Source organism: Bergeyella anatis (assembly GCF_036016955.1).
GTDB lineage: Bacteria > Bacteroidota > Bacteroidia > Flavobacteriales > Weeksellaceae > JAYWXI01.
Window position 1 is genome coordinate 56,959 of record NZ_JAYWXI010000011.1, and the last position, 54,331, is coordinate 111,289.

A 54,331-nucleotide genomic window follows, 5' to 3' on the forward strand; every position below is an offset into this window, starting at 1 on the left:
GATTTATTTCAAGGGGTATTTTTCTGAGGCTGAAACGGAGTTTTTTGGTTTGATTGGGCCTAGATTTGGCTTTTTGATTAATCAAAAGGTTGAAAATCCTTCCAGACAAGCCTATACTTTGGAGGGCGATCAATACGCGAAGGGGAAATCCAAGGGCTTTAACCTTGCCATAGGGGGAGGGATTGGATTCAGCTATAAGCGGAAACTGGAAATCAGTGGAAGATACGATGTGGGATTATCCAATACGTATCCCGGCTTGATGACCGAGAATGGCTCGGACCCCAATATCCAAAAGAAAAAATCCCAGCAAGTGGCGAGTATTGTACTGAACTATATTTTTGATTAAAAAATATAACTACTTTATAAAAAAGAGCGTTGAAATTTTCGACGCTCTTTTTTATGGAATAATAAACTAGGATTGTTTCGAGATTATTTAGGCGAATCACGGTGCTTTTTGGCTTTAATCAGAGCTTCTAACTGATCCCACATCGCATTGGGAATTTGTTCCAGCATATTGAATTCTCCTGCACCTTGCAGCCATTCGCCTCCGTCGATGGTTACGACCTCGCCGTTAATGTAGGCTGAAAAATCGGAAACGAGGTAAGCGGCTAAATTGGCGAGTTCCTGATGTTCACCGAGTCTTCTCAGTGGAATTTTTTTTCGCATATCGAATTTTTCTGCCAAGTCGCCGGGGAGAAGTCTTTCCCAGGCTCCTTTAGTGGGGAAGGGACCGGGGGCAATGGCATTGAATCGGATGTTATATTTTGCCCATTCCACGGCGAGGCTTCGGGTCATGGCTAGTACGCCGGCTTTGGCACAGGCGGAAGGTACGACGTAGGCGGAACCTGTTTGGGCATAGGTGGTTACGATATTGAGAACGGTTCCGGGAAGGGAATGTTCAATCCAATATTTTCCGATGGAAAGGGTGCAGTTTTTGGTGCCTTTTAGTACGATGTCCAATACCGAATCGAAGGCCGTCGGAGAGAGCCTTTCGGTAGGCGAAATAAAATTTCCAGCCGCGTTGTTAACCAGAACATCAATTTTGCCAAAGGTTTCAAGGGTTTGTTGCTTCATCGCTTCGACTTCTTCCCAGTGCCGGACGTCGCAAGTAATACAGAGTGTTTTTCCTCCTGTTGCGGTTTCAAGTTCTTGGGCGCTGGCTTTTAATTTGTCTAAATTTCGGGATGTAAGAACGACTTGGGCGCCTAGTTCCAAAAAGTATTTTGCCATGGCTTTGCCTAGTCCGCTTCCACCGCCGGTTACGATAATGGTTTTATCGTTTAAGGCTCCTTCGCGGAGCATTGGGTCGGTAAATTTCATGATTTGATAGAATTTTATGAGTTTAAATGTAGTGATTTTTTTCTTTTCGGTAAATATTTATCCTAAGCGTTTAGAAGGCAAGCCATAAAAAAACTGCCCGTGTAAAAGGGCAGCTTTTTAGGTTGAAAATTAGACCATCAATTCCATCATTAATAACCAAAAAGTTCTTCCAAAGAAATCTTTTTCACCTCTCCTATCGCTTTTAGGGCTTCCATGTCGATGTTTTTTTCTGAGGCGACAATGGCGTAGGTATAAGGCTTACCTGAAAAATGCAATTGGTGGAATTTCTTTAACTCCCCGATAGAGATTTTATCCACGTTGTCGTAAACTTGTTTACGAATATCATTTTTAAGACCTAACTCTTTGGCAGCCAAATAGCGGAAGATAATGCCGTCTTGGGTAATGCGTTCGGTTTGGATGTCTTTTTTCACGGACGCTTTGGAGAGCTCCAAGTTGGTGGGAAGTTCCGGCATTTGGGTCAGCAATTCGTTCATGGCGCCTACGGCCTCTTTGAATTTATCGGCCTGGCTGCCCACGTAGGTCATCATATAATACTCTTCGTCTTTCTTTTTAGGTTGGACATAAACACCGTAAGTGCTGTAAGCCAAAGCTTTGCTTTCTCTTATGGTTTGGAAGACGATAGAGCCCATTCCGCCACCGAAATAGTTATTGTAGACGGTAACCAAAGTGGTTTGGTCGGGCGTATAGGCTTCGGTATTTCGAATCCATCGCGTTTCGGCTTGCACCATGTCGTAGTCCGAGAAGAGCACTTGGTTTTTATTTTGCTTGGTCTGCTTAAAGACTTTTGCCGGTTGGGCCATGGCAAATTGAGCCGGAACCTGATGGTTTTTACTGAGTTTAGCTGTCAGGTTCTTGAGGCTTTCGGGACCATAATAGATGACGGTTTGTTCGTAATTATTAAGGTTTTTGATTCGGTCCACAAGTTCTTCTGCGGTGATGGCATCGAGCTGGGCGTCGGTCAGGTTGTGGTTAAACTTGTTTTGCGCACCGTAGATGGCGTAGCTGGTAAGACCTTGAAGAATGGCATTTTTGTTTGCCTTGGCATCGTTTCTTGCTTTTTTCAGACGGGCTTTCAGTGCGGCAAGCGCTTGCTGGTCTGGGCGTACGTTGCGTACCAAGTCTTCGTACAGTTTCACCGCTTGGTCGAAGTTCTCCTGAAGCCCTTCGATGGTTACCGTGGTGTATTCTTCTCCTGAAGAAACATTGAAGCTTGAGGCTATTTTGTAGAACGCTTTGGAAATTTCTTCGGCCGATTTTTTATCGGTACCCAAAAACTGGAGGTATTGGGCCGCGATAGGGGCTTTCAAATCGTTTAGAGAGCCTATTTTATAACGGTAGCGAAGGCGGTAGAGTTGATTTTCCTTGTTGGGAACGTAGAGCACTTCGGCTTTGCCGAGTTTGGCCTTCTGAATATCCTTTTCAAAGTTTAGGAATAGCGGCTCGGAAGGGGTGTTCGGCATGGCATTGACCATTTTAACAAACGGCGACTGTTTGTCGGCATTCGTTTCCACGGGCGTGATATGCGGTTTCTCTATTTTTTGAGATTCCGGTTTCTCGCCTTTTCTTTTTAGGATGGCGACGTAGTTGTTTCCGAAATATTTGTTGGCATAGGCAACGATGTCGGCTTTGGAAATTTTGGAAAGTTGATCCACGTAAGCCACCTGGTCTTTCCAATCGCGTTCGGCGGTAAAGGCGTCCACCAAAAGGTTTGCACGGTTGCTGTAGGATTCGGTTTGTTGGATTTTACTCTTTTTGATGTTGTTGACGATGGAAGGAATCAAATCGTCGTCGAATTGTCCTTTTTTGAGGTTTTCGATTTCATTAAGAACCAAGGCTTTTACTTCTTCCAGGCTTTGTCCGCTGGTTGGGGATGCCGAAAGGTAAAGAATACCGTGGTCGATCAGAGAGAAATTGAATGCCCCAGCCCGCAGTAATTTTTGTTTTTTCACCAAGTTCAAATCCAAAAGTCCGGCTTTTCCGTTGGTGAGGATGGAACCGATAAGGTCGGCCATTAGTGCATCTTTGTCTTTGTTTCCGGGCAGGCGGAAGCCTATGGTGAGGCTTTCGGCGTCAGGGCCTGTGATCTCCTTGATTATCGGAGCCTGAAGTGGTGTTTCGGGCTGATAGGTGTATTTGGCGACGGGTTTGCTTTGCATGTAGGCAAAGGCCTTGTCGATTTTGGCGATGACCTCATCGGGGTTGAAGTCGCCCGAAAGCACGATACCCATATTATTGGGGACGTAGTAGGTGTTGAAGTATTTTCGGATTTCGACCAAAGAAGGGTTTTTCAAGTGCTCAATGGTTCCTATAGTGGTTTGTTGGCCGTAGTTATGGTTTTTGAATAATTCCGAGAAAAGGGTTTCGAAAACCTTGCTTCCATCGCTATCTAGCGATCGGTTTTTTTCTTCGTAAACGGCTTCCAGTTCGGTATGGAAAATCCTAAGGATCGGATTACGGAATCGTTCGGCTTGTACGGTCAGGTATTTATCAATGGCGCTGCTGGGAACGTCGTCGGTATAGACGGTTTCTTCAAAGCTGGTCCATGCATTGGTGCCTTGGGCGCCCATGGCGGTCATCATTTTGTCGTATTCGTTGGCAATGGCGTATTTGGCAGCCACACCGGATATGGAGTCTATTTTTTTGTATAGGGCTTTACGTTGAGCTTCGTCTTTGGTTTGATTGTATTGTTCGTAAAGTGCGTCGATTTTGTCCAATTCGGGTTTTTCTTTGCTCCAGTCCAAAGAGCCGTATTTGTCCGTCCCTTTAAAGAGCATGTGTTCAAGGTAATGGGCAAGTCCCGTATTGGTGGCAGGGTCGGTTTTGCTTCCTGCTTTTATGGCGACGTAAGCTTGTATTCTCGGGTCTTTTTTGGTGGGGCTTAGGATGACCGTCAAACCGTTTTTCAAGGTGTAAAAACGGGCTTGTGTAGGGTCGTTGGTAACGTATTTGTAGTTATAGCCTCCACTTTGGGCTTCTTTCCATTGGTAATCTTGGGCATTGGCGGTGTAGAGAAAAGCGGCCGCCGCAAGAATCATGATCTTTTTTCTGAACATATTGTTATAAGTTTTGTGTTGCAAGTTTAATTTTACGTTGATTTTATTTGGATGGCTTAACATTCAAAGTTCTAAAGATAAGAATTTGGGCTAAATATCCAAAAATAAAGCTTAAGGCCTATTGAAAAGCGAAAGAGAACGAAAAGGGGCTCAGTCCGTGGAAGGGCGTTTGGTTATTTCGTAATGGAATGAAACGACTTTCATTTGCCATAGTTTTAGGATTTGGTTGGCGATTAGTTGGTTTTCATTATGTTCTTGCAGGGTAAGTTTATCGGTAAACGAGGGGATGAATCGGGCCCATAGCTGGTTTTGAGAATCGTTCAGTAGAAAGTAAAAACCAGCATCACCGAATTTTGTACCCGATGAGTTTAAAACGAGTGTTTTTTCTTTTCCGATGCTTGGTTGCATGAAAACCGAAGCGTTTCCGTTGGGGAGTGGGAAAGTTGCTTTTATGCAGGTTGTTCCCGAAGGGAGTGATTGGGTTTGGTAGGTTCCGGAATAGAGGACTTGGCCGGTGGAGGCTAATTTTCTGAGCCAAAAGGTGTATCTGACTTTTGGGGTATTTTTTTCGGTTAATTGGATGATTTCGCTCTCCAGCTCTTGGTTGGTCAGGTTGGTTGTCGGGATGTTTAGCTGGTTTAGTCTTTGGCCGAATAAGAGGCGAATTAGAAAGCCGAACATCCTGAAAATGGGATTCCATTGGACGGTGAATTTTATTTGGTACTCGGAGGTGTTTTCATAAAAATCGACAATTTGTTTGGGGAGAGTGCTTAGCTCTTCTTTTTTGAGATTTAAGGCGTTGAAGGAAGGAAGTAAACCGGTGTTTTTGCAGTTTCGGCGGATGGTGAGGTTTTCGTTTTGTGCCAGTTGGTGGATGAATTTTTCGCCGATTTCTTCGGGGGAGCCAAAAGGACCGAGTAGCCAACGCATTTTGTTTGGGTCAATTTTTCGTCCTCGTGCGATGACCCATTGCTGGGTAAGCCGGTCCTGAAATTTTTGTCCGTGTTTGGCTAAGGGCATGGTTGGGGGCGGTTTTGGGGGATGAAATGGGATTGACCTTTCCAAGAGCCCGATTCGGCTGTTGGAGTGAAGCGGAAGGTGGCGAATTCGAAGTGGAAATCCTTTCTTTCGCGTTCTTTCATGGCTTGGATATGCCTTTGGGGTTGGGGAACTTTGCTGTGGCCTTTTACCATGTCGGTCATTTCTTTTTGGGTTTTCCAAATGGAAAATGTGGAGATGGTATTCGGATAGCGTACGGAAGCCAAAGCGAGCGTGGCGGAAGGGTGGTCTCTCACGAGCTTTTCGGCCGGTCGGCCCCATCGGATAAAACGGGGGATTTGGGTGTATTTCATGCGGGCGAGGGTTACTGCGATTACGGGGTGGTTTTCGTCGGGGGGTGTTGGTGGAAATTCAGGGGTTTGGAAACCGGAAATCGTGCCCCACTGCCGGATCGGATTTAGTTTGACGAACCAACCTTTTGACAAGACTTTGCCAAACTCGTGAAAGGTTAGGAAACGATCCAAAGCCTCTTCGTTTTCCCATTGGGCAAAAATGACAATTTCTTTTGAGAAAAAGCGGGAGAAAGACAGGATGGGCGAACCCAAAACCATAACCGACAAGGTTTCCGAGTGGATTAAGCCCTTAATGTTTTTGGTCTTGATAGGCCAAATCAATGCTTTTAGGGCTTTAAAGAACGGCAATCGGACAAGATGGTAGCTGAAAAGGCTCATGATTTCATGTTTTTACCGTTCGAATAGCAGTCGTTCGCCTCTCGGCTCTTCGTCGAAAACACCGTTGTGGTAGACGAGGTGTCCGTTCACAAAGGTATGGGTTACTTTGTTTCGGAGAGAGAGGCCTTCCAAAGGCGACCAGCCGCATTGGTAATGCAAATTATCTTTGGCGATGGTCCAAGACTGTTCGAGGTCGACCAAGACCAGATCGGCTTTATAGCCTTCTCTTAGGAATCCTCGTTTTTCGATTTGGAAAAGAATGGCGGGATTGTGGCACATTTTCTCAACGATTTTTTCCAAGGGGATTTTGCCTTCCTGATGGTAATGAATCATGACATTCAGCGAATGCTGTACCAAGGGAGCTCCCGAAGGGCATCGGGTGTAGGGTTGTTGTTTTTCTTCCAAGGTGTGGGGGGCGTGGTCGGTGGCAATCACGTCGATACGGTCGTCCAAAAGGGCTTCCCATAGACCGCTTTGGTCTTCGGCGGTTTTAACGGCGGGATTCCATTTGATTAAGGTGCCTTTGGTGTCGTAGTCTTTGGCGGTAAAATGCAGATGGTGGACGCAGACTTCGGCGGTGATTTTTTTGTCTTTCAGGGGCAGGTCGTTTCGGAACAATTCGGTTTCCTTTGCGGTAGAGAGATGGTAAATATGGAGGCGGGCTCCTGTTTTTTTGGCTAATTCGACAGCTTTGGAGGAAGATAGGAAACAAGCCTGTTCGCTTCGGATGAGGGGATGGTATTTAACGGGGATGTCGTCGCCGTACAGCGATTGATAATGCGTGGTATTTTCCCGTATGGTGGTTTCATCTTCGCAATGGACACAGATGGGCATTTTTACCTTGGAAAATAGGTTTTCGAGAATTTCGGGGCGGTCCACGAGCATATTTCCGGTAGAGGAGCCGAGAAACAGTTTGATGGCGGCAACATTTTTGGGGTTGGTTTTCAGGATTTCCTCCAAGTTATCGTTGGTGCCTCCCATGGAAAAAGAATAATTGGCCATGGACGTTCGGGCGGCGGTTTGGTATTTTGCTTCGAGGAGTTCCTGAGTAACGGCATTAGGGACGGTGTTGGGCTGGTCGATATAGCTGGTGATTCCCCCGGCGACGGCGGCTCGGCTTTCGGAGGCAATGGTGCCTTTGTGGGTTAAACCAGGCTCCCGGAAGTGAACTTGGTCGTCAATGACGCCGGGCAGGAGGTATTTTCCTTTGGCTTCAATAACGGAGTCGACACCTTCGCAGGAAAGGTTGTTTTGGATTTTGGCAATCCAACCGTCTTCAATGAGGAGGTCGCTCTCGAAAATTTGATTTTCATTGACGATTTTGGCGTTTTTTATTAGTGTTTTCATTTTTACTTTAGGGTTTCTACAAATTTAAGTTTAATAAACGGGAAAGAAAAATCAAAGAAAGAAGTTAAGCGAAAAGCCTTGAGGTGTCGATAAAAAAAGATGAGGCTAATGCCTCATCCATTTCCATATTTCTTTTAAGCTGGCTTTGTTGCCGTACATTAAGATGCCTACACGGTAGATTTTGGAGGCGGCGTAAACCATTAGCAGGGTGGAGGCCACTAGCAGAGCAATGGAAACCGCTACTTCCCAAAGTGCCACACCGAAAGGAATACGGGCAATCATGGCCACTGGCGAGGTGAAAGGAATCATTGACAGCCAAAAAGCCGTGGGACCTTCGGGGTTATTGACGACGGAGATGCTGCCGTACATTCCGATCGTTAGCGGCAGTATGGCAAAAAAAGTAAATTGTTGGGTTTCGGTTTCGTTATCCACGGCAGAGCCTATGGCCGCGTAGATGGAACTGTAAAAAACATACCCCAAAAGGAAAAAAGCGATGAATACGAAAATAATCATCGGGAAATTAAGCTGGAGAAGGATGTGGGAAATTTCCGCCGCCATGAGCTGAAGGTCAAAGGAGGTGGTTTGCTGTTCCGCACCGAGTGTCAGGGTTGGTTTTAGGGGGATTTGGGTGTTTAAGAAAAAGGCAGCGGTGAGGGTCATGGCAATCCACAAGGTGAATTGGGTGAGGGCGACCAAGGTAACCCCGAGAATTTTACCCAGCATCAGTTCGAAAGGTTTAACCGAAGAGATGATGATTTCCACCACGCGGTTGTTTTTTTCTTCCAGTACGCTACGCATGACCCTCACTCCGTAGATGATGATAAACATGAAGACAACATACATCAAAATCATGCTTAAACTGTATTTTACAGTGAAAATCATGTCGTTATCCTCTTGTTCTTTGTCTATGACGTTTCGGGTGGTGAGATGGAAACGCTGGTTTAAATCGTTGATTTGGCTGGGGGTAAGTCCCAGTTGTTTGGTTTTTTCGGAGCGAATGATTTTTTCCAGGTCGCTGCTTATTTTGGTTTTGCTGTCCAGTCCTATTTTTTTGTTCGTGAGCAGGGTGGTTTGTTTTTCCAGCAGGTCGAACCGACCGTTTTCCAATGGGGGGATGATCAGGAGGCCGTCGGTATTTTTTATTTCGTTCAGGGCGGCTTTTAGTTGTTTTTCGCTGTTTTCCGATGCGATGATGTAGTTCAATCGTTCATTGGATTTCAGTTGGGGGGCAAAAATGCCGCTTTTGTCGATTACGTTAAAGGTATGGTTGGTTTCGTTGGCTTTAAACAACATGGAAACCAATACGCCGAATCCGACAATCAGAAGAGGGGCCAAAAGCGTGAGAACGATAAAGGATTTTTTTTTGACCTGGGTTAAAAATTCCCTTTTGGTAATGAGGATAATGTTTTTCATTTTTAGGATTTGTGGTTGCTTACGGCTTGGATGAAGACTTCGTTCATGCTTGGGATTTTTTCTTGGAAGTTCTTTAGGTTTCCGACTTCCATGAGGGTTTTTAAGAGGAGATTCGGAGGACCTTCGTTTTTCATTTCAAAATGAATTAAGCCGTTTTTTTCGGTGTATTCGGTTATGGCGTAATCTTTCTTTAGTTGTTCGAAGCGTTCGGGGAGACTTTCGGAGAGGGTAACGCTGTAAAGGTTTTTTTTGAATTTTTCTCGGACTTCGGCTATGGTTCCGTCCAGTATTTTTTTGGAATGATTGATCAGGGCGACGTGATCGCACATTTCTTCCACGCTTTCCATTCGGTGGGTGGAGAGGATGATGGTGGTTCCGTTTTCTTTTAGTCGGATGATTTGGTCTTTGATAAGGTTGGCGTTAACGGGATCGAATCCGGAGAAGGGTTCGTCCAAAATAAGTAGCTTGGGACGATGGAGCACGGTAACGACGAACTGGATTTTTTGAGCCATGCCTTTGGAGAGTTCAGAGAGTTTTTTCTTCCACCATTGTTCGATTTCCAGAAGTTCGAACCAGTATTTGGCTTGGCTTAGGGCTTCGGCTTTGTTTAGACCTTTAAGTTCACCGAAATAAAGCAGTTGATCGCCTACGGTCATATTTTTATAGAGGCCTCGCTCTTCGGGCATGTAGCCGATTTGGGAGATGTGGGCAAGGGAAAGGGCTTCGCCGTCCATGTAGACGGTTCCTTTATCGGGTTGGAGAATTTGGTTAACGATTCTGATAAAGGTGGTTTTGCCTGCGCCGTTGGGTCCTAAAAGGCCATAAATAGAGCCTTTGGGAACGTGAAGGCTAAATTTGTCCAAGGCGGTTTTTTTACCGCCCAAGTAGGTTTTGGTAAGGTGTTCTGCTTTTAGCATGGAGAGAATCTTTTTTGCGGTTAGTCGGGCGAAATCCGTTTTGGTTACACGCAAGGGAGCCATGGGGATGGTTCTGCTTGGGGGCATGTGGCTTTTGGGAAGCAAACGGATTTAAGGTTATAAATCGGTATTTTCTTTGTAAAAGGCTTCTGTTTCGGCGAGAAGTTCGTCCATTTCGTTTAAGGTGAAAACTTCGAGAAATCTTTTTTTGAAGTCTTTGAAGTGGGGGATTCCGCGGAAATAGTTGCTGTAGTGCTGGCGCATTTCCACCAGTCCGACTCTTTCGCCTTTCCACTCGGTGCTCCATAGGGCGTGTTGCCTTACGGCTTCCAGTCTTTGGGTAACGGTTGGTTTTGGGAGAATTTCTCCGGTGGCGAAATAATGTTTTATTTCGTTGAAAATCCAAGGGTAGCCTATGGCGGCGCGGCCGATCATCAGACCGTCGCAATCGTATTTTTTTCGGTATTCTTCGGCTTTTTCGGGCGAGTCGATATCGCCATTGCCGAAGATGGGAATTTCGATGTTTGGATTGTTTTTTATTCGGGATATGTGCTCCCAGTCGGCGTGGCCTTTGTACATCTGGGCCCGGGTACGAGCATGGATGGTTAGGGCTTTGATGCCGGCGTCTTGCAACCGCTCGGCTACTTCGTCGATGTTGATGTTGTCGTGATCCCATCCCAGACGGGTTTTTACGGTCACGGGCAAGTGGGTGGAACGAACGACGGCTTTGGTTAGACGTACCATGAGGTCGATGTCTTTCAGGACACCGGCGCCGGCGCCTTTGCTTACGACTTTTTTCACAGGGCATCCGAAATTGATGTCCACCAGGTCGGGTTGTACGGTTTCTACGATGCGGGCGGAAAGCGCCATGGCCTCTTCGTCTCCGCCGAAAATCTGAATCCCGACGGGACGTTCGTAGTCGAAGATGTCGAGCTTTTTTCGGGATTTTATCGCATCGCGGATCAGGCCTTCGGAGGAAATGAATTCCGAATACATCAAATCTGCACCGTGTTGTTTACAAAGCCTGCGGAAGGGCGGGTCGCTTACGTCCTCCATGGGGGCGAGCAACAACGGGAATTCCGGCAGGTTAATCGTTCCGATTTTTACCATGGCGCAAAATTAAGGTTAATGTCCCAAATGACCAATTTCCGAGGGAAATCTACCGGTGGGGGATTAGAAGGAGGCTTTAATCTGCATGGAGCCTGTATGGATGGTTGTTTCGCCGGAGTTACGCCCTTCGTAATTGAGATTGAGAAGGATGAAGCGGGTGAGCTTTTGCTGGAAGAAAAGACTCCAGACCTGATTTTTTCCGGTGCGCAGACCGTCCAGCATTTGATTACCGACGATTGAGAAACTCTGCCCTGTGAACACGTTGTTGATTAAGGCAATTTGAGCTCTCACAGAGGTTTTGGGGTGTTCCCATTGGAGTGTTCCGGTAATTTCGGTGGCGTTGAGGTGTTCCGTGCCGTCTTTTCGGACTTTGCTCTTCAGGGCGGAGGAGAGTTCGGCCTGCCACACCGAGGAGAGTTTGTAAGTGGCTTTGGGTTTGGTTTCGTACAAATGCAGAAGATAGTTTTTAGAGAGAAACATCTCGGAGGAATTTTGCCATTGCGCCAGGGTGTTTTCCCAGTCGATTCGGAAATGACGATGGAGGCGATACCCTAAATTGGCTTGGTGGGATTGCCTTTGGGTGCTTTCGAGGCTGAAATTGGCGTTGAGGACGTTTTCCGTGGCGCTGTAGCGGTAACCGGCGTTCCACCCCGACTTATCGGTGGCATTGAACTGAACGGCCGCCAAAAGGTTTTGATTTTTTAGAATCGGGGTGTTTTGTCTTTCGAACGGGTTTAGTACGAGGGCTTTTTCCCCTTTTAGGAAGGCGTTTTGGGAAAGCAGGGAGAGACTAAGGTTCCAGCGTTTCAGGAAGGCATTGTCGGATTGAAATAGGGCGGAGGGCAAAAGAAAGACCGAAAGTTGAAATTTATTTTTGTTGGAAGGAAGGTAACGGACGGTATTGGTGTAGATGCGGATGTATTGGGCGCGGTCGGCATATTCGGCAATTTCGAATTCGTCCAATTGCTGGATGCCGTCGCCGTTATAATCGGTCCATTTGTAGACTCCTTGTCCGTCGGTAACGCGGAGGTATTGAAATTCTCTTTGGGCTTCTTGCCCATTTCCCAATTCGTAGAAAGCTTGAAGTCGGAGGCCGTTGCGGAAAAGCTGCTGGTGGTACAGGAGATTTCCAACGATAAAATTCGGATTGCTCGTGTATTCGGAGGGGAAAGTTTGGTTTAACTTTCGGTAGTGGATTTGGGCACTGAGTTGGGCTTTTTCTGTTTTTATAATTTGACTTTCGGTGACTAGGCCCAGGATGCGGTTGACTTTCTGAAGCCGATTGTCTCTTAGGGAGTCGTTGTCCCGCAGATAGATTTTGGCCATGAGTTTGGTTCGGCTGGAGTCGCCTATTCTTTTTTGGATGAAGGCTTCTTTCCAGCTGAAGCTGGTGGGGGTATAGGTGGCGTTGGGGTGGAGCAAGCGGAGGTTGTGTTCGGCGGCGGCCCCCACTTCCCATTGGCCTTTGGGTCTCAGCCATTCTGCAGAGACTTTTCCTCGGGCAAAGGTGGTGTTTTCCACGGAGCCTTTGGTGTTTAGGAGGGAAAGTTGGGCTTTGGTGTGCAGGCTGTTTTTTTTGCGGTCGAATTGAATGTCTTGTTTTAGGCCTTGGTAGTTTTGTTCTTCATTAAGGTGGTTTAGGCGATAATCCAAAAGGGTTCCGTTTTCCCAACGGTTGGGCAGGGAGAGGGTTAGGCGGTTTTGGTTTCTTTGGCTGAATTCTTGTGAAAGGTTGAAATCTCGGGCGAATTCGACGTCGTTGATGCGATCCAAAACGTGAAATTTGTGGCTGAGGTGTTGGAATTCCAACGATGGGACGATGCTCCATTGTTTTCTTTTGAAGGCTTTTTGGCCGTAAATCCGGGTGGCAAATCCTTGATTTTGACGATTGTCTAAGGAAGAGAAGCGGTTGAGATCGTGATTGCTGAATGAAAAATCGGCACCGATTTTACCATTGTTTAAATCGTATTCTATGGAGGTGGAGAGGACTTGGGTTTTTTGTGGAGCGGGTAATTTTCTAAGGGCGGCGTAATCGCCGTTTCCAGTGCCTACGTAGCGGAATACTCTTCCGTTGTTGGTGGACTGGGCCAACCGGTAATCGCCGTTTCCGGCACCCATGTGCGTGAAGGTGACTTGGTAGAGCGCTTCATTTTCGTCCGTTGAAAATTCGTAATGGTTGCCGCTTGGCGAAACGATGAGGCGGTAGAGGATTTTGTCGGGATCGTATTTGGTCGCTACTCCGGAGGGAGCCCACATTAAAGCGGGATTATTGCCTGCTGAGGCGAGAATTTTTTCGTCGTCTTTACTTAGGCTCAGAGCCAGCGGGGCGTTTTTGTTGTCACTTTCCATGAACCAGCGGAGGTTGGCGCGTAAGCGGGAGCGTTCGTGTTTTATCCCACCGGTAACAAGAAAGCGCGAGTAATTTCGGTTGGTGTAATTGTAGGAAACGGTGATGAAATTCTGGCTGTAAATAGGGCGAAAACTGGTGAATGTAACTTCTCCCGTGTTGTAATTGATGGTATAGTCGGCGTTTTCGCCGCGTTTCATTAGGATTCCGTCAATAAAGACTTGTTCGGATCCGGAGATGAGGGTAATGAAGGCTTCTCCGTTTTTTCCTAAGAGGCGGTAAGGGCCTTGGTTGCCTTCGATGCCTTGGAAGCGGATGCGGTGGAATTCGCTGCGAGCGACTCCCAAGTGGCTTTCGAGGGTGGTTTGGTTTTCATTGCCCCATCGGGTTTGGAATTCGAGTCCCATGCTGCGTCTTTGAAATTTGGCGAAGTAAGTTTGTTGGTCACTGAGGTCGATGTGCCCTGCTCTGAGGAGGTGGTTTTCTTTGATGTTGAGTTGGATGTAAATTTTGTCGAACTCCTCTAAGGTTTGGGTGTAACCGTCGGCTTGGATGGGAAGATTATGATCGGAAATGGAGGCTAATAGACGGACGTCTTGGGAAATTCTTCCGGCTATTTGGAGGTCCATGGTGCTTTGGACGGAGGAGCCTTGATGGCTTCCGAAGGTAATGCCTCTGGTGATGGCTCCTTTGGAATGAAGTTGGCCTAAAAACGGCTGGCGTTCGGGTTTTAGTAAAAGTTTGTCTTCGATGAGGTTTTGTTTTCGCCGAGTGATGAAGTCCAGCGTGTCTTTGGTGAACCAATCTTTATCGAATTTGGCTCGGAGCAAACGCTCTCGTGAGAGGCTGTCTTTAGACAGGTTCGGATTGCTCCAAGAGAAAACTTGGGCGTTGCCGAGAACAATCCCCAATAGGATGGTTGTTAGAATAATTCCTCTTTTGATGAAACGCATGAGAATTAAAGCCGTAAAAATAACGAAAATATGATCTTTTTCAGTATTTGCAGAAACTTAACACTCATTTAACATAAAAAACTCTTTAGTTTGTTATCTTTGTTGTGTTCAAGACTATTGATGCTTAAATTTAAAACAGAAAGTTATGAAAAAATTTTATTCTTTGCTTGCCGTTGTGGCAATGAGTGTGGCGGTAAATGCCCAAGGAACTGAAACTTTTGAAACCCAAAGTGCACTTACGACAGCTTATGCTAACGGTAGCTTTGAGGGGGAAACAGCAGGCGTTACGGTAGCTTATGTTCATAGTAGGGATCAGGGGGATTCGCCGATTTCAGGAAAAGGCATCATGTTGAGAAGATCGGATGAGCCGAGTTCGGTGGAATTTACTATTCCCAACGGAGTAGGTGACTTTACGTTTGAATACCGAAAAGCGTTCACCGGAGGAAATGAGCGGAAACTGGCGGTGTTGGTAGACGGTGAAGAGGTAAAACAAACGCCGGCTTTCGGCGCGGGGAGCGGTGCGGCATCCGATGTGTATAAAGAGACGGTTACCATTAACAAAGTGGGAGAGGTTAAGGTGAAAATTACTTATCCTCAGGGAACAGCTACAGGAAACAGACAGGTAACAATTGATAATGTGTCTTGGACGGCGCCATCGTTGTCGGTATTGGATGTGGTGAAAGAACGCAGAAGCTTGGTTAAAAACACCCAAGTTGGGGCAGAGCTTGTTTTTGCGGCTACGGCGGACGTTAAAATCGTTGGTATGAACGGCCAGGTGGTAAGAGCTTTCTCTGTTAAGGCGGATCAGGTGGTTAATGTTTCCGATCTTGCTAAAGGGGTTTATTTGGTTACCGGTGTTGTGGACGGTGAGGCGGTAAGCCAAAAAATCATCAAGAAATAAGAAATAATTGTTTATTTGCTTGGAAAAGGGCGGTCTCTAATCAGGGGCGGCTCTTTTTCTTTTTTTCTTATCATAGATCAATGCAGGGTTTGGAAAGACGGGGTAGTTTTGCCGACAGAACAATTAAAATTTATTGAAGTTATGAAAAAATTAATGGCTTTTTTGGCGGTGGTATGGTTTTCCGTGAGTTTGTCGGCTCAGAAAAACTTGGTTAGCGATGCGGTACATTCCCGCATTCAGTTTTCGGTGATACACCTTACCGTTAACGATATTATTGGGGGTTTTGACGAAGCAAAGCTGTCCATTTATGGTAATGAAACCGATTTTCTTAAATCTCAGATTAATTTCGAGGCCGAAGTCGGCTCGGTCAACACGCATGTGGAGGCTCGGGATAAGCATTTGAAGAGTGCTGATTTTTTTGATGCGGCTACTTACCCTAAGATGGTGTTTAGCAGCACTTCGATTAAGAGGTTGAAAAAGAATTATTACGAAGTAAAAGGAAATCTTTTGCTTCACGGGGTAACCAAGCCGGTTACGGTAACGTTGGTTTACAGAGGCTCTACGGTTAATCCGATGAGTAAAAAGACCACTTACGGGTATGAGGTATTGGGAACGATTAAGCGTTCGGACTTCGGCATTGGAGCTAAGTTTCCGGAAGCGGTTATCAGCGATCAGGTTCGGATAAAAGGAAATTTTGAACTGATAGAATCGTAAGCCGGTCGATCGTTTTTTTTATTAGGCCTTCTCTTTTTAAAAGGGGAGGTTTTTTATTTTTCGTTTCGGAAGCGTTTGATTTGGGCGGGGACGAACAGGAATTTTGGCGTGATGAGTTGCCGCATTTGGGGCTCCAGTTCGTACCAGGGAGAGAGTTGGGGGCGGATGGGGTTTTTAAGGATATGGATGTCTTGGGCGGGCATGTAGCTTTCGGCGAGGAGAAAGACTCTTTTTCCTTTGGGGTTGATGGCGCTGCCTACAATAAATACGGAATGCCCGGGGCTTCCGGGTTTTACGATGAGATCGCCTACGCGTATGGTTTGTTTTTCCGTGAGCGGGGCGGCTTCCCGATCCAGGGAAATGGTTCCGGCGTATTGAAACACCAAATCCAGATATTTTCGGAAATTGGCGTAGGATTCGTCGGGTTTTGCGCTGCGGTGAAATTTTACCCGTTCGCCGTCTTCGGTGGTTCTTATGCCTTGGCTGTATTCGTTCCAAGAAAGTTTTTGGCCGCTGGTGAACTCAAAGGCGATTTCGTTTTTTCGGTTTTGTTTCCAAAGGTATTCTCCGTAGAGTCTTATCCAGGCGTCTGCACATTGTTGGAGGTCTTTTTCGCCGACGTCGATGTCCAAAATGGCGGCATGGTGGTACTGCTTGGGCAGTGGCAGGTTGGTGTAATCTCTTAGGGGGAGCCCTTCGGGCTTTAGAGGGAAATTGGAAAGGTAATGGCCGAACGATTCGGTGGGGTAATGTTCCCATCGAAACCCTTTTGGGGGAGACAATCTTGTGCGGACGGTGGCTTTGGACGCGTCAATGAGTAAGGGCCTGACACTTTCGGAGATTTGGGCGTGGGCGGCAAAACTCCAAACGGCGGCAAAGGCGACGGCGAATTTTAAAATAAACGGCGGCAAGGATTTTAATTTGACCAAATTTAACAAAGAAAAAACAAACGGGAAAGGAAAGGTTTCGTATTCTGAAACTTAACGCTATCTTTGGGTGTTTATTGCTTATGGGAAAACTTTGGTTTTGGGTTTTGTTTTGGTTTTGCGGGGTGCTTTTTCGGGCGCAGGGAGATTCTATTGAAGTCCGGGCGATTTTGTCGCAGGATTTGCGGACTTTGGACGTTCATCAGACGATACGTTATAAGAATAAGACGGCTACGGTTCAGAAAGAAGTGGTTTTGCTCAACTGGATTTCGGCGTATCGTTCCCGGGGGACGGCTTTGGCGGTTCGGAAACTGGAGGACCGCAAGAAAGATCTTTATTTTGCTTCTGAGGACAAACTTGGAGAGCTCGCCCAGCTTACGGTTAACGGAAATGCCGTTGCAACGGGGTTGGATCGGGAGCAGGTGTCTGTTGCTTTGGAAAAACCTTTGCAGAGTGGAGAAACTTGCGAACTGGTATTGGACTACCGTCTGCGTCTTCCGGACTCTCGTTTCACGGGGTATGGGGTGTCGGAAGATGGGGTTTCGCTCAAGTATTTTTTTCTGGTTCCTCCTACGTTTTCCGAAGGTGAAGATAGGGTGGTGCAGTATTACGACATTGAGGAAACCCAGTCGGGTGGAAATCACTGGGGGATTAAACTGGACGTTCCTGAAGGGTGGTTTACGGAAAGTAATTTGGAGAAGAGGGACGGTTTTTTCTCGGGCGTTTTGGCGACGGATCCTGAACTTTGGGTTACGCGCAAAGCGCCGTTTCGTTTGAAAGTGGAGAAAGACGGGCGTTCGACGGAGCTTGTGTTGATGCACGAGGTGGATTGGGCCGAGCGTCCTAATTTGGAATTTTATCTGCCGCTTCATCTGTCGTTTATACGGGAAAAGACGGGGTTGATGCCTTCCAAACTCTTGATTTCGGAGAAAATTTTGGCTAAAGATAAATTTTTCGGTATTCAGGATTTTAAATTTTGGAAATTTCGTTTTCAGTTGTTTTCGGATGTTCAAAAGACGGATCTGAATTACTTTGGGGTTTTGGCTAAAAGTGTCTTGGCTCAGGGCGGAATCCTTAATAAAAACAAAGATCATTGGTTTCTCAACGGGATGAAAACCTATTTGGAAATTTGTTATTTGAATCGTTTTTATCCCGAAGCCAAATTGCTGGGGCGTTTGCCGGAGGAGCTTAGTGTGCTGGGGGTTCGTCCGCTTAATTATTTTACCATTGCCCGTATGCCGCTTACCGAGCGTTATGGTTTGGCTTATCAGTATATCATGACGCAGAATTTGGATCAGCGTATTGGGAAGCCTTTTGTGGAGCTGAGCAACTTTAATGACATGGCGATCAGCAAATTTGAAACGGGGAGTTTGTTTCATTTTATTGCGGATAAGATGGGACAGAAGGCGTTTGAGCAAGTGTTGAGGTCTTATTTGGAGGAAGGGCAAGGGAAGCCCTTGGAGGCTCGGGATTTTCTTCGGCGTTTGTCTTTGGCTTCTTCCGGGGCGTCGGCGTTTTTGGAGCCGTACTTTGATCGGTCGGTCAGGCTTAATTTGAAACTCAAAAAAGTCGAAAAAATCCCTGAAGGGTATTTGGTTCGTATTGCTCAAAATGAGGGGTTCTCGCTTCCGATAAAAATCACGACGGAGGAAGACGGAGGCCGGAAGACGTCTTTTTGGGAAACGACCGAGGCAGCGAAAAAAGAAAAGGATTTTTTGATTCCTTCCGATGCGGTTCGCAAAATACAATTGAACGATGGCTATGTGTTTCCGGAATCCAATTATAGGGACAATTACCTCTATACCAAAGGGGTTTTTGCCAATGCGAAGAAAATACGCTTTAAGTTTTTCAAAGATATTCCCGATCCGGAGTATAACGAAATTTACCTTAATCCTCGGGCGAGTTTTAATGCGTACGACGGGGTACTTTTGGGGATGAATATTCAAAATCGGGCGTTGTTGGACCGTCCTTTTAGTTATAGTTTTACGCCTTATTACAGTACGGGAATACGCAAGGTAACGGGATCGGGGGCGGTGGCTTATACGTTGCGTCCGGTGGATTCTTTTTTCAGGAGTTTTCAGGCGGGGATTTCGGGGGCGTATTTTCATTACGATTACGGGTTGGCTTACCGCAGGGCTACGGTGTTTTCGAGCCTTAGTTTGCTGAAGCGGATGCGTAGCGACGTGAATGAGGCGTTTCGTTTTTCCTATAATTTTTACGAAAAAGATTTAACGGCGGAAATGCGGGCGGCAAACGAATACGGGCGTTACGGGCTTTGGAATTTGGGGTATGGTTATGCGGATAACCGGCTGATACACGAGCAGTATTACGGCGGAAATTTTCAGTTTATGAAGGATTTTCAGAAGCTTTCGGGCGAGGCTTTTTACCGTTGGGAATATGCGGAGAACAAGAAAATGGCTTTCAGGGTGTTTGCGGGATGGTTTTTGGACAACCGCACGCGGAATCGGTGGTTTGATTTTGGGTTATCTCGTGTTTCCAATTATGCTTTTGCCTATAACCTTTTGGGGCAGAGTGCTACGAGTGGAGTATTGTCCCAGCAGTTTGTTTTGGCGGAAGGCGGGTTTAAATCCGATTTTCGCGATACGGTTAATCATTGGTTGGTTAGCACCAATGCGGATGTTCACGTTTGGAAAATGTTTAATTTTTATGCGGATGCCGGGGTCTATCGAAATAAAGGTGAAAACCCCCGTTTTTTGTGGGATAGTGGGATAAAGGTTAAGGTTATTCCTGATTTTTTGGAAGTTTTTTTGCCTTTGCAATCTTCTTTGGGGTTCGAGCCTGGTTTTTCCGATTATGCGGGGCGTATTCGTTACACGTTGGTATTTAATTTTGGGGCGTTGACCAACTATTTTCGGAGAGGTTGGTTTTAATGGATTAGAGGGAGAGGAAGAGTTTGGGATTTATGGGGGTTTGGTTTTTGTGGACTTCGTAGTGGAGATGCGGGCCGGTGGAACGGCCGGAGTTGCCGGATTTTGCAATGATTTGGTTAACGTTTACTTGGTCATTGGTTTGGACCAAGATTTCCGAGAGATGGCCGTAGAGGGTGGCCAGTCCGTTGCCGTGGGCGATGATGACGCATTTTCCGTAGCCTCCTTTCAGACCGGCGAAAATGACGGTTCCCATGGCGGTGCTTCGTACGTCGGAGCCATGGGGAACGGCGAAATCGATGCCTTTATGGAACTGGGCGGGTTCTGCTTCTTCTTTTGAAGGGGCGGTTTTTTTTTCGGTTAAAAGGTTGGTTTGGGTTTGAGGGGCTTGATCCAGACTGTCTTTTTTTGCCGATGGTTTGGACGGAGTTCGAGCGAGATTTCGGGACGAGGCGGAGGCCATTGCTAATGTGGGTTTGCTTGGGATGGGATTTTTTCTCAGGCCGAAGGCTGACGAAATATAGCCTGAAGTGGGCAGTCCTAAAGGGATTTGCTTTAGTTTTTCTTGAAGATAGACTAAGTATTGGCTGTAACGGTTGCTGGTTTTAGCCAAGTAGACCGAATTGGCCAAGTGGTTTTGGTCGAGGGCTTCGATTTTTTCGTTTGGGATATTTTTGGTTTTCAGAAATTGGTTGAGTTGTTTTATGGTGTGGTCGATTTGGGTCAAGTCGTTTTTCATTTTCAGATAATCGACGCTGTCTTTTTCGGTGTTGATTTGCACCAGATGAACCTCGTAGTTTCGGTGATCTTTCTCGGAGTAGAGTTTGCCGATGACCAGCGCTTGGGCAAAGACCAAAAGGAGGAGTATTAGGTATAACGAGGGTTTCTTTTTGAGGTTGAAAAATGTTTTTTTCATTGTGTTGAATTAGAGGGCTTGTCAAAAAAAAATTTGAGGCTGCAAATGTAAAATAATTTAGACAATGCCCTAATAACGTCTTGGTGGGTTTTTCATTTTGCACCAAGGCGTTAAAATTTTCCCAAAGTTTTCTTAAAAGAAGATATTGAGGGTTTTCTTTCGGAATCCTTTGGGAAATTTTGTTTTGGGTCTTAGAGCCCAAAATTAACGAAAAGGCTGAATCTGGATCGGGCTTCAATGTCTCCGCTGGCCAGGTTGCTGTAGACGGGCAGCATGAGTTCGCTTCCTAAACTGAATTTTTTGTAAGAGGCTTCAAATCCGATTTTGCCGTAGAGGGCGCTTCCGGCGGTTCTTGGGAGGGCTTCGTCAAACTGTCGGTTTGAATCGAAAACTTCGCCTTGCAGGCCTGATTTTCCTGAGAATACGGCAGCGGTATTTTGCCAAAAGCGGTAGTAACCGGTGGCAGAATAGTTCCATTGGTTGCCGAATTTATAGTGTTTTTGGTTTTTGGTTTTGATGGCGTAGTCGGTATTTAGGAGGAGGGCGAAGGCTTCTTTTTGAAACTTATAATTTAGGGCGAACAGGTAATCCCAACTTCCGGTTCCCAATTGGAAACTGGGATTCACGCCGCTTGCTCCTTTTTCGTCGAATGTTCCGGTGGGGATTTTAAGGCCGAGGCCGCCGTGAAGTTGATGGGTGGCGTTTGGGGTACTCCTAATTTCATAGATGCCCATTAGGCTGGCGTCGCCAAGTCCTTGGATGGAATGGGAACCTTGGGAAGAGGTTTTTTCATGAAATTGGAAAGGAATACTGCCGTAGAGGCTCACTTTGGGGGTTACGGGGATTTTGCCCCATAGTTGGAGGGTGTTGAAGTATTGGTTTTGGGTCAGGTCTTTCAAGAAGAGGTTTTCTTTGGCCTTGTAGTGTTGGGCGAAATACTTTATTCCTACGAATTGAGGGTTTAACAGCGATTCGAAGCCACTGGAACCGTTTCCTGCGGCACAACCGCAAGCGTCGCATTCCAATAGGGGGAGGCGGTATTGCGGGGTATCCTGATACGCGGTGCAGAGGCTGTCGGCGTTTTTACCGAAAGCCGAAAATGAAAAAACAGAAAAGAGTGTGATTAAAAAAAGTTTCATTGTTCAGCAAATTTAGGGTTAGTGATGAAGGAGGGATCGCTTAGGGTTTTTAGGAAAGCGATCAGGTATTGTTTGTCTTGACTGCTCATGGGGATGCCGGGTCGCCCGTTGGTTTGGAGCAGTGGGTCGAGGTTGGAGTGGTTTTCCACGCCATCGGAGTAAAAGTTTAGTACGGCTTCCAACGAATAGAACCTTCCGTCGTGCATATAAGGTGCGGTGTATTCGATGTTTCGTAGGCTGGGAACCCGAAATTTCATGTGGTCATTGGCGTCCAGCGTTACGCGATAGCGGCCTCTGTCGTCCAGCTGGGGGTTGTGGTACAATCCTGTGTTTCTGAAGCTTTCGTCGGTAAAGAGTTCTCCGGAGTGGCAGCTTGCGCATTTGTTTTGAAAGAGGGCGTAGCCTTGGGTTTCCTCGGAAGAAAACGTGGCGGTACCTTTTTTCACCTGGTCGTATTTGGATTCGGCAGAAACCATGGTTACCATAAATTGGGACAAGGCTTTTAGGATTCTCTCTCCCGTGATGTTTTCGTCACCGAAAGCGGCTTTGAACAAGGGTTTGTACTGGGGGTCGGCATTCAGTTTCCGCACGACTTCGGGGATGGAACTATCCATCTCGAAACTTGTGGTGATGGGCACCAGCGAACGTTCGTCTAAATTGTGGCTTACGCCATCCCAGGTGTAGTTTTTCAGGAAAGCCATGTTTTGGATGGGGGGCGTATTGCGTAGCCCCAACCGATCGTCTATGCCGTGGCTGATGGCGTGCCCGTGATGGGTGAATGCGTATTCCTGAATGTGGCAAAATCCGCAGGAAATGGTATTGTTTCTGGAGAGCTTGCCTTCGTAGAAGAGTTTTTTTCCGAGGGCGACGCCGTTCACGGTAACGGGATTGCCATTGAGGTCAAAGACGATTTCGGGAAAATGCGCGGGTTTTTCCAAGTCGTAGGGGCGGTCTGGAGGGATTGGAACCCCTTCAAACTCGTTACGGCACGATACCAAAAGCAAACCGAGGAGTAGAAACCCAAAGAGAGTCAAACGGCTCTCTTTGGATTTGGGAATGAATATTTTAGTCATTGTGAACATGATCTACGATAAACATTTGGGAAAGGTTATCGGTTACGCGTACCAAATGGGGGCTGCTTCCCATGGCGGAGGCGTTGGTTTCGTCCAGGGTCAGGGGTATAGCGCCGCTCAGGAAGTGATTGAAATCTGCCAAGATATGGATGGACGGAGTAACGCTTTGGGAGACCCTTGCGGTAGTGGGCAGCTCCAAAGTGATTTCGCGGTAGAGATCTGGGGTTCCTTTGGCGGCGGGGTTTCCCATATTGCCGGCGTGGTTTCTGAACTCGGTTTCGGCGGTGGAGGAGCCGTATTGCCCTTCGATTTTGGTGAAAATATAGCCGGCAGCCCAAGACCATGCCATGCCTGCGGTTTTGGCTTTATCCCAAAATTCGCCTTGGCCGTCCAGGCCGAGCAGATAGGCTTGGGGGCTGATGCCCAGTCCGAATTTAATTTTTTTGTAACGTCCCTTGGGAATAGCACTCAGGTTGAGGTAAGAGACGCCGGCAATGGCTTGGGCTTGATCGATGATGAATGCGCCTCGATCGGGGTCGTTGTAATGGTATTTTACTTCGTTTCCGTTTTCGTCGATCAGGGTAATATTACTAACGATGTATTTCAGAGTGCTGAATTTGTGCTTTTGCCCGTTGGTAGAGGTTTGGGTGGTTTGGTTCAGGACGATGTTTCCCAAATGGAGAAACCCGTTTTCAAATTTTATCTGAAGATTTCCCGGGGTGTTGTTTTCGATTTCGTTATCGCTGTTTCTGCAAGAAGTGAAGGCGAATAAAATTAAGGCAATAAAAAAGAGGGATGAAAATGAGTATGTTTTCATTTTAAGAGAATTAAAATTTAAAAATAGGTTTAAAACAGAAGTGTTCCGAAGGACATTATCCTCGGAAAAATTTTTAAAAAACGGCTTTTGGTTTACCGAATGGGCGGCTTGAAAATAGAGCCGTTAAACGAATAGTTGTAATTGGTTTTAAACCCCAAAAAGACCTCTTTGACGAAAGACGGCGGAGCGGCTAACGAAAGCGTGGTGATGGCAGAGGGGATAAAAGCCTCTATGGATTTTGGGGTTTGATTTTTGGTTTTGGAGAAAGGCGTTTGGTCGTCTTGTGCGGCTTTGGCGATTTCTTTGGAAAGGTAGCATTTTCCTTTACATTTCAGTTCGGGTTTGTCTTTATTGATGCACAGAACGGTGGTAATGTAGTCGAAATTCAGGACATACTCCGCTACCGGTGCCAAGGGTTTTAGCAACAGATGCAAGGTAAGGAATATGGCGAAGTAAGATTTCATGATCCTTTTCCGGGGCAAAATTAAGACATTTTGAGAATATGGAAAGAAAAATTGAAACGGATATGAACGTATTTAAAAGAGGGCAAAAGCATCCGATAAAAAATAAAAATAGGCAGATCCTTGATATTATCAGTATATTTGCGAGGTATCGTTTATTAGACAATTAACGTTATGGCAAAGAAAAAATTAGTAGAGACGGCTTCGGCCGAGACGAAAAGTAAGAAAAAGACCAGAAAATCGGGGCAGCCTTGCCGTGTGGGTGTGGTTGGTAGCGGAAGTTTTGCTACGGCGATTGTCAAAATGCTTTTGGAAAACTGTAAATTGGTGCATTGGTGCGTTCGCAACGAGTATGTTAAGGGAGCTATTGAGCAACGGGGGCATAATCCGACTTATTTAACCTCGGTGAGTTTTAATCTCAGACATCTGAAGCTGACGACGGATATTAACGAATTGGTTTCCTCTTGTGATGTGGTGGTTTTGGCTACGCCTTCGATTTATTTGGAGGAAACATTGGCGGGGATGACGACGGAGGTTTCGGGGAAGATTTTTGTTTCGGCGATTAAGGGGATTGTTCCTAAGGCGAACGATGTGGTGGCGCATTATTTACGGGACGAGTTTAAGATAGGTTTTCGTCATCAGGCGGTTATTGCGGGGCCTTGCCATGCGGAGGAAGTGGGGATGGAGCGTTTGTCCTACCTTACGATTGCTACGGTGGAGGAGTCGGTTTCCGAGATGCTTCGGGAGCTGTTTGCTTCGGATTTTATTAAGGTGAATGCCAGTACGGATATTTTGGGCAACGAATACAGCGCGATTTTGAAGAACGTTTATGCGATTGGAGCGGGTATTGCCAGTGGTTTGGGGTATGGGGATAATTTTACGGCGGTTTTGGTTTCCAATGCGATTCGGGAGATGGAGTTTTTTTTGGGGGCGGTTTATCAGACGCCTAGGGACGTTAACGAGAGTGCTTATTTGGGGGACTTGTTGGTAACGGCTTATTCTTTATTTTCCCGTAACCGGAGTTTGGGTAATCTTATTGGAAAGGGGTATACGGTAAAATCGGCCATTCAATCCATGAACATGGTGGCGGAGGGGTATTATGCGGCGGGATCGATCTACAGAACGGCGCGGGAGAAAGGCATTAAAACGCCGATTATCGACGCGATTTACGCTATTCTTTACGAAGAAAAAAATGCGGAGAAACAGTTTAGGAAGCTCACGGCAAAACTTACTTGACAGATGGGAAATCGCTTTGATTTATCAGATTTTTTTCTCGCTTTCGGAATTTTTTTTTATTGTGTTAATTCTAATGAAATCCTTTGTTTTTTGCGGTTTTTTCTATTTTGTGGTGAAGAAAATGAAATAAATCAGGTTAAAACTATTGTGCATATCCTAATAGTTTTCTACATTTGGGGCGTTATGCTTTGGGTTTGCGCAAATAGTAAAAAAAACGAAAAAAAACGGCCGGAAAATTTGGTGGTTTCGGATAATTGTGTAAACACACACACACACACACACACACACACACACACACACACACAAACTATTCCCTAAATTCTTATAGGGGCGCGCAGGTAGGCGTAGCTTATAAAAAATTTTCGGAAAAACCAACCCTGCTTTCTTTTTTTGCGGTTTTGGTTTTGGGCGTCGTTTCAGGCAATTTCATTCCCCGAAACGCCGCTTTTTTCGTTTCGATATTTGCAGTGGCTTTGGCCGTGATTCTTTTTGCTTTTTCGGAAAGGCTATTCCTAACAATACCCCCAAAGCTAAAAGCCCATTTTTGTTTTCATAAGTTAAAGTTTAAGTGTATCGGGGCTTTTAGCCGCCGGAAGGCCCTCCCATGGCTTTCCGGCTTTCTTTCAAAACCATTCGACCCTCATAATAAAACAGAGCAGACGGTCATTAACAAGATTTTATCCTTTGGCTTTCCATCCAAAATAAAGGTGGCGCCACAGGTTAAAGCGTTTTTTTTCGACCCGTTAAAAACGGAGGCGTTAAGAACGTCGGAAGCACCGCCGTTAAGAAATTCCTTTTGTTTGAGCTGGCTTAGGGCGAGGAGAGGAGCGAGTTTTAGGAATTTTAGGCGGGGGTTTCGAGCTTTAGCCGAGTTTTCAGGGTCTTGAACGTTTGGTTCTTTGGTTTCAAGACAAAAGAACGAAAAAACCTTCGATGTCGGTCGAAAAACAGATAAAAGAATTAAAAAAGTGCGGAAGCACAGCACAGATGGTCATTATTTTTTGCATCGAGAGTACGGGCATGGGATGGTCCTCTTCGTAACCAACCAACACCTAACACCATTCCGGCCCGTTTCCGATGCTTTTAACCCTTAACCCTTAAAATTTAACGACTTGACAATTTCACAACTTAACAACTAACAACTTAACGACTAACAATTAACCATTAAAAATCGATTTGTGATGAAAAAGACGACATCTTTTGCTGTTTTTGCCCTTTTGGGCTTCGGCGCTTTGGCCTTCGGGCAGAGCGATCAGTACAATGGGCGGATGGGCATTAACACCACCCAGCCCGATGCCACTTTGGAAGTGCGGGCTACTCCGGATAATCCGGATTATATGGACGGTTTCATTGCCCCCCGACTGGAGGGCGACAAACTTCATGGCAAGACCTATACTTTGGCTCAAAGAGGGGCCATCGTGTATGTAACGAAGGCGGAGGCTTCTCCGTCGGGACAAACAGCTAATGTGACCGAAGAGGGGTACTATTATTTTGACGGCTCCTCGTGGCAAAAACTTTCCCGAAAGGCTTATACCGATTCCGAAACCGTGAAAGTAAGCGGCACTTCCTTTCAACGGACGGCTTTAACGGGCGACGTTACCGCCAATTTGAACAGCAACGAAACGAAAGTAACGAAAATACAAGGTTTTGCGGTTTCGTCCTCTGCTCCCGAAAAAGGGCAGCTCTTGGTATGGAATGGTACGGCATGGACGCCTACGGGTGGTTTGCGTAGAGCTTCAGGAGGAACGGTTACCCTTACGGATACGGATAATGGCGGCTATGTATACGTAAATAACACCTCGGCTACCAACGTCAATATCCCGAGCACTTTGCCCGTTGGTTTCAGTTGTGTGATTGTCCAAGCTAATACGGGGCAGGTAACCGTTTCAACAAATTCCGCTTCCGCAAGGGGAAAGAAGACAAGAGCTCGCTACTCTGCCATTGGCATCATTAAGGATACGCCAACTTCGGTAACCGTTACGGGGGACGCTGTTAACTAAAAGGGATTTTTTAATACAGTAAAAAAGAGAAGAATGAGATTAAAGGGATTTAATTTATGCGGCTTATTGTTAGTATTGCTTCCTCTTGTAGCAAAAGCTCAAGTGGTATTGCAAGCACTGGAAGGCGGTGTAACCTACACTTCCACACAAACCAGAAGCTATAGCCGTAGCTTTACCCGTAATAATTGCAGTAGTGGCTATTATGGGACGTCGGTAACCTATACCCGTTCGGCCACCGCTACTGCTACCAGTACCGTAAGCCAAGCCGATGCCGACCAGAGAGCTGCCAACCAAGCCTATGCAGAGGCCCAAAGTCTTGTAAATAATAACGGACAGGCTTATGCGAATGCCAACGGGAGCTGCCAATCCTCAGGCGGCGGCGGTGGTGGAGGCGGTGGTGGAGGCGGCGGCGGGTCATTTATCGGTGTTTACGTGACCATACGGTGGACCGGAAATGTACGCGTTCCCAGCGGAACCCTCTATGGTCCTATAGATAGGCGTTTTCGATGGCGTATCGCAACAAGAGATACCTCAACATCGGGGCTGTGCTATTGGTTGAAGCACGCGATTGAAGATAATTGGTACCTTCATCCACTTGGAACAAGGGCGGGAACGGAATTTAAAAGTATTAAATGTTACGTAGAGGATGCTCCTTATGGTTGGAATCAAAATGCCCCGTATGGGTCGCCTTTATCCGACTGGGTAAGGGTAAGGCCGTAACCTTGCCTTTTGCCGCTGCTGCATTAGGGAATAAGGGAGGGGCTCCTTTGCCCGTGAGTTGAAAACCATGGTAAAACAGAAGTCCACCCACCACCTTTTAAGGCAACGGTAGCTAAAATAACAAGAACTTTAACAAAAAAAATAAAATTATGCCTATTAAATATACCGTGGTTCAGAAAGCGAACCCCAGAACACCCGGAGAAAAAAAATGGTATGCCAATACTAAGGCCGACGGTGAAATCAGTTTTAAAAATTTAAGCAAAGAACTTTCGGAAATGTCTACCACTGTAAGCGATACAGATGCTTTGGCGGTATTAAATGACCTTACCAAACTGCTCTCCCGCCACCTTTCGGAGGGGAGGATTGTTCGTTTGGGAGAGTTTGGCTCGTTTCAAGTCTCTTTATCTTCTAATGGCGAGGAGGAGGAAGCCAAGGTAACGGCGGCTTCCGTTAAGAATGCCAAAATACAGTTTCGCCCCGGTGAAGACCTTAAAGCAATGCTAAAAACCGCTAAGTTTGAGAAATATACCAAGAAATAAGTAGCGGGTATCGTTCGGTATTACACCACTGTAAATTTTTTGTTTACAGTGGTGTTTTCTTTATCTCAAAAACCTCTTGAGGAAATCCCAAAACCTCAGGAGGTTTTTATAAAAAGCACAAAAGGTTTTTTATAAAAGGTCGGGCGAAAAGACCGATCTTGCTTTTGCACGGGCAGAGGGCTAATCATGGTTAGGACGTTATCAGGTAAAAGTGTATCCAACTTGTAAGTCCGACGGGGTTAAGCGCTTTATTGTAGGTATTCCTTCTTGAAATACCGCATGATAAATGAGAGCTGAAATAATAAATTTGCATTTAAGAATTAAGATTAATTATACTTTTTTAAGTAAATTTGAGGATTGTTTAGTGTAGAAATGGATAGTTTAAAATATATAGATTTATTTTCAGGCTGCGGAGGACTTTCATTGGGGTTACATAATTCCATGTGGAAAGGTCTATTTGCTATCGAAAAAAATCCTGATGCTTTTAAAACTTTAGAATTTAATTTAATAGATAAAAAAAAACACTTTGAATGGCCAGCTTGGTTGCCACAATCATCACATGATATTAATGATGTGCTTAAAAGACATAAATTCGAATTAAAGAAGCTTAGAGGTACAATTAATTTAGTTGCAGGAGGTCCTCCATGTCAAGGGTTTTCAATGGCAGGTAGAAGAAACGAAGCCGATGAGAGAAATTCACTTATTAAATCTTACATAGAATTTGTTGATTTAGTTCAACCTGACTTAATATTCTTTGAGAATGTAAAAGGCTTTACTATGGAATTCAAAAAAAATAAGGAAAAAGGGATTGCTTACTCTGAAATTGTACTCAAAAGTTTGAATGATTTAGGATATTATGTTCATGGAAAATTGGTTAATTTTTCTGAATATGGAGTTCCGCAAAAAAGAACTAGATTTATTTTAATTGGAGTAAAAAAAACATTAAATAATGCAACTCAAGAAACTGCAGATTCTTTCTTTCAAAATTTAGAAAATAATAAGTATTCCTTTATAGAATCAAATAATCTCAATTTGACAAATACAGTTGAAGATGCAATATCAGATTTATTTCAATCGAATGGATTAGTGGATTCACCTGATTCACCTGGTTTTAAATCTTCAGTTTACGGAAAACCTAATTCAAAATATCAAAGGTATATTCGAAAAAATATTCGTACAGAGATCCCAGATAGTCATCGTTATCCTAAACACCAAGATTCTACTATAGCTAAATTTAAAGCTATTTTAGAACTAACTGAAAATAGGAGAAATTTAGATATATCAACTGAAATACGTGAACGTTATAATATAAAAAAACATACAATAATCCCTTTATCAGGAAATGCTTGTAGTCCAACTATTACAACTTTACCTGATGATTATATTCATTATAAGGAACCTAGAATTATGACAGTAAGGGAATATGCTCGTTTACAATCATTTCCTGATTGGTATAAATTTAAAGGAAAATATACAACTGGTGGAAAATTGAGAAAACAAGAAGTACCAAGGTATTCCCAAATAGGAAATGCAATACCGCCTTTATTTGCAGAGCAAGCAGGAATAATTTTAAGAAATTTATTGAATGGGTAAAAAATTAGACAGAGGCTTTTTAAGATTTGATGTAAAAACTGGAATGAAAAATATCATTGGTAGAGACTTGATTACCGATGATTTTATCGCTATATATGAACTTGTTAAAAACTCATATGATGCCTATGCAAATCGAGTTAAAATAACATTTAAAAAAGATACCATAATCATTGCTGATAATGGGAAGGGTATGTCAAAAACTGACTTATCCGAAAAATGGTTTTCAGTAGCCTATTCTGCTAAAAAAGATAATACTGAAGATGAGGATTTAAAGCGTGATTCACATTTTAACAACCTTAAATCGAGAAGATTTTATGCAGGCGCTAAAGGTGTAGGTAGATTCTCTTGCGATAGATTGGGAAGTAAATTGGAATTGATTACTTCAAAAATCTCATCAAATCAAACCTATAAAATTGAAGTTGATTGGAACAAATTTGAAATTGATGCAAAACAAAGTTTTGGGGCAATAGATATACCATTTGAAGAAACTGCAAATTCGAATATTTTTCCAAATTCATCTGCAAATGGTACAATATTAAAAATTGAAAATCTTAATTCTTCTTGGAGTAAGGATAAATTAATTAATCTTAGAAGGTCTTTAGAAAAATTGATTAATCCATTTGCAAAACAAAATGATTTTTCAATAGAAATTGATGCTAAAGAAATTCTAGGAGACTTTTTATATGAGGATAAAAATCTAATAATAAATGGAGTTATTGATAATACCATTTTAAAAGTTCTTGATTTAAAAACTACTCAAATTGATGTATTTCTTAGAGATGATTTAATCACTACTAAAATAATAGACCGAGGGATATTAATTTATCATATAGAGGAAAAAAATAAATACAAATCATTAATCGATAATTTAAACATCAATCTTTATTTCTTAAACCGAAGTGCTAAAATAAACTTTGGAAAGATAATGGATATTGAACCTGTTAAGTATGGCAATGTATTCTTATTTAAAAATGGTTTTAGAGTACAACCCTATGGAAATCCAGGCGATGACAGTTGGGAGTTGGATATTAGAAAACAGCAAGGATACAATCGTTTCTTAGGAACGAGGGATTTATTTGGTTCTGTAGAATTAATTACAGAAAATTTTATTGAATTTAAAGAAGTTTCAAGTCGAGATGGTGGTTTGGTAGAAACTATTGGAAAAAAAATATTATTTGAAATTTTTAAGGAAAAAGCATTTCTTAGACTTGAAAGATATGTTGCTGGTGTCTTATGGGGAGAGGCTTTTAAGAGGAAAAAATACTTTTTGAATGAAGAAATTGCCGATTTACAGAGAGAAGGATTGAAAAATGATAAAGATAAAGATACCTATGAAGATGCCTTGAATAACTTGGGGAGTAAAATTGATTTTGTTAATCTCATTAAAACCCTTAGTGATGATAAGAACATTAAAATCATTTCGTACAATAAAGATTTAGTCAATTTAGTTAATGAGAAACTTGATGTCGTTCAACCTAAGTTTATTTCAGAATTAGAAAAAATTGCGGAAAAAACAAACGATTTAGATTTATTAAATCAAGTTAAGTTAACTGAATATAATTTCAATAATATTCTAAAGGAAAAGGAAGAAGCAATACGTAGAGAGGAAGAAGAACGTAAAAAACGTATTGAGGCTGAAAAAAAACTCAGACAAGAAACTGAAAAAAGAGCAGAAGCAGAAAGAAAACAAAAAGAAGAGGAAGATAAAAGAAGAAAGGCTGAATTAGAGGCAAAGGCTGCTGAATTAAAGAGACGTGAAGAAGCAGTAAAACGTAAGGAAGCTGAGCAAAAGGCTAAAGAAGAAGAAGAAAATAGAAAAAAAGTAGAAAAAAAATCTGAAAATCAAAAAAGACAAATTGATAGATTTCGTTCCGCGGAGACTATAACCTATAAGGATTTAAGAGACTCCAATCACATTATTGGAGTTTATGCCGATGATATTTCTAAAAAAATTCAATTATTTAAACGAAAACTTGATAGGAAAAGTAATATGTCAAAAGAAGAAATTATTGATTTTCTACAAGGTATCAGCTTAGTAAATGAAAAAATTAATACCATTACAAAATTCACAACAAAATCAAATTTCTTAGAAGCCACTCTTTCTGCAAACGAAGATTTGGTTTCATACATTGAAAACTATGTTATAAATATTTATGGTTCTTTACATAAAGAGCTTAAATATGAGTTCATAACAAATGATGTGAAATTTAAGAAAAATTTTCAACCAATTGAATTATCAGTTATTTTAGACAATATTTTAAACAATTCAAAAAAGAAAAATGCATCAAAAGTAATTTTTGAATTTATCGAAAAAAATGAGAATTTAATTCTGTCAATAAGAGATATAGGTAAAGAACTTGATAAATCAATAGATCCTGAACTTATTTTTGAGGAAGGCATAACTTCAACTAAAGGTGCAGGTTTAGGACTTAATCATGTTAGAAGATTACTTAATCAAGATTTTAATGCAACAATTATCTACAATCCTGAATACAAAAATGGATTTGAATTAATAATAACTTTTTCTAAATGAAGCTAAATTACTATTTACTTTGGGTTGAAGATGATAATTCATGGTTTGATACAACATCTGAATTATTTAAAGAAACTATACTAGATTATGGTTTTAATCCTATTATTAAGAGAAAAATTAGTTTAGAAGAAGTAGAAGAAGAAATAAATAATACAGGATTAAAAAAATATGACATCTTACTAATTGACTTTAATTTAAAGAATTCAGAATCAGGAGATTCAATAATTGATTTTTTGAGAGACAAGGATATCTACACAGATATAGTCTTTTATTCGAGTGATAAAAGTCTAATCTTAGAATCAGTTGGAAAACATCAATTTGAAGGTGTTTATCATTCTGATAGAAAAGAGCTAGAAGATAAATTTGTAAAAGTTTTTAAAACTACAATCAAAAAAATTGAAGAAATCAATTCCATGAGAGGTCTTATTGTAGGAGAAACTTCTGAGCTTGATGCAATTATTGAGGAGCACTTATCATTATACATTCAATCTCCGTTTATAGACAACTTTGATTGTGATAATTTTTTGAATGTAGAAATTTTTGAAAACTTTAAGAAAAGATTACAGAAACTTGAAAAAGCTTATAAAGAAAATGGTATTAATGCTGTTTATTTGTCATTAGAAGCTATAAAAAAATGGAAATTACTTAGGGGAATATTAAAGTGCAATCAAGATTCCAAAAAATATATTCCAGAATTTCTTGAAATAAGTAAAAAATATAATGATGAAGTTATAGACATACGAAATAAGTTTGCTCATGCACAGGTTATTACTTTAGAAAGTGGCAAAGAAGTTTTAAAGTCACAGTATGGAGAACAACATTATGAGTTTGACGAAGTTAAATTTAAAGAAATAAGAGATAGTCTTTTAAAACATAGAGAAGCTTTAATAAAATTAAAAGAATAAATCAGGACTGCCTATAACATATGACGAAAAGTCGAAAAATACAGGGAATACCATAGGGTACAGAGGCACGGCACAGGTGTTTACTGTTTTTTTTGTCTCCGGTGTGGGGATTTTGAGGGAAAGGCTTTTGTTCCATGGAGGACTTTCGGGCGTTGGCGTTTTTTCAGGGGGGATAAAAATAAAGGGCGATTTATTATGAATATTGGGCGTGTTTTTTTAGTTTTACGGGGCGAAAAACAGAATACCCCTTAATAAATTACCGTAGGTCTTTTGAAAACAATACTTATTACAGGAGGAGCAGGATTTATAGGCAGTCGTTTGGCTTTGGCGTTGGAGGCTGAGGGGTATGGGGTTACGGTTTTGGATAACTTGTTGCCTCAGGTGCACGGCGAATGCCCAGAGGTTTCTTCGCCTTTGTACCGAAGCATTCGGGATCGGGTGCGCTTTATTCATGGCGATGTAACCCAGCAAGCCGATTGGCTGAAGGCTTTGGAGGGGCAGGAGGCGGTGGTGCATCTGGCGGCAGCGACGGGGACGGGGCAGTCCATGTATAAAATTTCGGCTTATAACGAGGTGAATGTCGGGGGAACCGCACATCTGTTGGATTGTTTGGTGAACGGCAGCCATCAGGTGAAAAAAATAATTGTGGCTTCGTCCAGAGCGGTGTACGGCGAGGGGAAATACCATCATCCCAAATTGGGGGTGGTTTATCCGCGTTCGAGAGTGGTGGAGGCGATGGGACGGGGCGAGTTTGAACTCTTCCACGAAGACGGGCAGCTTTTGCAGCCCATGGCCACGGACGAAGAGGCCGGGCTTCACCCTACGTCGGTGTATGGCATTACCAAGCTGGCGCAGGAGCAGATGGTGCATACGGTGGCGCAGGCTTTGGGGATAGCGTCCATTGCGTTTCGTTTTCAAAACGTTTACGGGGAAGGCCAGTCGCTGCTGAATCCTTACACGGGGATTCTTTCGGTTTTTTCCAACCAAATTCTCAGCGGTAAAAGCGTTAATGTGTTTGAAGACGGGAGGGAGTCCAGAGATTTCATCCATATTGACGATGCGGTAAGGGCCCTTAAGAAAGGGCTTGAAAATGGAACGTTGAAAAACGAAATACTCAATGTGGGAACCGGGGTTCCGGTAACGGTGCTTTCGGTGGCCGAACACTTGCGAGCCAACTATGGGAAATCGGTTGATATTCAGGTGTCGGGGCAGTTTCGTTTGGGGGATATCCGCCATAATTTTGCGGATATGACCAAGACGCGAAGGCTGTTGGACTTTGAGGCGCAAACCGATTTTTCGGAAGGGATGCAGAAGTTTACCGCATGGGTGCTTGGCCAGTCGATTGGCGAAAATCGGTTGGAGGCTTCGTTGGCAGAGATGGCTTCCCGAAAACTTTTTTTCTGAAAATAAATCTTATGAGTGACGATTTTAGGGGGCAACGACTATTGGTGGTGGCGGTTCGTTTTTTCGATTACGAGCAGGCAGTGGTTCGTCGCCTTCGCGAGCGGGGCGCCGAGGTGGATTTTTACGACGATCGTCCTTCCAATTCGGTGGTGGTAAAGGGGCTGATTCGCTTTGACAGACGGCTTCTTCACTGGCAAATCCGCCGTTATTACCGTAGGCTGTTGGCACGGGTAAAGACGAAAAACTACGATTATTTTCTCCTGATTAAAGGCGAGGCGGTGCCGCAATGGTTTTTGAAGGAAATCAGGACTCTTAATCCCGGGATGGTCTGCATTGGTTACACCTTCGATTCGGTTTCGGAACACGGCTACTTCAAAACAATCGGTAAAGCCATGGATCGGGTTTTTACCTTTGACCGTGCGGATGCTCTACGGGAAAACTGGGGCTTTCGGCCTTTGTTTTTTTTGGAAGATTACCGCAGGGCGGGCTCCGTTGTGGCAGAGCGAAAATGGGACGTCGTTATGGTTGGCACGGCGCATACCGACCGTTATCGGGTGGGGGAGGCCGTGAAATCGGCGGCGGAACGCTTGGCGCTTCGTTCGTTTTTTTATTATTATGCACCGGGGAAGTTTTATTTCAGGTTACGCCGTTGGTTCGACCGAAACCTTAGCGCATTCGATTTGAAAAAACTGAGTTTTCAAAAACTCGCTCACGGGCAGATTTTGGAACTTTACGCCCAAACTTGTGCGGTTTTGGATATTAACAAACCTTACCAAAACGGTTTAACGATGCGTACGTTTGAGGTTTTGGCGGCTTCCAGAAAACTCCTGACTTTTAACGCCGACGTGGTGAATTACCCTTTTTACAGCCCGCAAAACATCAAGGTGTTGGATCGGGAAAATCCCGTGCTCGACCGCTCGTTCTTTACCACGCCTTTTGAGCCTATACCCGAGGAAGCGTTGCATTACATGACGTTGGACGCTTGGCTGGACGCTCTTTTCTTTGAAGACCAACAAACGTATTGGGAACAAAAAAGACAGCCTTAGGCTGTCTTTTTTGGGACGAAAAAAGTTTTTCTTTATTTGAAATTTTCTTCTTTCGCTTGGTTGAACTGGTAGGACGTTACTTTGAAAACAATGTCTTGTCCCATCATGTTTTGACTGAAAGTGAAAGGCATTTTTACCCCGGAAACCACTTGGTAATCGCTGTATGAGGTAGGGATGCTCATGCTTTGTCCCATCATTTTTAGGGTCTTTACGTCGCCGATTTTCAGCCCGCTTTTTACGCTGTAATAGTAGGTGGTTCCGCCGTCCTGTACCACGTAGGCGTCTTCGCCGTTGTGGTTTTCGATGCCTTTCAGCTTCACTTCGCTGTTTCCGGCAAAGGCGAGTTCGGGGAAGATTTCTTTGGCTTTAACCAATTCGGCTTTGGCTTCTTCCGGAAGGTCGATTTTTTGACCATTGGCTACGATGTAACCGTTTTTTCCGTCGAACACCTGCTTTTGCATGCTTTGCCCCATCATCTTCATATCCGTAACGATTTTCCCGCCTTTGGCTTGAAGCTGGGTTAATTCCAACTCCATACCCTGAACTTTCGCCGAGGCATTCGTGGTAACGGAAGCGATTTGCTTTACGGCTTCTTTGCCTCCGATGGCAGAAAGGTATTTTTCGGCAACGTCTGCGACGGTAAGGTTGGCGTCAATTTGCTTTTTGTTTTGGGTTGGGTCTTCAATGGCATTCCCATAGGCATCGAAGAACCGAACCGGATACCCCAGTTTTTTCAGCCCTTCACTGATTTGTTCCGCTTTTCCTGTTACCACAATGCGGGCTTGGTCTGGTCTGAAGTATTTTTGGGAAACCCTCAACACATCTTCTACCGTTACTTTATTGATGTTTTTGATATAGTCGGTGTAGAAGTTTTCGCCCAAATTCTCCGTTTTTTTTGTTAAAGCCTGTCGGGCAACCGTTTCGGGTTGTTCCAGCGAAAGCACGAAGTTCCCCAAGAATTTGGCTTTCACGTTTTCCAGGTCTTCTTTGTTTATTTTTTCGGAAGTCATGACCCTCATTTCTTTCAGGGTTTCCACAACGGCCGAGTCCGTTACTTCGTTGCGTACGGTGGCATTGGTAACAAAACGTCCGATGTAGCGGGAATCTCTCACTCCTCCTCTTGCGCCGTAAGTCCAGCCGTGTTTTTCCCTAAGGTTCATGTTGAGTTTGGAGTTGAAGTCGCCGCCCAGCACCGTAGAAGCAATTTGCACGGCGTAATAGTCGGGGTCTTTTTTTGTCAAATTCACCGGATAGGTTACTGCAACAACCGATTGTACGGCATTGGGCATGTTCACAATGTTAATTTCGGTTTGCTTTACTTCGGCGGCTTTGGGGAGTTCTCCGATTTTCGGATTTTTCTTTTTCCAAGCACCGAAGTTTTTCTCCGCCAATTTTTTGGCTTCGGCTACGGTAATATCGCCCACGAAAATCAAATACGCGTTATCGGGACGGTAGTACTGGTCGTAGTAGTTCTGAACGTCGGCCAAGGTGATCTTCTCAATAAGGTCTTTGTGGTCGAACTCGGCGAAAGGGTGGTTTTTTCCGTAAGTCAGAAAATCGCCCATTCTTTGCGCTGCCGATTCCACACTTTTCTCATCGCTTTTCAATCCTTCGATGTAGCGGGCCTTTACGGCATCGAATTCCGTCGGGGTAAATTGGGGTTGTGTGGCGCCTTGGGCAAAATACTTAAATACTTCACCGAAATATTTGCTCAGGGAAGAGACCCTTCCGCCTTCGTTCCAGTAGTTTACTTGGGCTCCCAATTGCTCAATTTTGTGGTTAAAAGCATCTTTGGAGAGGGTGGCGGTTCCCGTTCCCAACAAATCGCCCAAAAGACCGTCGGTTCCTTTTTTGTCTCCGAGCGCAAAAGGACGGTTGTCAATGGTCAGTGTGGCACTGACTCTCGGCAACTTGTGGTTTTCCACCACAATAACGGAAAGCCCGTTGCTCAGCTTAAATTCGTTGGATTTTCCTAAGTTGATGACCGGTGCAGGCCCTGGTTTCGGCATGGGACGCACGATTTGTGCATTCATCGAAAGAGCCAAAAACGCAACCCCTATGGATAATATTCTTGTTTTCATATCAAATTTTCAGATTAGTTATTTTTTAGTTTCTGCAGTTTTCGCCGACTCGGGCAGGTAATGAACGATGACCCTTTGGTTCTCGCCAAGGTATTTACGGGCAACGTTGCGAATGTCTTCCCGACTTACCGACTGGTACATTTGGAGTTCGGTGTTGATTTTGTTGGTATCCCCCTGAAGCATATAGGCATCGGCCAAGGCGTGTGCAATGCTTTGAACACCCGAACGCTGCTGGACAAAACGGTTTTCAAACGTGTTGAGCAACTTTTGGTATTCTTCTTCCGAAATGAGTTCGTTTTGAACCTTTTGGATGTCGCTTTGGATGTCTTTTTCCAACTGATCGAAAGCGACTTTCCCTTGAGGCAGGATTCCTATGGTGTAGATGCCATAGTCCTCCATTTGGCGGTTAAAGGCAAAAATCTGCAAGGCTTCTTTCTTTTGGTCCACATATTTTTTGTATAAAACGGAAGATTTGCCCCCTGTAAGGTAATCGGAAAGCATATCCAACGCGAAGGCGTCTTTGGACTTATTATCTGGTGTTCGGAAGTTAATCGCCAGTAATGGCACTTGGATGTTGGCATCGTATTCCGTTACTCTTTTGGCGGAGGTGATGGGTTCTTCTTTGGGGAAGTTCTTTTTAACCTCAGCACCTTTGGGGATGATACCGAAATATTTGTCGATGAGTTTCTTGGCTTCGGCTGTTTGGAAGTCTCCCGCTACAACCAAAACGGCGTTGTTAGGCACATAAAAAGTTTTGCTGAAATGTTGGAAGTCTTCCAGTTTTGCACTGCTCAAGTCTTCAAAAGAACCGATGACGCTCCAGCGGTAAGGGTGCTTGCTGAAAACGTGGGGCGACAAGGCTTCCCCGTACATGAAGCGCCCGTAAGGCTGATTATCCAAGCGTTGCCTTTTTTCTTCTTTTACCACCTCTTTTTGGGTGTCCACACCGACTTGGTTGATGACCGGCTGTAAAAGACGGTCAGACTCCATCCAAAGCCCTAATTCCAAATTGTTGGAAGGGAAGGTTTCGTAGTAATAAGTACGGTCGGTTGTGGTATTGGCGTTATTGCTCCCGCCATGCGCCGATACGATTTTGAACCATTCGCCGCGGGCAATATTGGGCGTTCCTTCAAACAACAAATGTTCAAAGAAGTGGGCAAAACCCGTTTTTCCGACCTGTTCGTCTTTAGAACCCACATGGTACATCACGCCTGTGGTAACGACAGGAGCGGTATTGTCCTGATGAAGAATAACGTGAAGCCCGTTCGGAAGTTTGTACTCCTCGAATTGGATTTGCTGAGCATTAAGTGCTGCACCTAAAAAAGCGGCAGCCGCTAGCGAGTAAATTCTCTTTTTCATATTATCTTTATAAATTTATAGGGATAAGTTGTTTGTTTTTATCAAAAGTTACAAAAAACATGAAATTATTCTACCGCCACGGAATCGTCCCCACGACTATCGGCGACAGCGGTAATATGGCCCTGGTCGTCGATGGCGATAATTTCGGTTTTTCCGATGGGGCCTCTTTCTTTGAAGACGTACCCTTTTTGTTCCAAGGCTTTGCGAGTATCATGAGAAAAGTTTTTTTCCACGGCCACCGTCTCGGGAAGCCATTGGTGGTGAAATTTAGGGAGATTTACTGCCAAATTCGGGCTGAGTCCGAAGTCCACGATATTAACAATCGCTTGGAAGACCGAGGTGGGAATGGTGGTTCCCCCAGGAGTTCCCACTACAATGGCGGGGCGTTGGTCTTTTAGAAGGATGCTCGGCGTCATGGAAGAAAGCATTCGTTTGCCCGGTTGAATGGCGTTGGCCTCTCCGCCTACGGCACCGAAGAGGTTGGGAACCCCCGGTTTGATGGAGAAATCGTCCATTTCGTTATTTAGGAAAAAACCGGCTCCGGCGACAACGACCTTACTGCCGTAGTACCCGTTAAGGGTTGTGGTAACAGATACGGCATTACCTTCTTTATCCAAAATGGAAAGGTGGGTGGTCTGGGGGCTTTCTTCCGTAGACGAGAGGATGCGCCCGACTTGTGCGCTGGGCGTGGCTTGGGAAAACGAAAATGAAGCCCATCGTTCCTTTAGGTAATCGTCGGAAATAAGCCAAGGTGTTCGGTCTTCGATAAAATCGGGGTCGCCCATGTATTCGGCCCGGTCGGCGTAGGCTCTGCGTTCGGCCTCTACCATGATCTGAACCGCTTCCGGTGAGGCGTATTGGTACTGTGAAAGGTTTTCATAAGCCGACATTTTGAGCATTTGGGCAAGCAATACCCCTCCGCTGGACGGCAGAGGCATGGTAACAACTTCGTAGCCTTTATAATCGAAACTTAGAGGAATTCTTTTTTTAATTTGGTAGTTCTTCAGATCCTTCAAACCGAGAATGCCGTTCCCTTTTTTCATTTCGGCTACGATCATTTGGGCGGTTTTTCCTTCGTAAAATTCTTTTTCTCCAAATTTCTGGATTCTTTTGAGTGTTTCGGCCAATTCTTTTTGAACCAGCACATCGCCAGCTTTCCACGGGGTATCTTTCACGAAAACAATAGGCGTTTTATTGTGCCGAAGAAAATCTTCTTTGGTTTCGTTGAGCAGTTTAGCTTCTTTTTCGGTAATAGCAAACCCCTTTTCCGCCAAATCAATAGCCGGTTGTAGAAGTTCTTCCATCGGGAGACGGGCATATTTTAGGGTTTCGTAGCATCCGGCTACCGAGCCGGGTACGCCTACGGCCAGTCTTCCGTTTTGGGACAAGTCGGTATTGGCTTTTCCTTTTTTGTCGAGGTACATGTTTCGGTGCGCCTTGGCAGGGGCGGTTTCCCTGAAGTCGATGGCGAGTTTTTCACCATCGGCTTTTACAGCGACCAAAAAGCCGCCCCCACCAATATTTCCCGCCTGAGGATAAACCACCGCCAAGGCGTATTGGGTCGCAATAGCAGCGTCGAAAGCATTCCCGCCCTTCCTCATTACGGCGGCACCGGCTTCACTGGCCAAAGGGTGGGCGGAAACCACGACGCTTTTGGCTTTGGTTTGGATTTCTTTGGTAACGTTATAATCCGTAAACTGGGCAAATCCTTGTTGTACCAAACAAAGAAAGCCAATCAGCATGATTCTCATAAACAATATTTTTAACAAAAGTAAAGAAATGTTTTTTTTGGCACGCGCATTATTTTTATTTTTGTGAGATAACCAATACAATTTAATCCAATGAATACATCCAACGAAAAAATACTTATTACCGGAGCATTAGGGCAAATAGGAACCGAATTGACCAACCGACTCATCGCCATCCACGGCGAAGAAAATGTAGTGGCTTCGGGGCTGGATCGCTGGGATAAGCGAATTACGAAGGCAAAGTATTACGAGCGTATGGATGTAACCAACACCCAACTGGTTAGGCAGGTGATTAAAGATTATGGGATTACGACGGTGTACCATTTGGCCTCGTTATTGTCGGGGACGTCGGAAAAGCAACCTTTGTTTGCGTGGAAGCTTAATGTCGAACCTTTGATCAACTTTTGTGAAATGGCTAGGGAAGGCTTAATCCAAAAGATTTTTTGGCCGAGTTCGATTGCGGTGTTTGGGAAGGGGATTCCCAAAACCAATGTCGGTCAGGAAGTAGTGCTTAATCCGACCACGGTGTACGGAATTTCCAAGTTGGCGGGGGAGAAATGGTGCGAATATTATTTCGACAAATACGAGGTGGATGTTCGAAGCATTCGTTATCCGGGATTGATTTCTTGGAAAACTCCGGCGGGTGGAGGAACCACGGATTACGCAGTGGAAATATTTTACAAAGCCGTCGAATCCGGGCGTTACACCAGCTTCATCGCCGAGAATACAGCCATGCCGATGCTTTACATGGATGATGCCATTAATGCGACGATCCAACTGATGGAAGCCCCTAAAGAAAAACTGACGGTACGTACGTCCTATAACCTTGGCGGGATGAGTTTTACGCCTGCCGAGTTGGCCGCAGAAATAAGGAAAGAAATCCCTGAATTTGAAGTGAATTACGAACCCGATTTCCGTCAGGCAATTGCCGATTCTTGGCCGGCGTCGATTGATGATTCCGTAGCACGGAACGATTGGGGATTGAATTACGAATTCGGTATCGCTGAGATGACCAAGGACATGATTAAAAACCTAAGGATAAAACTTTCCTAAGCCGAGAAAAAGAATAATCAGGAACTTGAAGGCTGATGTTTGCTAGATGTAGCGAAAGAACGGAGCGAATTTCGCTACATCGTTCCGGCGGCTTTGCGAAGTCCCCTTACAAAGGGGACTTCGCAAAGCCGCCGGAACGTTACCTGCAATTTTAAATCATCATCCTCACAATATATTTAGATTAAATTCAAGAAGTATGAAAAACATTAATATCACTAAATTTATCTGTTTTTTAATTTTAAATTTTGTTGGAAACTTACATGCGCAACAAGACATTATTTATAGTTCAAAAGAATTACGTTCAAAATATCCAAAGTATGAATTTATAAAAAATTTTGAAGATAGTATTGCAATTGTTAAGTTAAACAACATGTGGGGAATTATTAATGAGCATGGAACTGAAATAACCCCTATTAAATATAACAGTGTTAGTGATTTTTCAGAAAATTTTGCTATTGTGCAATTAAATAATAAATTTAGTTATATTGACAAAAGTGGTAAGGAAATAATCCCTTTTAAGTACGATTATATTGGTAATTTTTCGGAAGGTTTTGCAGTTGTTAAGTTAGGCAACAAAGCAAGTTATATAGATAATAAAGGAAATGAGATGATTCCTTTTAAATACGATTATATAAATACATTTAAAGAAGGCTTTGCTACAGTTAGTCTAGCGGGTAAATATACTTTTATAGATAAAAATGGAAAAGAAATAATTCCTTTTATATATGATGACATAGAAGCTTATTTTTCTGAGGGATTAATAGGAGCTTCCGTAAAAGGAAAATGGGGCATTATTGATAAAAATGGAAAAGTTATAGTTCCTTTTAAATATGAAGGTATTAGGAGATTTTCAGAAGGACTTGCAGGCGTACAGTTGAATAATAAATGGGGCTTTGTAAATATCACCAACAAATTAGTTATTCCTTTTAGATACGACGATATTGGGGAATTTTCAGAAGGTAAAGCGGAAGTTTTATTTAAAAACAGATACATTTATATCAACAAACAAGGAAAATGTATGAAAAACTGTCAATAATATTATTCAAGAACTTTATATGATTTTAAATATAATATTAAAAAACGGCAGGTAACATAGGTTTTGCAAGATGAGGGGGTGAAGTTATCCTTAGAGAGATTTGTAAAAATACACGTGAATACTTTTTTCGTTATCGGCAATATTTCCACATCAAATTTAAAAACAACAACTTATGAAGAGAATACAGCGTTTGATAATAATACTTATTTTTAGCATAAAACTAAATGCACAAAATGCTCCATCTTATCCACAACCAAAAGAAGGTTTCAAAAGAGTTGACTTACTTCTTCCAAAAATAGAAAATTCAAAAGATTATAAAATACAAGTGAAATTTTCATTTGAAGCAATTGTTGGAGAATGTTCAAATGCAAGTTTTAGCTTTAACAGTAAAAACTTAAAAGAAGAATATGGAATTCCTCAAAATTCAAGATATCCATATTACGTTATAGAGAGTGATGCCGCAGAAATTTTTGAAGGAATGAACTCCGATTGTAAAAGTGAAAAAAAAGTAAAGCGGAAAATAATAAGTAGCCAAGATATTTTTATTGAATATCAAAGTTATTATGCAAGACCATTTTATATTCCAGAAAGTTGGTCAGTGGAATATAGAATATGGAAAGCGGACGATAAATATATAACTGTAAAAAATTGATACTGCTGCCAAGAAGGGTTTTGCGATAGTGAGGCGAAACTGCAAAGTTCATTGGTTTAATTTTTATGCAAAATTGAAAATTTGTCTTTCGATTTCCCCATCGTAGCCAAGTCTGTTCCCGATGTAGCGAATTTCGCTACATCAGTGTATTTGCGCAAGGTGGAGCGAAGTGTTGAAGCTAAAAGCAGGGGGGGATTCGCTTCGTGGGCAGCAAGTTTGCCCTAACCTCCAAGATAAAAACAGAAATGAAACCAATTATTACAATTTTAGCTTTTTTTCAAACCATGTGATTAATGAGAATACTCCCTTTTGGCTTTAATATTAGTTTCTACTACCCACTTATTATTTTCATAATGAAGTAAAAAAATAATAAGAGTTTCTGATCTTATACATTTTTTATCTACAGCAATAAGAATTTTTTCACTATTAATAGCTCGTAAGGGTTTAGAGATTTTTGTTATACAATGAGATTCTAAATTACTTACTTTGTTAGTAATTAATGCCGTATCGATTTTATATTTTTTTTCATTTTGTATTTTGAATCCCACTTCTTCAAATGCACTTTCCTTAAAGTATTCCAAAGAATTTTTAAAATAATAAGGCTCGGTAGATAAATTCTCTAATCGTATATGTTTTTCTTTCAAAAAATGGTTGATTATGTCATATTCATCATGAGTAGAAGCGCAAGAGATTAAAGACAATAAACTAATTACGATTAATATTACTTTCATTTTATCTAAAATTTATATTGATTTTAAAAGCTGTTTTATTTGGTGGCAGTCGCTTTCGGAAACTTCTTTCATTAAGAAGTTGAATCACCACCTTTGTGTGTAATATTTTATAACATATTTCATTGTACTAATAGCTCTCATAGCTCGTGCCGATTATACTCTACATACTACCTTTGTTAAAGTTTTCGTAAAAAAAGAATTTTTTGGATAGTCACGAATGGGGGAGAGGGGAACATTCCCTGATTTCAATTGAATAAGCCTCATAATCATTATTTCTTTTTAGGAAGGCGAAACACTATCATTTACTCTCCTCCTCAATTCTCGAAGATAAAATATTTTCCAATAGTTTGTAAAAATTTTTAAAATGTGCCGATTTTTTCTCACTATCATTGTTAATAGGTCCAAAATATTCTGGTTGTACAATGATTACACGCTTATTGGTATAAATTTCATATCTTTCTATTGCACTTTCCGAAATAAAAACTGAATCTGTATAAATATCTGTATTAATATTCCTAAAATTGTATATTTTTTCTTCTACAAAAAAGTTTTGAATATCTTCTAAATCCTTAGAGGTAAGTTTAAATGAAACCGTGTCTACAAGAAATTTTGAATCGCTAAATAACTCACCTTCAGGATTTTTATAATGATAGAATCGTCCTTCTCGACCTTTAAAACTCACTATGAGCTTCTCATCAATATACTCACTAAATCCTGTAACATATTCTTTTTGGCCACAAGAGGATATAATCAAACAAAAACATACAAAGTAAATTCTAAACATAATCAAAAAAGTCTTAAGAATTTTTCAAGGCCTAATTTGCTCCATTTGTAATTGGAAGGAATATTAAATCCTCCATATCTATTTACATTTTGCCTAAATATTTCAAGGGGAATATTATGATATTTTGCGTACGCATAGTTATATGACCAAGCCGATCTTTCCATAAATATTTTATTAGTTAGCCCTATACTTATATGTTTTGCATGAATAAATTCGTGGTTTAATATCGATTTACCTATGTATGTACCATTTACATTAAGCCCTTTTAAACTTGGAGATACATATATGGTAGAACCTGATTTATCACCTATGGTCTTTGCTAAAACTGTCCCTTTGTGGGTGATTTTTCCATGAGCACTCGAATATTCCTTCATAAGCCCGTTTTCTAGTTTGTAGAAAGTTTCTCTAGAATGTGGTAAATCATTAGGTGTTGCTAATTTAATATCCTTAATATTCAGCTCTTTCATAATAGTCTTAACGTCCCCGTTATTATCCTGTATATAGCTGATTAACTCTTCTTTATTAGCGAATTGCTGCCCATCGTAACTAAATTTCCCATCCGCATTTAACTGTACATTATTTTTCCCTTGGAACAACTTTCCTAACCCGTAACTACCAGCACCAATTGCCCCTCCTATTACAGCTCCTTTTGCAATCCCTTCTAAGAAATTTGTACCATTAAGAATCGCATTAACGCCACCGCTTCCTGCCCCAGCTAAGGCTCCGTTACCTACGGTTGCCCAAAAGCCACTCGCACTAAAAACTTGTCCTAAAGCACCGGAAACAGCTCCGGTAATTGCCCCTCCAAAGAATGTTTTTGCCAAACCTCCCCAAGAGAAATTTCCTGTAATTGCGGCTTGGCCTAAGTATAATCCTGCTCCAATAATTGCTCCGCCAATAGCTGCAGAAACAACACCTGCCCAAAATACACTTTTAAAGGCTGCTGCTAAAGCCGCAAACCAAAATAACTCCCCGCTTGGGTCATTGTACATCAGCGGGTTGTTTAGGACATACCCGTATTTACTGTAGTTTTGGGGTGTTGGCCGTTTACATTTTTAATGAACTTCTTCGCTCTTGTTTTCAAAAATATAAAATTTTTGTTAAACTGCTGACTTTCAAAAACAATAGTCCTGTCCACGTGGCTCCAGTCATTAAAACGATACGCAGAGTGAGGTTTTAATGTCATTTTGGCGGTCTTTTTTATTGTTTATCGCTTCGGGGTAGGTTCGAGAGGTGTTCGAGCGAACCTCGATTAAACCCCAAAATCTGACCTTGCTTTTTGGGGGCAGGTTTTTACAGAACACTACTTTTAGTTTATAATCGCTAATTTTACTCCTATTCATAAGACTTGGCCGAAAATTTAATCATTGTTTCTTTCGAAATTTGGGTATAATAAGGTACAAAATCCTATTTAATAGGACTTTGTGATTGTAATTTCTCTTTTGTTTCTATTATCTTCTGTCTTAATTCTTCTTCTGTAAAAAATCCATTTGGGTACTTTTCGTGATCTTCTTTAAATTGAGAAAAACGACTTGACACTATACTTAAATCCGAAAATGCTTGTTGTTCTTCATTGCTCAATGTATCACTGTCAATTTCTAAATCATAAGAATAATAGAATTCATTACAAAAAACTGATGCTGTTATTTGTGACATAACAAACATATCCATTAATTGATATAACCTCCTTTTGTCGTCTTTTTTATACATGTTATTTTGGAATTGCTTGTAAAGGACCAATTGCTTTTTGTGTGTATTTAAAGTGCATAATCGTATTAGTCCCTTTATCATACAACACTTCAACATTATAAAGTTTACTATTTTTCCACATTTGAGAATAATGCATAAGTGCATTAGTACCTTGTGGGTCTTTCAAAACCTGCATAGGAGCTTTAATAATATCATCTAAGGTTTGAACTGGTATCATACGCCTTGCTTCATCCATATGAGCTGCCGTAGTCTTTGTAAAGTTATACCCCGTCTTAGCGGCTATTCTACCTCCTCTACCTACACTTCCTATAGGCAAGCCACCCAAAAACCACCCCGGGGCCTCATCAAACAAAAATTGTTCAAAACGGCCTACGCTTTGGGCGGCGTTGGAGAGGTGTAGAAAGGAACACCTGCTTATTACCGTTGATCACTTTATCAAAGCAAGCAAAATTTCTTTGATGTGAAAAAAACGCCAAGTTTCAAGTCTGATGTTTGATGTTATTCTGCTAAAGCCTTATTCGGGGGCTTTTGTCTTTTGATATACTTGGATTAGTTTATCACACGCTTGCTGTAAATCTTCTGAATGCTCTTTATTAAAAGGGGTATAATCAAGTTTCAATTTTTGGATTAAAATACCCTCCAAGCCTTTCTAACCATAAGTATAGTGGCTTTATACTAACCTTGATAGCCTTTTGTATGGTGGCTTTCTACAAAAGGATAGAAGTTTATTACAAAAGAGGATTTAATCAACTTTACTTGTAAATAAATGTGTTATATCACTCTCAATAATTTCTTGAAGTTCTTTTGGTGATGGCATTTCTAATTCAGAAACTCTTTTTGCATGTTCTAAAATTAAATTATCAAAAATATTTCTTATAAAACGAGCATTATTAGATTTTGTAGAACTCTCTGCAATCTTCTCCTTTAGGCAGATAGTAGTATTATCATCAATAGAATAATCATTGGTTTTAATAAAATTCAAAAGAATCTCAACTAATTCGTTATCAGAATAATCATCAAACTCTATAAAAGTATTAAACCTTGACTTTAAACCAGGATTAGAATTAAAGAAAACTTCCATTGGTTCACTATATCCTGCAACTATAACGACTAAATCATCTCTGTAGTCTTCTAATGCTTTCGTAAGTTCTGTAAGGCACTCTCTTCCATAAGAATCAGAATGTTCATTTTCTGTAATACTATATGCTTCATCTATAAATAAAACACCTCCTTTTGCTTTTTCAATAACTTTCTTTACCTTCAATGCTGTTTGCCCTTGGTACCCAGCTATTAAATCAGTTCTTGATACTTCTATAAAATGTCCTTTAGACAATAATCCCAATTCCTTATACATCTTCCCAACAATTCTTGCAACCGTAGTTTTACCAGTGCCTGGATTACCAATAAAAGCGAGATGTAAAGTATTTTTAGGATTAACAAAACCCAGCTTTCTCCTTAATTGCTGAACTTTTTGAAATGAAATAAGATTTTTTATTATATCTTTTACATTTTGAAGTCCTGTCAGTTGATCTAATTGAAATAATAATTCTTCCAATGAATATTCTTCAGTCGGCTTAGATTCATCAGTTTCTGGAGCGTAAATTTCTTTTAATTTTTGAAAGCCAAAATATCTAAGCAATAAGTCATTATATTCTTTTGATAAGTTTACAAGCCCTTCATCATTTGAGTTAACGATAATTGATATTAATTTAAATACTTTTTTAGTTGCTAATTTATCATCAGTAGAAATAATTCTACTTGTCAATCTAAAAAAATCACCATTATTATCACTTCGTTTATCTAGTTCTTTTGCACAACTAAAAAGTAACTGTTCGTATTTATTCTCCATTTATTGATGAGTTAAAATAAATTGTAATATTAGGAACACAAATAAAACTCCACTAATCACATAAGAAATCATTAATTTCTTATCTAGTGAAGTTTTATAATCATTGAAAGTGTTATCTAAATGTTTATTAGCATTAGTAAAAGCTGAATCAGATTCTAATTTCTCTTTCTTTATTAAATCTACTTTTTTATTGACTTCATCAATCTGTTCAATATGCATCTGAACTTTTTCCCAAGTTTCATCAATATCACTTAAGTGAACAATAGATTTAACAATATCTTTATGTGATGATAGAGTTTTTATACTTTCGTTTATTTTTTCAATCTCTGAATTAGCTTCAATTGATTTATTTTTCTCAGTTTGAAGTTCATCCCAAATCACATCAACATCTGCAATATGCTTATAGCCATCAATTGTATTTTTAAATTTTGATAATTCTTCAATATCTTTTTGATGCTCGTTTATTCTTTCTTTTGATTCATTAATTAACATAGAATGCTTTTGAACATCTTCCCAAATCAAATCAACTTCCTCAATATGCTTGTAGCTATCAATTTTATTTTTAAATATTGATAATTCCTTAATACCTTCTTGATGCTCATTTATTTTTACTTTTGCTTCATTAATTAAAGATGTATGCTTCTGAACATCTTCCCAAGTTTCATCAATATTACTAAAATGAGAAAAACCTTCTAAATAACTGATAATATTTTGAATAGTATTCAAGTTTTGAAGATTAGAATCTATGGTGTTTTCTAAAATTTCTATTTTAGATTTTAATTCATCAATAATTTTTGATGATTTATTTTCATATTTAGAGTGTTTTTCAATAGTAGCTCTCAAAGCTTCAATCGTTCTCCTTATATCTTTTTGAGCATCTTGAACTTCTCCATTTACTTTATTTAGTTTATTAATAGAATCTTCAAAATAACCAATATATTCTCTGTCTAAAACATCAACAACATTATAAACTTCTTTAAATTCTCTAATGATTTTTAATGAATTATTATTAGATTCAATTAAGGCACTTTGAACGTCCTTTACTAACTTATTTATCTCTTCACCCGTAACATTTTTTGACATCCACCCAAAAAATGTACTTTCTTCAAATCTTCTTAATACGGGGGCTCTTGGAGTTCTATCCTCAATTTTTTTTACTCTCAGTTTTGCCTCATCAAGTTCTTTTCTTTTCAGTTCTAATTCATTCATAATTATCAGCTGTTTAATAGTGCAAATAAATCATCAAGGTTATCATCATTTTCAGTTCTTTTTGAGTTATCCGATTTATTATCAATAAATGTATTATTCATTTTGTTTCTCAAATTACTATGCCTATTGTGTATATCACTAAGAACATTATTTTTTTTATCTGCAACATTATTACCAGCCACAAATATCAATTGATTCTGTGTAGCAAGAATTTCATTGCCTTTATCAATTTGACTGGAAGTTAAAATTGAACGCTGTTTTTTAGCAATCATTTTATCAATTAAATTAAGAGCAATTGCACCAATTATTCCCGAAGTTAAAGCACCGAAGAATATTCCTAGAATACTTGCTAAACTACCTAGCAATGGAATCGGAGTTCCAAATCCTGGAAATAATGTTATCAATGAATTTTCAATTGTTTGCCCAAGAATAAGTGCACCACCAGCAGTTAATCCTGCTGTAACAATTTTACCTACTTGTAGCATTAGAATACTTAAAGGTTTTCCTTTGTTTTCTGGGCTTTTAATATACGCTACGGCTTCTTTTATAGATTTATAACCTTGTTTTAAGAAAATCCAAGCTTTCTTTACCATATTTATAATAGGTCCAAATAACGCAGTAGCAATAGTTGTTAATAAACTATCTCCAGCATTGTAGAGATGTTGTTTTAAATTGCTAAAAAACTCTTTAATGGATTCTTTTAAGCTATCTAAAAAAGTTGAAAAACTCTTCTTTGCAGATATAAGCCATTGGATAAGTTTCTGAATAATTTTCTTCATTAAACTTGCTAAAAGCCCCATTAAAACAGATTTCAATGAGGATGAAGCAATCTCCTTTCCTTGTTCTTTTGCTTTTAAAATTTTACCTTCTACTGACGCTTTAATTCCATCTTTAATATCTTGGTTAATTTTATTTTCAGCTGCTCTCTCTTTATCAAGCATTTTTTGAGAATCCGCTCCAGATTTCCCCTTGTATTTCATTTCGGCAATTTCTATCTCCTTTCTTTTGTCTAAATCATATTTATTACTACTATTTACAGATAAAATTGTTGCATCTCTTTCTCTTTTCCAGCCTTCTTTTTTAATTTCAAAATTCTCCAATGTCTCAGAGTTAGTTTTAGCTCGTTTATAATTATTTAGAAACTCATTGGTTACAGCATAATTTTCCTCTTGATTTGCTAAATCTTTTGTTTTTATCCCTGCAAATTTTCTAGCTCTATCTTTATGTATTCTTCTTCCTGGAACTACATGATCGACATTATGCACTTCTCTCCCTGTAATTTGATTTCCTGTATATTCATCATAAATCTTATTACCATTTTCATATCTTTCTTGATTAATCTTACCTTTAAAATTTGTAAACTTTGGATCTTTCCTCATTTCTATATTATCATCAGAGTAGTTCGTTTCATTCTTTTTAACTTTTCTATCAATTACAAACTTATCAACGAAATCTCCAGAACTATTTCTTGCTTTATCCATTGTTTCTTGGTCAAAGTCTCTCTCATCAATTTTAGTCTTTGCCCCAAGTCCCTTATTTATTCCAATTTGGTTAACAAACTGCTCCCAAATAACTGTGGTAACTGTATCTCTTAAAGAATCAGGATTTTCAATTTTTTCAAATTCAATATTCATATCAGAAAGATCAGACAATTGCTCCTGAAGTTGTAAATCTAAGGTTGTTTCTAAATCATCAAAAGAAAATGATTCATCATCGTAATTCAAATCTTCTAATAAATAATTCTCGTTCATTGTAACTGTTCAGTTTTTATATATAATTTTCTTTTTTACAAATTTACATATTATCTCAGCCAAATAGTGTCGTCCACTAAAAAAGCGTGGGCTTCAAACTTTATTTACTCATATAGAGAGGCTCTGGATTGCCGTTGTCCGAATAAGCAAGAAGAAACCCAAGCCTAAACTATAAACGTGAGCCTTCACTATTTACTCTGCGGACAATTTAATTTTCCAGATTCAACTATTGCAGAATAAAAGCAAATGCTTTACTTTTTCTGATATGTTAATTCCTCAAAAGTAAAGACTTTTTGATGATTTCTCATAATATACAGTGAGTTTTTTCATTTAGTTAAGACCAAAGAAACACTCCCGACAATATTTCCCTTGCATAATAAGTTTTATAATAGTAATAATAACAAACAACATACACCAAAACAAATTAAAAACACTATAGACAAACAATAAAAGCAATCGCCTTTTCCATTAGTTTTAGGTATAGATATAACCGGATAAGCGACCACCCCTCAAGCGTTCTGCTAAATAAACTACCGTTAGTTTTTTATCTTCTTCCATTAAAAACCGAAACAAGTGTTTACAATAAGCGAAAACGAAGACTATCCCTACAAACAGAGCAAATTAGACAGCGTATTTCGATGGAGTTCGATGAGTTTGAAGATATTTTTATCGTTGATGGTATGCCAATGAAAGTTTGTGAAAACGCTCGTTCTACTCGTTCAAAAATTTGTAAAGAGCAATCCTATTCTTGGCCAACATATGGTTATTGTGCTTCACAGAAATTGTATTTCTATGGCTATAAACTACACGCAGTATGTTCTTTAAATGGTGTTATTAAGAATTTTGATATAAGCCCTGCATCCGTTCACGACCTCCATTATTTAAAAGATATTGGCGAGCAAATGCAAAATTGTACTTTAATAGGAGATAGGGGTTATTTATCAGCAAAAGTTCAAATAGATTTATTTAACTACGCTAATATTAAATTAGATACACCGATGAGAAGTAATCAGAAAGATTATATTCCTCAATTTTCATTAGACAAGAAAAAGCGAAAACGAATTGAGACATTTTTCTCTCAACTTTGTGACCAGTTTATGATTAAAAGAAACTATGCTAAAATTTTTGAAGGCTTTAAAACAAGGATAATCAGTAAAATAACCGCTGCAACGGTTATTCAATATATCAATAAATTTATCTTCCAAAGAAACTTAAATCATCTAAAAATCAGTATTATTTAAAATGCACAACGGGTTATCCATATTAAAATCCGTGACTTTTCATTAGTGAATTTCCAAAATTTTGAATTTGCTGAAGGTTTGCATTTGGATATTGTCTAAAAAATCCATCCCGAGCCTTGTTATAAGCCCCAGCAGCACTTCTATGCGCACCACTTTGCCACCACGTAAGATTTTTAGGGTCGTGAATATTTAGCCCAACTCTGTTCCAATGTTGTTGGAAACGCGAAGCTTGAGGGAAAATATGGTGTGCATCCATACCAACCCCGCTTTTCCCTGTTAAAACCTGAAGGTTGTATCTGTAATTACTTGCTGTAAATGATTTAAACGCTTGTGTACTCGTCTTAGCGGCGATTCTACCTACTCTACCTATAGGCAAGCCACCTAAAAACTACCCCGGGGCCTCATCAAACAAAAATTGTTCAAAACGGCCTACGCTTTGGGCGGCGTTGGAGTGCTGTATTGCATTCGCCAAACGCATTCTGTTTTGATATACATTAAAATCGGCTATGGCATTATTTACATGGCTATAGATCTTGCTCCCCCAGTAGCCTTCCTGTTTGGGAAGGACCACTTCACTGTACATCAGAGTGGCCCCGTATTTATTGTAGTTTTGGGTTGTCGGTAATTTACGTTTTTAATGAACTTCTTCGCTCTTGTTTTCAAAAATATAAAATTTTTGTTAAACTGCTGACTTTCAAAAACAATAGTCCTGTCCACGTGGCTCCAGTCATTAAAACGATACGCAGAGTGAGGTTTTAATGTCATTTTGGCGGTCTTTTTTATTGGGTGTCGCTTCGGGGTAGGTTCGAGAGGTGTTCGAGAGAACCTCGACTAAACCCCAAAATCTGACTCTGCTTTTTGTGTCATTTTGACAGTGTTTTTTTTAGGTTAACAGTGGCTTGTTTTTACGAGATAAAAACCCTCACAAAAGTAGGGGAGGGAAGAGAACTATTTTGGCTCAAACCATTCTCTATGTTTTGCTACTTTTATCATAGGCACATTCAACTCACAAAGGTAACTTTTTAGAGAGAGCAAATAAAAAAGGGAAGTCGAAACTTCCCTTGGGTTAAATGAAAATTTTTCTCACATTTGCTTTCGAGTAAAA

Annotated in this window: 44 protein-coding genes and 1 pseudogene (1 of these 45 cut by a window edge); 17 read left to right on the forward strand and 28 right to left on the reverse strand. The window is 41.6% G+C overall.

Translation table 11 applies throughout. The features are described 5' to 3' along the window. On the forward strand, window positions 1–346 hold the 3' portion of the coding sequence (locus VQ048_RS09045; RefSeq protein ID WP_327611372.1) for a porin family protein. Its footprint begins 314 nt before the window's first position; the window shows 346 of its 660 coding nt (coding positions 315–660); the start codon falls outside the window, past its left edge; it ends in the stop codon at window positions 344–346. Between the two features lie 83 nt (window positions 347–429). Here VQ048_RS09045 and VQ048_RS09050 read toward each other — a convergent pair whose 3' ends face one another. From VQ048_RS09050 to VQ048_RS09090, 9 genes are all read right to left on the reverse strand, one after another. Continuing rightward, window positions 430–1,320, reverse strand: coding sequence for an SDR family oxidoreductase (locus tag VQ048_RS09050; RefSeq protein ID WP_327611373.1), 891 nt, complete (start codon window positions 1,318–1,320; stop codon window positions 430–432). 149 nt (window positions 1,321–1,469) lie between these two features. Beyond that, window positions 1,470–4,394: a M16 family metallopeptidase gene (locus VQ048_RS09055; protein WP_327611374.1), complete on the reverse strand. Its 2,925-nt coding sequence runs from the start codon at window positions 4,392–4,394 to the stop codon at window positions 1,470–1,472. Between the two features lie 150 nt (window positions 4,395–4,544). Continuing rightward, window positions 4,545–5,414 (reverse strand): hypothetical protein, encoded by an 870-nt coding sequence (locus tag VQ048_RS09060; protein WP_327611375.1) that lies wholly within the window; start codon window positions 5,412–5,414, stop codon window positions 4,545–4,547. Then, the gene (locus VQ048_RS09065) at window positions 5,405–6,124 is read right to left on the reverse strand and encodes a hypothetical protein (RefSeq protein ID WP_327611377.1); all 720 of its coding nucleotides are present in this window, start codon (window positions 6,122–6,124) and stop codon (window positions 5,405–5,407) included. Before VQ048_RS09065 ends, VQ048_RS09060 begins: the two co-directional genes overlap by 10 nt. A gap of 12 nt (window positions 6,125–6,136) precedes the next feature. After that, complete coding sequence (locus VQ048_RS09070; protein WP_327611378.1) at window positions 6,137–7,471, reverse strand: dihydroorotase; 1,335 nt, start codon at window positions 7,469–7,471, stop codon at window positions 6,137–6,139. Between the two features lie 105 nt (window positions 7,472–7,576). Further along, window positions 7,577–8,884 carry an ABC transporter permease gene (locus VQ048_RS09075; RefSeq protein ID WP_327611379.1) on the reverse strand — a complete coding sequence of 436 codons (1,308 nt, stop codon included), beginning with the start codon at window positions 8,882–8,884 and terminating at the stop codon, window positions 7,577–7,579. 2 nt (window positions 8,885–8,886) lie between these two features. Continuing rightward, window positions 8,887–9,801 (reverse strand): ABC transporter ATP-binding protein, encoded by a 915-nt coding sequence (locus tag VQ048_RS09080; protein WP_327611416.1) that lies wholly within the window; start codon window positions 9,799–9,801, stop codon window positions 8,887–8,889. Window positions 9,802–9,918: 117 nt separating this feature from the next. Continuing rightward, window positions 9,919–10,911 carry a tRNA dihydrouridine synthase DusB gene (gene dusB, locus VQ048_RS09085; RefSeq protein ID WP_327611380.1) on the reverse strand — a complete coding sequence of 331 codons (993 nt, stop codon included), beginning with the start codon at window positions 10,909–10,911 and terminating at the stop codon, window positions 9,919–9,921. Between the two features lie 63 nt (window positions 10,912–10,974). After that, a complete protein-coding gene (locus tag VQ048_RS09090; RefSeq protein ID WP_327611381.1) occupies window positions 10,975–14,211 on the reverse strand; it encodes a DUF8818 domain-containing protein in 3,237 nt (1,078 codons plus the stop codon). A 145-nt stretch (window positions 14,212–14,356) separates the two neighbouring features. Here VQ048_RS09090 and VQ048_RS09095 point away from each other — a divergent pair, with 145 nt between their 5' ends. Then, window positions 14,357–15,112 (forward strand): T9SS type A sorting domain-containing protein, encoded by a 756-nt coding sequence (locus VQ048_RS09095; RefSeq protein WP_327611382.1) that lies wholly within the window; start codon window positions 14,357–14,359, stop codon window positions 15,110–15,112. A 141-nt stretch (window positions 15,113–15,253) separates the two neighbouring features. Continuing rightward, complete coding sequence (locus VQ048_RS09100; RefSeq protein WP_327611383.1) at window positions 15,254–15,826, forward strand: YceI family protein; 573 nt, start codon at window positions 15,254–15,256, stop codon at window positions 15,824–15,826. A gap of 53 nt (window positions 15,827–15,879) precedes the next feature. On the opposite strand, the gene VQ048_RS09105 is transcribed toward VQ048_RS09100, so the two are convergent. After that, entirely contained in the window at window positions 15,880–16,737 is an 858-nt protein-coding gene (locus VQ048_RS09105) for a DUF4846 domain-containing protein (protein ID WP_327611384.1), read from the reverse strand. 98 nt (window positions 16,738–16,835) lie between these two features. On the opposite strand from VQ048_RS09105, the gene VQ048_RS09110 reads away from it, so the two are divergent. Further along, window positions 16,836–19,643: a gluzincin family metallopeptidase gene (locus tag VQ048_RS09110; RefSeq protein WP_327611385.1), complete on the forward strand. Its 2,808-nt coding sequence runs from the start codon at window positions 16,836–16,838 to the stop codon at window positions 19,641–19,643. Window positions 19,644–19,647: 4 nt separating this feature from the next. On the opposite strand, the gene VQ048_RS09115 is transcribed toward VQ048_RS09110, so the two are convergent. The 5 genes from VQ048_RS09115 to VQ048_RS09135 all read right to left on the reverse strand — a co-directional run bounded on the left by VQ048_RS09115 (window position 19,648) and on the right by VQ048_RS09135 (window position 24,049). Next, the gene (locus VQ048_RS09115; RefSeq protein ID WP_327611386.1) at window positions 19,648–20,556 is read right to left on the reverse strand and encodes a M23 family metallopeptidase; all 909 of its coding nucleotides are present in this window, start codon (window positions 20,554–20,556) and stop codon (window positions 19,648–19,650) included. Between the two features lie 191 nt (window positions 20,557–20,747). Beyond that, window positions 20,748–21,695 carry a transporter family protein gene (locus tag VQ048_RS09120; protein ID WP_327611387.1) on the reverse strand — a complete coding sequence of 316 codons (948 nt, stop codon included), beginning with the start codon at window positions 21,693–21,695 and terminating at the stop codon, window positions 20,748–20,750. Beyond that, on the reverse strand, window positions 21,692–22,768 hold the full coding sequence (locus VQ048_RS09125) for a cytochrome-c peroxidase (RefSeq protein WP_327611388.1): 1,077 nt from the start codon (window positions 22,766–22,768) through the stop codon (window positions 21,692–21,694). Before VQ048_RS09125 ends, VQ048_RS09120 begins: the two co-directional genes overlap by 4 nt. Then, entirely contained in the window at window positions 22,761–23,585 is an 825-nt protein-coding gene (locus VQ048_RS09130; protein WP_327611389.1) for an MbnP family protein, read from the reverse strand. The genes VQ048_RS09125 and VQ048_RS09130 overlap by 8 nt, the downstream gene beginning before the upstream one ends. A 92-nt stretch (window positions 23,586–23,677) precedes the next feature. Beyond that, entirely contained in the window at window positions 23,678–24,049 is a 372-nt protein-coding gene (locus VQ048_RS09135) for a hypothetical protein (protein WP_327611390.1), read from the reverse strand. 171 nt (window positions 24,050–24,220) lie between these two features. Between VQ048_RS09135 and VQ048_RS09140 the strand changes: the two genes are divergently transcribed. The 9 genes from VQ048_RS09140 to VQ048_RS09180 all read left to right on the forward strand — a co-directional run bounded on the left by VQ048_RS09140 (window position 24,221) and on the right by VQ048_RS09180 (window position 36,022). Beyond that, window positions 24,221–25,282, forward strand: a complete 1,062-nt coding sequence (locus VQ048_RS09140; RefSeq protein WP_327611391.1) for an NAD(P)H-dependent glycerol-3-phosphate dehydrogenase — start codon at window positions 24,221–24,223, stop codon at window positions 25,280–25,282. A gap of 1,181 nt (window positions 25,283–26,463) precedes the next feature. Continuing rightward, the gene (locus VQ048_RS09145; protein WP_327611392.1) at window positions 26,464–27,282 is read left to right on the forward strand and encodes a phage tail-like protein; all 819 of its coding nucleotides are present in this window, start codon (window positions 26,464–26,466) and stop codon (window positions 27,280–27,282) included. A 33-nt stretch (window positions 27,283–27,315) separates the two neighbouring features. After that, window positions 27,316–28,002, forward strand: coding sequence for a DUF5977 domain-containing protein (locus VQ048_RS09150; protein ID WP_327611393.1), 687 nt, complete (start codon window positions 27,316–27,318; stop codon window positions 28,000–28,002). A 149-nt stretch (window positions 28,003–28,151) separates the two neighbouring features. Further along, a complete protein-coding gene (locus VQ048_RS09155) occupies window positions 28,152–28,541 on the forward strand; it encodes an HU family DNA-binding protein (protein WP_079206415.1) in 390 nt (129 codons plus the stop codon). Window positions 28,542–28,913: 372 nt separating this feature from the next. Then, complete coding sequence (locus VQ048_RS09160) at window positions 28,914–30,134, forward strand: DNA cytosine methyltransferase (protein ID WP_327611394.1); 1,221 nt, start codon at window positions 28,914–28,916, stop codon at window positions 30,132–30,134. Continuing rightward, the gene (locus tag VQ048_RS09165; RefSeq protein ID WP_327611395.1) at window positions 30,127–32,667 is read left to right on the forward strand and encodes an ATP-binding protein; all 2,541 of its coding nucleotides are present in this window, start codon (window positions 30,127–30,129) and stop codon (window positions 32,665–32,667) included. The genes VQ048_RS09160 and VQ048_RS09165 overlap by 8 nt, the downstream gene beginning before the upstream one ends. Beyond that, window positions 32,664–33,572 (forward strand): hypothetical protein, encoded by a 909-nt coding sequence (locus VQ048_RS09170; protein ID WP_327611396.1) that lies wholly within the window; start codon window positions 32,664–32,666, stop codon window positions 33,570–33,572. Before VQ048_RS09165 ends, VQ048_RS09170 begins: the two co-directional genes overlap by 4 nt. 270 nt (window positions 33,573–33,842) lie before the next feature. Then, on the forward strand, window positions 33,843–34,976 hold the full coding sequence (locus tag VQ048_RS09175; RefSeq protein ID WP_327611397.1) for an NAD-dependent epimerase/dehydratase family protein: 1,134 nt from the start codon (window positions 33,843–33,845) through the stop codon (window positions 34,974–34,976). An 11-nt stretch (window positions 34,977–34,987) separates the two neighbouring features. Beyond that, entirely contained in the window at window positions 34,988–36,022 is a 1,035-nt protein-coding gene (locus tag VQ048_RS09180) for a WaaS/CpsH family glycosyltransferase (protein WP_327611398.1), read from the forward strand. Window positions 36,023–36,054: 32 nt separating this feature from the next. Here VQ048_RS09180 and VQ048_RS09185 read toward each other — a convergent pair whose 3' ends face one another. The 3 genes from VQ048_RS09185 to ggt all read right to left on the reverse strand — a co-directional run bounded on the left by VQ048_RS09185 (window position 36,055) and on the right by ggt (window position 41,213). Then, window positions 36,055–38,103: a M16 family metallopeptidase gene (locus tag VQ048_RS09185; RefSeq protein WP_327611399.1), complete on the reverse strand. Its 2,049-nt coding sequence runs from the start codon at window positions 38,101–38,103 to the stop codon at window positions 36,055–36,057. 18 nt (window positions 38,104–38,121) lie between these two features. Further along, window positions 38,122–39,462 (reverse strand): M16 family metallopeptidase, encoded by a 1,341-nt coding sequence (locus tag VQ048_RS09190; RefSeq protein WP_327611400.1) that lies wholly within the window; start codon window positions 39,460–39,462, stop codon window positions 38,122–38,124. A gap of 65 nt (window positions 39,463–39,527) precedes the next feature. Then, window positions 39,528–41,213 (reverse strand): gamma-glutamyltransferase, encoded by a 1,686-nt coding sequence (gene ggt, locus VQ048_RS09195; RefSeq protein ID WP_327611401.1) that lies wholly within the window; start codon window positions 41,211–41,213, stop codon window positions 39,528–39,530. Between the two features lie 90 nt (window positions 41,214–41,303). Here ggt and VQ048_RS09200 point away from each other — a divergent pair, with 90 nt between their 5' ends. The 3 genes from VQ048_RS09200 to VQ048_RS09210 all read left to right on the forward strand — a co-directional run bounded on the left by VQ048_RS09200 (window position 41,304) and on the right by VQ048_RS09210 (window position 43,951). After that, entirely contained in the window at window positions 41,304–42,263 is a 960-nt protein-coding gene (locus VQ048_RS09200; protein ID WP_327611402.1) for an NAD-dependent epimerase/dehydratase family protein, read from the forward strand. A gap of 196 nt (window positions 42,264–42,459) precedes the next feature. Further along, window positions 42,460–43,299, forward strand: a complete 840-nt coding sequence (locus tag VQ048_RS09205) for a WG repeat-containing protein (protein WP_327611403.1) — start codon at window positions 42,460–42,462, stop codon at window positions 43,297–43,299. A gap of 172 nt (window positions 43,300–43,471) precedes the next feature. Next, the gene (locus tag VQ048_RS09210; protein ID WP_327611404.1) at window positions 43,472–43,951 is read left to right on the forward strand and encodes an ecotin family protein; all 480 of its coding nucleotides are present in this window, start codon (window positions 43,472–43,474) and stop codon (window positions 43,949–43,951) included. A gap of 290 nt (window positions 43,952–44,241) precedes the next feature. Here VQ048_RS09210 and VQ048_RS09215 read toward each other — a convergent pair whose 3' ends face one another. The 8 genes from VQ048_RS09215 to VQ048_RS09250 form a co-directional block, all read right to left on the reverse strand. Then, complete coding sequence (locus VQ048_RS09215) at window positions 44,242–44,682, reverse strand: hypothetical protein (RefSeq protein ID WP_327611405.1); 441 nt, start codon at window positions 44,680–44,682, stop codon at window positions 44,242–44,244. Between the two features lie 298 nt (window positions 44,683–44,980). After that, window positions 44,981–45,466, reverse strand: a complete 486-nt coding sequence (locus tag VQ048_RS09220) for a hypothetical protein (protein ID WP_327611406.1) — start codon at window positions 45,464–45,466, stop codon at window positions 44,981–44,983. A gap of 2 nt (window positions 45,467–45,468) precedes the next feature. After that, the gene (locus tag VQ048_RS09225; protein WP_327611407.1) at window positions 45,469–46,458 is read right to left on the reverse strand and encodes a hypothetical protein; all 990 of its coding nucleotides are present in this window, start codon (window positions 46,456–46,458) and stop codon (window positions 45,469–45,471) included. Between the two features lie 415 nt (window positions 46,459–46,873). Continuing rightward, window positions 46,874–47,176 (reverse strand): colicin immunity domain-containing protein, encoded by a 303-nt coding sequence (locus VQ048_RS09230; RefSeq protein ID WP_327611408.1) that lies wholly within the window; start codon window positions 47,174–47,176, stop codon window positions 46,874–46,876. Between the two features lies 1 nt (window position 47,177). Further along, the gene (locus VQ048_RS09235) at window positions 47,178–47,528 is read right to left on the reverse strand and encodes a hypothetical protein (RefSeq protein ID WP_327611409.1); all 351 of its coding nucleotides are present in this window, start codon (window positions 47,526–47,528) and stop codon (window positions 47,178–47,180) included. 390 nt (window positions 47,529–47,918) lie between these two features. Next, window positions 47,919–49,025 (reverse strand): AAA family ATPase, encoded by a 1,107-nt coding sequence (locus tag VQ048_RS09240; RefSeq protein WP_327611410.1) that lies wholly within the window; start codon window positions 49,023–49,025, stop codon window positions 47,919–47,921. After that, window positions 49,026–50,234, reverse strand: coding sequence for a hypothetical protein (locus VQ048_RS09245; RefSeq protein WP_327611411.1), 1,209 nt, complete (start codon window positions 50,232–50,234; stop codon window positions 49,026–49,028). A 5-nt stretch (window positions 50,235–50,239) separates the two neighbouring features. After that, a complete protein-coding gene (locus VQ048_RS09250; protein WP_327611412.1) occupies window positions 50,240–51,985 on the reverse strand; it encodes an AI-2E family transporter in 1,746 nt (581 codons plus the stop codon). A gap of 557 nt (window positions 51,986–52,542) precedes the next feature. Here VQ048_RS09250 and VQ048_RS09255 point away from each other — a divergent pair. Beyond that, a pseudogene (locus VQ048_RS09255) lies at window positions 52,543–53,226 on the forward strand (IS982 family transposase); the annotation flags it as partial. A 22-nt stretch (window positions 53,227–53,248) separates the two neighbouring features. Here VQ048_RS09255 and VQ048_RS09260 read toward each other — a convergent pair. Beyond that, the gene (locus VQ048_RS09260) at window positions 53,249–53,482 is read right to left on the reverse strand and encodes a hypothetical protein (protein ID WP_327611413.1); all 234 of its coding nucleotides are present in this window, start codon (window positions 53,480–53,482) and stop codon (window positions 53,249–53,251) included. Window positions 53,483–53,614: 132 nt separating this feature from the next. Then, window positions 53,615–53,809, reverse strand: a complete 195-nt coding sequence (locus VQ048_RS09265) for a hypothetical protein (RefSeq protein WP_327611414.1) — start codon at window positions 53,807–53,809, stop codon at window positions 53,615–53,617. Window positions 53,810–54,331 lie beyond the last annotated feature (522 nt).

Coding starts and splice junctions, on each gene's coding strand:
- VQ048_RS09115 (WP_327611386.1), bottom strand. CDS start 20,556: ATGAAAAAAACATTTTTCAACCTCAAAAAGAAACCCTCGTTATACCTA.
- dusB (WP_327611380.1), bottom strand. CDS start 10,911: ATGGTAAAAATCGGAACGATTAACCTGCCGGAATTCCCGTTGTTGCTC.
- VQ048_RS09220 (WP_327611406.1), bottom strand. CDS start 45,466: ATGTTTAGAATTTACTTTGTATGTTTTTGTTTGATTATATCCTCTTGT.
- VQ048_RS09100 (WP_327611383.1), top strand. CDS start 15,254: ATGAAAAAATTAATGGCTTTTTTGGCGGTGGTATGGTTTTCCGTGAGT.
- VQ048_RS09080 (WP_327611416.1), bottom strand. CDS start 9,801: ATGCTAAAAGCAGAACACCTTACCAAAACCTACTTGGGCGGTAAAAAA.
- VQ048_RS09125 (WP_327611388.1), bottom strand. CDS start 22,768: ATGACTAAAATATTCATTCCCAAATCCAAAGAGAGCCGTTTGACTCTC.
- VQ048_RS09190 (WP_327611400.1), bottom strand. CDS start 39,462: ATGAAAAAGAGAATTTACTCGCTAGCGGCTGCCGCTTTTTTAGGTGCA.
- VQ048_RS09145 (WP_327611392.1), top strand. CDS start 26,464: ATGAAAAAGACGACATCTTTTGCTGTTTTTGCCCTTTTGGGCTTCGGC.
- VQ048_RS09210 (WP_327611404.1), top strand. CDS start 43,472: ATGAAGAGAATACAGCGTTTGATAATAATACTTATTTTTAGCATAAAA.
- VQ048_RS09260 (WP_327611413.1), bottom strand. CDS start 53,482: ATGGATGCACACCATATTTTCCCTCAAGCTTCGCGTTTCCAACAACAT.
- VQ048_RS09070 (WP_327611378.1), bottom strand. CDS start 7,471: ATGAAAACACTAATAAAAAACGCCAAAATCGTCAATGAAAATCAAATT.
- VQ048_RS09130 (WP_327611389.1), bottom strand. CDS start 23,585: ATGAAAACATACTCATTTTCATCCCTCTTTTTTATTGCCTTAATTTTA.
- VQ048_RS09090 (WP_327611381.1), bottom strand. CDS start 14,211: ATGCGTTTCATCAAAAGAGGAATTATTCTAACAACCATCCTATTGGGG.
- VQ048_RS09185 (WP_327611399.1), bottom strand. CDS start 38,103: ATGAAAACAAGAATATTATCCATAGGGGTTGCGTTTTTGGCTCTTTCG.
- VQ048_RS09055 (WP_327611374.1), bottom strand. CDS start 4,394: ATGTTCAGAAAAAAGATCATGATTCTTGCGGCGGCCGCTTTTCTCTAC.
- VQ048_RS09170 (WP_327611396.1), top strand. CDS start 32,664: ATGAAGCTAAATTACTATTTACTTTGGGTTGAAGATGATAATTCATGG.
- VQ048_RS09180 (WP_327611398.1), top strand. CDS start 34,988: ATGAGTGACGATTTTAGGGGGCAACGACTATTGGTGGTGGCGGTTCGT.
- ggt (WP_327611401.1), bottom strand. CDS start 41,213: ATGAGAATCATGCTGATTGGCTTTCTTTGTTTGGTACAACAAGGATTT.
- VQ048_RS09230 (WP_327611408.1), bottom strand. CDS start 47,176: ATGTATAAAAAAGACGACAAAAGGAGGTTATATCAATTAATGGATATG.
- VQ048_RS09075 (WP_327611379.1), bottom strand. CDS start 8,884: ATGAAAAACATTATCCTCATTACCAAAAGGGAATTTTTAACCCAGGTC.
- VQ048_RS09140 (WP_327611391.1), top strand. CDS start 24,221: ATGGCAAAGAAAAAATTAGTAGAGACGGCTTCGGCCGAGACGAAAAGT.
- VQ048_RS09110 (WP_327611385.1), top strand. CDS start 16,836: ATGGGAAAACTTTGGTTTTGGGTTTTGTTTTGGTTTTGCGGGGTGCTT.
- VQ048_RS09225 (WP_327611407.1), bottom strand. CDS start 46,458: ATGTACAATGACCCAAGCGGGGAGTTATTTTGGTTTGCGGCTTTAGCA.
- VQ048_RS09060 (WP_327611375.1), bottom strand. CDS start 5,414: ATGCCCTTAGCCAAACACGGACAAAAATTTCAGGACCGGCTTACCCAG.
- VQ048_RS09065 (WP_327611377.1), bottom strand. CDS start 6,124: ATGAGCCTTTTCAGCTACCATCTTGTCCGATTGCCGTTCTTTAAAGCC.
- VQ048_RS09250 (WP_327611412.1), bottom strand. CDS start 51,985: ATGAACGAGAATTATTTATTAGAAGATTTGAATTACGATGATGAATCA.
- VQ048_RS09165 (WP_327611395.1), top strand. CDS start 30,127: ATGGGTAAAAAATTAGACAGAGGCTTTTTAAGATTTGATGTAAAAACT.
- VQ048_RS09120 (WP_327611387.1), bottom strand. CDS start 21,695: ATGAAACTTTTTTTAATCACACTCTTTTCTGTTTTTTCATTTTCGGCT.
- VQ048_RS09050 (WP_327611373.1), bottom strand. CDS start 1,320: ATGAAATTTACCGACCCAATGCTCCGCGAAGGAGCCTTAAACGATAAA.
- VQ048_RS09245 (WP_327611411.1), bottom strand. CDS start 50,234: ATGAATGAATTAGAACTGAAAAGAAAAGAACTTGATGAGGCAAAACTG.
- VQ048_RS09095 (WP_327611382.1), top strand. CDS start 14,357: ATGAAAAAATTTTATTCTTTGCTTGCCGTTGTGGCAATGAGTGTGGCG.
- VQ048_RS09205 (WP_327611403.1), top strand. CDS start 42,460: ATGAAAAACATTAATATCACTAAATTTATCTGTTTTTTAATTTTAAAT.
- VQ048_RS09265 (WP_327611414.1), bottom strand. CDS start 53,809: ATGTACAGTGAAGTGGTCCTTCCCAAACAGGAAGGCTACTGGGGGAGC.
- VQ048_RS09215 (WP_327611405.1), bottom strand. CDS start 44,682: ATGAAAGTAATATTAATCGTAATTAGTTTATTGTCTTTAATCTCTTGC.
- VQ048_RS09150 (WP_327611393.1), top strand. CDS start 27,316: ATGAGATTAAAGGGATTTAATTTATGCGGCTTATTGTTAGTATTGCTT.
- VQ048_RS09160 (WP_327611394.1), top strand. CDS start 28,914: ATGGATAGTTTAAAATATATAGATTTATTTTCAGGCTGCGGAGGACTT.
- VQ048_RS09135 (WP_327611390.1), bottom strand. CDS start 24,049: ATGAAATCTTACTTCGCCATATTCCTTACCTTGCATCTGTTGCTAAAA.
- VQ048_RS09240 (WP_327611410.1), bottom strand. CDS start 49,025: ATGGAGAATAAATACGAACAGTTACTTTTTAGTTGTGCAAAAGAACTA.
- VQ048_RS09155 (WP_079206415.1), top strand. CDS start 28,152: ATGCCTATTAAATATACCGTGGTTCAGAAAGCGAACCCCAGAACACCC.
- VQ048_RS09200 (WP_327611402.1), top strand. CDS start 41,304: ATGAATACATCCAACGAAAAAATACTTATTACCGGAGCATTAGGGCAA.